The following is a 57,671-nucleotide window of genomic DNA, read 5'->3' on the forward strand; positions in this document are numbered from 1 at the left end:
CTTTGGTTACTTTCTTTGCAGCAGCAAAGAAAGTGACCCCCGCCCCGGGGAGGGGCGTGCTAATAGACCGACGCGAAAATAAAAGAACCCGCCGCACGCGAAGTGCAGAAAAAAGCCCCGTCCGCACCGCAACGATGCACCCGCGAACCAACTCTGCACCAAAACCAACCGCAACGAAGCGCAAGCACGCGGCATAAAGCCAACAGAAAACCCCATAAAACAAAGCCCCGCCGTGCAAACGGCCTCAATTGGCATAGCCCTTGCAGAACCCCGTCCGCTGCTTAGGGAAAAGCAGCGAACAAAACACATCGGCAAGGGGAACACCAATGAAACGACGCAGTCTGCTGAAGTTCGGCTCCATGTCCGGCGCACTCGCGCTCGCGGGCCAGCTTCCCATCTCCAGAGCGCAAGCCGCCGATACCGGTCCGATCAAAGTCGGCATTCTGCATTCGCTGTCCGGCACCATGGCGATCTCCGAAACATCGCTCAAGGACACCGCACTCATGACCATCGCCGATATCAACAAGAACGGCGGCGTCATGGGACGTCAACTCGAACCCGTCGTCGTCGATCCCGCTTCCAACTGGCCGCTCTTCGCGGAAAAAGCCCGCCAGCTCCTCACGCAAGACAAGGTCGCATGCGTGTTCGGATGCTGGACGTCGGTGTCGCGCAAGTCCGTGCTGCCCGTGTTCGAAGAACTCAACGGCCTGCTCTTCTATCCCGTCCAATACGAAGGCGAAGAGATGTCGCGCAACGTCTTCTATACAGGCGCCGCGCCCAATCAACAGGCCATCCCCGCCGTCGAATATCTGATGGGACCGGAAGGCGGCAGCGCCAAGCGCTTCTTCCTGCTCGGCACCGACTACGTGTACCCGCGCACGACCAACAAGATCCTGCGCGCCTTTCTCCATTCGAAGGGAGTCAAGGATGCAGATATTCAGGAGGTCTACACACCGTTCGGACATAGCGACTATCAAACCATCGTCGCGAACATCAAGACCTTTGCGCAAGGGGGAAAAACCACGGTCATCTCGACGATCAACGGCGACTCGAACGTTCCGTTCTACAAGGAGCTCGGTAATCAGGGGCTAAAAGCCACCGACGTGCCCGTCGTCGCGTTCTCGGTCGGCGAAGAAGAACTGCGCGGCATCGATACGAAACCACTCGTCGGCCATCTCGCCGCATGGAACTACTTCATGTCGGTGAAGAATCCCACCAACAAGAAATTCGAAACGCAGTTCGCCGAATGGGTCAAGACGCAGAACCTGCCCGGCGGAAACAAGCGCGTGACCAACGATCCGATGGAAGCCACGTTCGTCGGCATTCACATGTGGAAGCAGGCCGTCGAGAAAGCCAAGAGCACCGAAGTCGACAAGGTGCGCGTCGCCATGGTCGGTCAGACGTTCGCCGCACCTTCCGGCTTCACGCTCACGATGGACGGCAATCACCATCTGCACAAGCCCGTGATGATCGGCGAGATTCGCGGCGACGGTCAGTTCAACGTCGTCTGGAAAACCAAGACCGCGGTCCGCGCGCAACCGTGGAGCCCGTATATCGCGGGCAATGAAGGCAAGCCGGATGTCGTGACATCCATTCCGTCGTTCCTGCGCCGCTCGCGCGTGCGTACGGCCTGAGCACCATGCATTGATGGCTCGATGCAAGGCCGCGCGTTTCCGCATGCATGAACGCGCGGCCGTTTGAGTCTTACCAGAAAGGCCACCATGACCGGCTCGCTTGTCTCCCCTATCCTGCGTGTGTTGCTCGCGCTCCTCATTGCGTTCACGCCGTTCGCCGCCCACGCACTCACTGCCGACGATCTCGCCCCGCTCGCCGGCGATGACTTCGAAGCGAAGTCCGCCGCTATCGACAAGCTGATCGCCAACGCCGATGCGCCTTCCGTCGCGGTGCTGAATGCGCTCGCGGACGGCTCGCTCGTCGCCACCGACGACGGCCACGTCTACATGCAGACCGACGACGGCAACAAGGACCCCATCACCAACAAGATCGCCGATGCCCCCGATGCGCAAGCGATCACGCTGAACAACCTGCTGCGCACGAAAGTCGCGGGCGCGCTGTCGGGACTGCAGCTCGCATCGCCCGATATCGCCAAGCGCCGCGAAGCCGTCGCCGCGTTGCTGCGCAATCCGGATGCATCGATGAAGCCGTTGATCGATCGCGCCCGCGCCGCCGAAACCGACGTCGAATTGAAGAAGCGCCTCGACACGCTCTGGGCGATGACCGCGCTGCACGATCCCGATGCGAACAAGCGGCTCGAAGCCGCGCAACTCGTCGCGGCTCGCCATGATCTCGACATGTATGAACTGCTGCGCCCCATCGTCGCGAAGAAAAGCGACGGCAGCTATAACGAATCCGACGAGCGCGTGCGCGCAGCGGCCGAAGCCGGCATCAAGGAACTCGATTCGATCCAGCGTCGAAGCGAAATCGCGGGGACGATCTTCGCGGGACTCTCACTCGGCAGCGTGCTGTTGCTCGCGGCGCTCGGACTCGCGATCACGTATGGGCTCATTGGCGTCATCAACATGGCGCACGGCGAGTTCCTGATGATCGGTGCATATGCGACTTACGTGGTGCAGAACCTCGTGCAGCATTACGCGCCCGCAGCGTTCAACTGGTATCCGCTGTTCGCGGTGCCGGCTTCGTTCATCGCGGCTGCGCTCGTCGGCATCGTGCTGGAAAGGCTCGTTTTGAAGCATCTTTATGGGCGTCCGCTCGAAACCTTGCTCACCACGTTCGGCATCAGCCTGATCCTTATTCAAGCAACGCGCACGATCTTCGGCGCGCAGAACGTGCAAGTGACGAATCCCTCGTGGATGAGCGGCGGCGTCGCCGTCATGCAGAACCTGATCCTGCCGTATAACCGGCTGACGATTCTCGCGTTCTCGCTGGCTGTCGTGCTCATTGCGTGGGCCGTGCTCACGCGCACACGGCTCGGCCTCTTCGTTCGCGCGGTGACGCAGAACCGGCGCATGGCCGCGTGCGTCGGCGTGAAGACCGCGCGTGTCGATTCCTATGCGTTCGCGTTCGGCGCGGGCATCGCAGGGCTCGGCGGATGCGCGCTTTCGCAGATCGGCAACGTCGGTCCGGATTTGGGTCAGAGCTACATCATCGATTCGTTCATGGCGGTGGTGCTCGGCGGCGTCGGTCAGCTGGCGGGCACGGTGATCGGCGGCTTCGGGCTCGGTCTCGTCAGCAAGGCAATCGAGCCGTTCTGGGGCGCGGTGCTCGCGAAGATCGCGGTGCTCGTGCTGATCGTGTTGTTCATCCAGAAGCGTCCGCAGGGCATGTTCGCCCTGAAGGGCCGCAGCGCGGAGGCCTGATCGATGACCGCCTCGACCAACATCGGCGCGAACCTCGACGTCGCGCCGCAACCCGAAGAAAGCGCCGCGCGTGCGGGCTTCGCGCTCGGGCTGCCGCCGCGCGCCGCGCTCTTGCCGCGTAATGGATGGATCGCGCTGATCGCCCTTCTCATCGCGATGGGCATCTGCGTGCCGATCTCCGCGCTCGTGCTGCCGGAAACGAGCACGTTCCATTTGTCGGCTTATGCGATGACGCTCGTCGGCAAGCTCATGTGCTATGCGATCGGCGCGCTCGCGCTCGATCTCGTGTGGGGCTATTGCGGCATTCTGAGCCTTGGCCATGCGCTTTTCTTCGCGCTCGGCGGCTATGCGATGGGCATGTACCTGATGCGTTCCATCGGACGCGAAGGCACGTATCAAAGCGATCTGCCGGACTTCATGGTGTTTCTCGACTGGCATGCGTTGCCGTGGTACTGGCAAGGCACGGAGCATCTCTGGTATGCGCTCTTGCTCGTCGTGCTCGTGCCGGGCGTGCTTGCATGGGTGTTCGGCTTCTTCACGTTCCGCTCGCGCGTGAAGGGCGTGTATCTGTCGATCATCACGCAGGCGATGACCTTTGCTGCGATGCTGCTCTTCTATCGCAATGAAACGGGCTTCGGCGGCAACAACGGCTTCACGGACTTCAAGCGCATTGCGGGCTTTCCGGTCACGCATCCGGGCACGCGCACGGCGCTCTTTCTCATCACGTTCGCCGTGCTCGTGCTCGCGTTCCTTGCAGCGCGATGGATCGTCACGTCGAAGCTCGGCCGTGTCGTCACCGGCGTGCGCGATGGCGAAGCGCGCCTCATGTTCCTCGGCTACAGTCCGCTCGCGTACAAGCTTTTCATCTGGACCGTGTCGGCGGTGCTGTGCGGCATTGCGGGCGCGTTGTATGTGCCGCAAGTCGGCATCATCAATCCGAGCGAGATGTCCCCTGCGAATTCGATTGAAATGGCGATCTGGGTCGCAGTGGGCGGACGCGGCACGCTGATCGGTCCGATCATCGGCGCGTTCGCGGTCAATGGCGCGAAGAGCTTCTTTACCGCGTATTTCGCGGAGTATTGGCTGTTCTTCCTGGGCCTTATCTTTACGCTCGTGCCCTTGCTTTTGCCTAACGGCATCATGGGTCTCATCGATCTCGTTCGTCGAAAGAAGGTTGCAGGAGACGCCGCAGAATGACTGCTCATCATGCATTGATCGTCGATTTGCCGCCGCTTCCGCAAGCGCCCGAACCGGAAGAAACGGGCCACAAGAACATCAACGTGGTCTCGGGGATGGGCCATGTGCTTGCGCCGGGCGAGATCGACGTATCGCACGGCACCATTCTTTATCTCGAAGACGTGACTGTGAGCTTCGATGGCTTTCGCGCGCTCAACAAGCTGACGTTGTCGATCGACGTGGGTGAGTTGCGTTGCGTGATCGGTCCGAATGGCGCGGGCAAGACCACGATGATGGATGTGATCACCGGCAAGACGCGTCCTGACGATGGCAAGGTCTTTCTCGGGCAGACGTTCGATCTGACTCGCATGTCGGAGCCGGTGATTGCGCGCACGGGCATTGGCCGCAAGTTTCAGAAGCCGACGGTGTTCGAGAATCATCCCGTGTGGGAGAACCTCGAACTTGCGATGAAGACGGACAAGCGATGGTTTGCATCGTTGCGTGCGCGGCTGGATCGTGCGGCGCAGGCGCGGATCGAAGAGACGCTTGAACTGATTCGCTTGCAGCATCAGGCGACGCGGCTGGCGGGCGAACTATCGCATGGACAGAAGCAGCGGCTGGAGATCGGCATGTTGCTGATGCAGCAGCCTGCGCTGCTATTGCTCGATGAGCCTGCTGCCGGCATGACCGATCATGAGACGATGGAACTCGCCGAGTTGCTCAATGCGCTGCGCGGCTCGTGTTCGATGATGGTCGTCGAGCATGATATGGAGTTTGTTGCTGCGCTCAGTGGGGATAGTGGGAAGGTTACCGTGATGGCCGAGGGTTCTGTTCTTGCAGAAGGCACGCTCGATAGCGTCAAACGGGACGAGGCCGTTATTGAGTCTTACCTCGGACGGTGAGTTTTTTGCGTGCGCCTGTTTTTTGGGTGCTTTTTTTCGTGTCGGTCTATTGGTGTGCCCCTCCCCGGGGCGGGGGTCACTTTCTTTGCTGCTGCAAAGAAAGTAACCAAAGAAAGCAGCTTCTTGGCCCGAAGCACTAACTGTCGGGCCACCCTGTAGAACCAGATTGGCACTCAGCTTGACACAGCCTTGGAGCACCTTCCACGCCCACTATCACTACGTCCTCCGAGCCCCCCGGCTCGTTAACACCAACGCGCATTTACGCGCGCCGAGTGAAGCGAAATCGAAGGGTATGTTTTGGCACGACATTGTTGTGGGCGTGAGCGGTTGTTCCCGTTCGGTGTTATCGAGCCGAGGGGCTCGCATGACGTGGCGCTCAGTGGGCGTGGAGGGTGATTCAAGGTTCTATCAAGCTGAGTGCCAATCTGGTTCTACGGAGTGACCACACATTCAGTGCTTCGAGCCAGAAAAGCTGCTTTCTTTGGTTACTTTCTTTGCAGCAGCAAAGAAAGTGACCCCCGCCCCGGGGAGGGGCAACACCAATAGACCGACGCGAATACAAGTTCACCGACAAAGAAAGATTCGCCTGCAAGGATAAAGCGCAATGTTAGAAGTCGAAGACTTGAACCAGTACTACGGCGGAAGCCACATCCTGCGAAACGTGAGGATGACCGTCCCCGACGGAAAGCTAACCGTGCTATTAGGCCGCAACGGTGTCGGCAAAACGACGCTACTGCGCTGCGTAATGGGCGTCGTGCCGACCAAAAGCGGCACCATCACCTGGCGCGGCGCGAAGATATCGTCAATGGCGACTCACGCCCGCGTCGCAAGCGGGCTAGCCTACGTGCCGCAAGGACGCGACATCTTCGGCCGCCTGACGGTGGAAGAAAACCTGCTCGTCGGCGCGGCAAGCCGCAAATCGCCATCGAAGATTCCAGACCGCATCTACGAGCTATTCCCCGTTCTACGCGACATGAAACATCGCCGCGGCGGCGATCTCTCCGGCGGTCAGCAGCAGCAACTCGCCATCGGCCGCGCACTGATGAGCGAACCGCAACTGCTCATACTCGATGAACCGACCGAAGGCATCCAGCCTTCCATCATTCGCGACATCGGCCGCACGCTGCGTCAACTCGTCGATGAAATGGGCATGACCGTCCTGCTCGTCGAGCAGTATTACGACTTCGCGCGTGAACTCGCCGACCGCTACTGGGTCATGAGCCGCGGTGAAATCGTCGCGGGCGGCGCAGGATCGGAAATGGATGCGCATGGAGTGCGCGAGCTTATCGCCGTATGATGGCGAATCGTTCCCGATAGCCTCCGTCCATGCATCACGAATCTCACGCGGCGCTCGTCAATCCCGATATCTGGCGCGGCACGCTCGAACTCGGCTTCGCACGTCAGCATGGCCGCACCGTCTGCGCACATCGCAAGCATGAAGGGCCGCTGCGCATGCAACGGCCGCTCTATCCCGAAGGCGATATCTGTCATGCAGTCATCGTGCATCCGCCAGGCGGCGTGGCAGGCGGCGATCGCCTCAACATCGACATCAAGCTCGGCGACAGCACGCACGCCGTCATCACGACACCGGGCGCAACGAAGTGGTACAAGGCCAACGGCAAGCTCGCGACGCAGCGCATCGATATCGACCTCGCGCCGCATGCCAAGCTCGACTGGCTTCCGCAAAACAACATCGTGTTCGAATCGTCGAATGTCGAACTCGAGTTCAACGTGACGCTCGATGAAAGCGCGACCGCCATCGGCTGGGATGCGATGCTGCTCGGCCGCGCCGCCGCCGGTGAGCGCTGGACGCAAGGACATATCAGCGCGGTCTCGCGCATTGCGCATCGCGATCGACGCACGCTGTGGTTCGAACGCAGTCTCATCGATGCAAGCGATCCCCTGCGCGACGCATTGCAAGGCCTCGCGAGCTATCCCGCCTACGGCACGCTATGGGCAATCGGCCCCGCATGCGACGACGCCCTCGCCGAAGCCCTCACCGCGCAACTGCCGTTCGATGCCGACATGCGCGCCGCTGCATCATGCGTGGCGCCCGGCGTGCTGATCGTGCGCGCAGTCAGCCGTTCGATGGAGCCGCTGCAACGCGCGCTCACCGAATGCTGGATGCACTTGCGCCCGCTCGTGCATGGCGTCGACGCGCGGCCGCTGCGCCTGTGGACCACCTAGGCGACGCACCACGAAAGCGCATGCGCGCGCCCCGCGCTTGTGCGCCACGCTTGACGGTCATCGCGCGAACGCACATGGCATAAGGCTTTCTCATCGATGGCACGGCTCTCGCTTTAAGCGTCGATCCAAACGCCGCGCAAATCGCATGCGGCCATCCGAAGCCTGAAGGATCATCGATGCCGAAACTGTTTTCCCGCACGCGGCGCACTGCCCTCGCCGCCCTGCTTCTTTCTTTCGCGCCCTTCGCCGCGCACGCCGACGCACTCGACACCATCACGAAGAGCGGCATGTTGCGCGTGGCCGTGCCGGAAGACTATCCGCCCTTCGGATCCGTGGGCGCGGACATGAAGCCGCAAGGCTATGACGTCGACATGGCCGCGCTGCTCGCGAAGTCGCTCAAGGTCAAGCTCGAACTCGTGCCTGTGAACAGCGCGAACCGCATTCCGTATCTCACGACGAACAAGGTCGATCTCGTGATTTCATCGCTCGGCAAGACGCCCGAGCGCGAGAAGGTACTCGACTTCTCCACTGCTTATGCGCCCTATTTTCAGGGGGTTTTCGGTCCCGCCGACATCAAGGTGAGCGGTCCCGCCGATCTCACCGGCAAGACCGTCGGCGCGACGCGCGGCGCGCTCGAAGAGATCGCGCTTTCGCAGATGGCGCCGAACGCGACCATCAAGCGCTTCGAGGACAACAACGCGACCATCTCCGCGTTTCTCTCGGGACAAGTGCAGTTGATCGCGGCTGGCAACATCGTGGCTGCTGCGATTCTCTCGAAGAATCCGCCGCGCCGTCCGGAAGCGAAGTTCATCATCAAGGACTCGCCGTGCTTCGTCGGCATGAACAAGAACGAGCCGCGCCTTCTAGCGAAAGTGGACGACGCCATCGCGCAAGCGAAGAAGGACGGCACGCTCGGCGCGATGTCGAAGAAGTGGTTCGGCCAGCCGCTGCCCGCGAGCCTGTAACGAAGGACGCCGCATTCGATGGCCTATCAACTCGAATTCGCCGATCTCGCGAACTATGCAGGCATGTTCGCGAGCGGCGCGGCGACGACGCTCGCGCTCACGGCCGTTTCGACTGCGCTCGGCGTATCGCTCGGCGTGCTCGGCGCGGCCGGGCGCGATAGCCGTCATGCATGGCGGCGCTCGATCGTCGGCGCGTATGTCGAAGCAATCCGCAACACGCCGTTCATCGTGCAGCTCTTCTTCGTGTTCTTCGGGCTGCCCGCGCTCGGCATTCATCTGAGCGAATACGTCGCCGCCATTCTCGCGATGACGCTCAATCTCGGCGCCTATTCCATCGAGATCATTCGCGCGGGCATTGCAGCGGTGCCGAAGGGACATCACGAAGCGGCGGCTTCGCTTGCCCTGTCGCGTGGCGAAGCGTTCCGTCATGTCGTGCTGCCACAGGCGCTTGCGAAAGTCTTTCCTGCGTTGACGAGCCAGATCGTCATCACGATGCTCGGCTCCGCCGTGGTCTCGCAGATATCCGTGCCCGATCTGACCTATGCGGCAAGCTATATCCAGTCGCGCAATTTCCGCGCATTCGAGACGTTCTTTCTCATCACCGCCACTTACCTCGTGCTCGCGTTCATCGTGCGCGCGGCGCTGAATGCGGCGGCGAAGCGTCTCTTCGCGCATGAGAGGAGCATCGCGCGATGATCGAATTCACGCTCGCACAGATCGTCGAGAACCTGTTGCTCGCGGCGCGATGGACCATCGTGCTGTCCATCGTTTCGTTCGTGCTGGGCGGCATCGTCGGCTTCGCGCTGCTCCTCATGCGCGTGTCGAAGTACGAGCTTCTGCGTACGCTCGTCAAGGGCTATATCCAGATCTTTCAGGGCACGCCCTTGCTGATGCAGCTCTTTCTCGTGTTCTTCGGCTTGCCGTTGATCGGCGTGGAAGTGTCGCCGTGGTTCGCGGCAACCGTCGGCCTCACGCTCTTCACGAGCGCGTATCTCGCGGAAATCTGGCGCGGCGCGGTGGAAGCCGTGCCGAAGGGCCAGTGGGAAGCGTCGTCGAGTCTTGCAATGAGCTACTTCGAGCAGCTTCGTCACGTGATCCTTCCGCAAGCCACGCGCATCGCCGTGGGACCGACAGTCGGCTTCGCGGTGCAGGCGGTGAAGGACACGGCGCTCGTATCGATCATCGGCTTCACGGAACTCACCAAGGCCGGCACGATGATCTCCAACGCGACGTTCAGGCCGTTCCTCGTGTATGGCCTCGTCGCCGTCATCTACTTCTTGCTTTGCTATCCGCTGTCGCGATACGCGCGCACGCTCGAAAGGAAATGGAATGCCGCTCGTTGAAACCCGCAATCTGCAAAAGCAGTTCGGCTCGAATCAGGTTCTGAAGGGCATCGATTTTTCGGTCGAACGCGGACAGGTCGTGTCGATCATCGGGCGCAGCGGCTCGGGCAAGAGCACGCTGTTGCGCACGCTCAACGGGCTCGAGAGCATCGACGAAGGCTCGATCGAAATCGACGGGGAGCATATCGATGCGCGCCACGCCGACTTGCGCGCGCTCCGCCTCAAGGTCGGCATGGTGTTTCAGCAATACAACCTCTTTCCGCATCTGACCGCCGGCCAGAACGTGATGCTCGCGCAAACGGTCGTCAAGAAGGTGCATAAGGCGAAGGCGCGCGCCACCGCGCAAGGCGTGCTCGAACGCGTGGGCCTCGGCGACAAGTTCGACGCGTATCCCGACCAGCTATCCGGCGGACAGCAGCAGCGCGTGGCCATCGCGCGTGCATTGGCGATGAAGCCGACCGTTCTTCTGTGCGATGAAATCACGTCCGCGCTCGATCCCGAACTCGTCGGCGAAGTGCTCGCCGTGGTCGAAACGCTTGCACGCGACGGCATGACGCTCATCATGGTGACGCACGAAATGCGCTTTGCGCGCAGCGTCAGCGACAAGGTGGTCTTCATGCATCAGGGGCGCGTATGGGAATCCGGCGCGCCCGAACAGATCTTCGAAAGGCCATCGACAGTCGAACTGCAACGCTTCATTCAATAAGCTTTCATGCCCTGAAACACGAGGTCAAGTGCTAGCATGACGAAGCCCATCGCTCATTAGAACAAGTCCATGAAACTCACGCCTCGCGAAAAGGACAAGCTCCTCATCTTCACGGCGGCACTGCTCGCGGAACGCCGTCGAGCGCGCGGCCTCAAGCTGAACTATCCGGAAGCGGTCGCCTTCATCTCCGCCGCGCTGATGGAAGCCGCACGCGATGGCAAGACCGTCGCGGAAGTCATGCATTACGGCACCACGCTTCTTACACGCGACGACGTCATGGAAGGCGTGCCGGAAATGATTCCCGACATTCAGATCGAAGCCACCTTCCCCGATGGCACGAAGCTCGTGACCGTCCACCATCCCATTCCCTGAGACGCGCGATGATTCCCGGCGAATATCTGATCGACGACGGCGAGCACGAACTCAACGCGGGCCGCGAAACCGTATCGGTCGTCGTGGCCAATAGCGGCGACCGGCCCGTGCAGGTCGGCTCGCACTACCACTTCTATGAGGTCAACACGGCGCTCATCTTCGATCGCGAGAAGACGCGCGGCTTCCGGCTCAATATCGCGGCGGGCACCGCCGTGCGATTCGAGCCGGGACAGGAGCGCACGGTCGAGCTCGTCGCGCTTGCAGGCGATCGTCACGTGTATGGCTTCAACGGCCTCATCATGGGCCCGCTTTAATTCAAAGCCAAAAGGAAGAATATGACGCTACGCATCGGCCGCCGCGCTTATGCGGAAATGTTCGGCCCGACCACCGGCGACCGTGTGCGCCTCGCCGACACCGACCTCATCATCGAAGTCGAACGCGACTTCACCACGTATGGCGAAGAAGTGAAGTTCGGCGGCGGCAAGGTCATTCGCGACGGCATGGGCCAGTCGCAGCGCACGTCCGCCGACGTGGTCGATACCGTCGTGACCAACGCGCTGATTCTCGATCACTGGGGCATCGTGAAGGCGGATATCGGCATCAAGGGCGGGCGCATCTTCGCCATCGGCAAGGCCGGCAATCCCGACATCCAGCCGAACGTGACCATTGCGATCGGCGCGGCCACGGAAGTGATCGCGGGCGAAGGCATGATCGTGACCGCGGGCGGCATCGATACGCATATCCACTTCATCAGCCCGCAGCAGATCGACGAAGCGCTCGCGAGCGGCGTCACGACGATGCTCGGCGGCGGCACCGGTCCCGCGACCGGCACCAATGCGACCACCTGCACGCCGGGGCCGTGGCACATGGAACGCATGCTGCAAGCGGCCGATGGCTGGCCCATTAATCTCGGCTTTCTCGGCAAGGGCAATGCGAGCCTGAAGGAACCGCTCGTCGAGCAGATCAAGGCGGGCGCGATCGGTCTCAAGCTGCACGAAGACTGGGGCACGACGCCCGCGGCCATCGACAATTGCCTTTCCGTCGCCGACGATACCGACACGCAAGTCGCCATTCACACGGACACGCTCAACGAAGCGGGCTTCGTCGAAGCGACCATCGCCGCGTTCAAGGGCCGCACGATCCACACGTATCACACGGAAGGCGCGGGCGGCGGCCACGCGCCGGACATCATCAAGGTGGCGGGCGAATCCAACGTGCTGCCCTCTTCCACCAATCCCACGCGGCCTTATACCGTCAACACGCTCGACGAGCATCTCGACATGCTGATGGTGTGCCATCACCTGGACCCGTCCATTGCAGAGGACATTGCGTTCGCGGAGTCGCGCATTCGCCGCGAGACCATCGCGGCAGAAGATATCCTGCACGATCTCGGCGCGCTATCCATGCTTTCTTCGGATTCCCAAGCAATGGGGCGCGTGGGCGAAGTCATCATCCGCACATGGCAGACCGCGCACAAGATGAAGATACAGCGCGGCGCGTTGCCGGAAGACAACGCGCGCAACGACAATTTCCGCGCCAAACGCTATGTCGCGAAGTACACGATCAATCCCGCAATCACGCATGGCATCGCGCATGAAGTGGGATCCATCGAGCCGGGCAAGTGGGCCGATCTCGTGTTCTGGGAGCCGGCGTTCTTCGGCGTGAAGCCCGCGATGATCGTCAAGGGCGGCATGATCGCGGTGGCGCAAATGGGCGATCCGAATGCATCGATCCCCACGCCGCAGCCCGTGCATTATCGCGAGATGTTCGCCACGCGCGGCGGTGCGCTCGGCAAGACATCGCTGACGTTCGTGTCGCAAATGGCGCTCGAGTCGCGTATCACGGAACGATATGGCTTGCGAAAACAGGTGGTCGCGGTGAAGAACTGCCGCACGGTGAAAAAGGCCGACATGATTCACAATGCATGGCAGCCGTCCATCAGCGTCGATCCGCAGACGTATCAGGTGATCGCCGATGGACAATTGCTCACCTGCGATCCCGCCACAGTGCTGCCGATGGCGCAACGCTATTTCCTGTTCTGACCGTTTCCATGCGTACCATCGACAAACGCCTCACCGCCAAACTCGCCACCGTGCTCGTCAAGCGCGCACCCACGCTGACCCTCGCGTTCGATGCGCGCTGCAAGAGCCGCGCAGCCGCCACGCTGGATAACGGCGAGGAAGTCGCGCTCGTGATGCCGCGCGGCACCGTGCTCGCGGATGGCGACATGCTCGTCGCCGACGATGGCGGCTTCGTGCGCGTCATCGCGGCGGCCGAAGACGTGCTCGTCGTGCGCGCGGTGAATCCGCTCACGCTGATGCGCGCGGCTTACCATCTCGGCAATCGGCACACGCCTGTCGAAGTGCATGCGGATCATCTGAAGCTCGAAGCCGACGCCGTGCTCGAAGACATGCTCAAGCGTCTCGGCGCGACGGTCACACGCGAATCGCAGCCGTTTCAGCCGGAAACGGGCGCATATGGCGGCGGCCACAAGCACGGACACGACGAGACCTTCAGCGAGGACTACGCGCTCGCGCAGAAGGTTTATCACGAGCATCACGGCCACGATCACTCGCAGTGCGGGCACGATCATTCGCATGACCACTCGCACGATCATCACCATCATCACGGTCATGCGCACGACTGAACTCACGGCGCTCTTGCATCTCGCGTCGCCTGCGCTGCCTATCGGCGCATTCAGTTATTCGCAAGGCCTCGAAGCGGCGATCGAGCACGGCTTCATTCACGATGCCGACAGCGCGCGCGAATGGATCGCAAGCGGTCTTTCTCATGTGCTCGCGCGTGGGGAATTGCCGTTCATCGCGCATCAGATGGCACGCTGGCGCGCGCACGATGCCGCCGCGCTCGCCCGTGCCGACGACGAATACATCGCGAGCCGCGAGTCCGCTGAATTGCGGCGCGAAACCGAGCAGATGGGATGGTCGCTTGCGCAACTGTGCGCATCGCTCGAATGGGGCGATGCGGCACGCCGTGCAACGCTCGCCGCGATGAAGCCCATCGCGCAGCCCACGGCGTTCGCGTTCGCCGCATACGCGCACGATGCTTCGCCCGATGCCGCGCTCGCCGCTTATGCATTTAGTTGGGTAGAGAATCAGGCGGCCGCGGCGCTCAAAGCGGTGCCGCTCGGACAACTCGCGGGGCAGCGGATCATCGTTGCATTGCGCGCGCTTATCGACGAAGCCGTGAGTCGTGCGCTGGCTACATCGCCCGATGAAGTGAATACCTTTGCGCCGCAACTCGGCATTTTGTCGGCGCGGCATGAGTCGCAATATTCGCGGCTCTTTCGTTCCTAACTCGCTTTAGCATTCGAACCGATATCGCATGAACGCTCCCGCTTATTCCGCCGCCGCTCGCCGTACCAAGAAACTGCCGCCGTTGCGCGTGGGCGTCGGCGGGCCCGTCGGCTCCGGCAAGACAACGCTGCTCGAAATGCTCTGCAAGGCGATGCGCGACAAGTACGATCTCGTCGCCATCACCAACGATATCTATACGAAAGAAGATCAACGCCTGTTGACCGTGGCGGGCGCATTGCCGCCCGAGCGCATCATGGGCGTGGAAACGGGCGGCTGTCCGCATACGGCCATTCGCGAAGATGCATCGATCAATCTCGAAGCGGTGGACAGGATGGTGTCGCGCTTTCCGGATGTCGATATCGTTTTCATCGAATCGGGCGGGGACAATCTGGCGGCTACGTTCAGCCCCGAGCTTTCCGATCTGACCATCTATGTGATCGATGTCGCCGGCGGCGAGAAGATTCCGCGCAAAGGCGGCCCGGGCATCACCAAGTCGGATCTGCTCGTCATCAACAAGACGGATCTTGCGCCTCATGTCGGCGCGAATCTCGATGTGATGGCCAGCGACGCTAAAAAGATGCGCGGCGAAAGGCCCTTCGTGATGTGCAATCTCAAAGCCCTCGATGGGCTGGATGCAGTGATTTCCTTCATCGAGAAGAAAGGGTTGTTGGCGGTCTGATGGGACGATGGTCCGCTGGCGGCCGCTGAACGTGGTCGCCAGGCATTGCACGCTCGAATTCATTCCCTCTTTTATGTAGCTGTTCTAATAAAATCCGCAGCACGAACACCTTCCATTTGCTTTGTCGCGTCCCGCTGGAATTTCGGGAACGTCAAGGCCGTTTACGTTGCTCCAGCTCCAATTCACAGAGCAGGTCCTCATCAAATTGGACCAAGGAGGGTGTCATGTCTCATGTCTCCGGATGTCTGAAAGCAGCCGTTGCAATGGTCGTTGCCGCCGGTTTCACGACCGCTCATGCGGGCCACGACGATGCGTATGTCGTCACGCCGCTCGTCTCGAATGTGGCAGGCGCTGCCCCGAAAGTGGACGGCGTGTTGCAGAACGCCTGGGGCATTGCGTTCAGTCCTGCCGGCAGTCCTTTCTGGGTGAACGACAACGCCACGGGCTGCTCCACCCTGTATGACGGCGAAGGCACGAAGCTGTCATTACAGGTTGTCATTCCGTTGCCGGGCAATGTCATACCGGCGGGCGCGTGCCGCGCGGTCTTTCACAATAATCCGCCGAACCCAGCGCCTGCTGCGCCGACAGGCATGGTATGGAACGCCTCGGCGGCATTCCTCGTGCCGGGCACGACCATCCCCGCTGCGTTTATCTTCGCGACCGAAGACGGCACGCTTTCCGCCTGGGCGGGCGGACTGAATCCGGCGAACAACGCCGTGATCGCAGTGGACAATTCAGCCGTTCCGTCCGTCGCGAATCATGCCGTCTACAAGGGTCTCGCGTTCGGCGTCAACAAGAAGGGCCTCTTTCTCTTTGCGACGAATTTCCGTTCGGGCCGCATCGACGTATTCGGACCCAGCGGCGGCGCCAACGGCCGCTATATGAGCGCGACGACAGACGGCGGCTTCATGGACCCGCATATGCCAGCGGGCTTTGCACCGTTCGGCATCGCCAATATCGACGGCGATCTCTTCGTCACTTATGCCCAGCAGGACGACCAGAAGCACGACGACGTCGCGGGCAACGGGCTCGGCTTCGTCGATGTATTCGACACCGACGGTCATCTGTTGCGTCGCTTCGCGAGCCGGGGAACACTTAATTCGCCGTGGGGCGTCACGCGCGCATCGTTCGATTTCGGCCCGTTCAGCGGCAAGATTCTCGTCGGCAATTTCGGCAATGGCCGGATCAATGTCTTCAGCAACGACGGCACGTTCGTCGATCAACTGGAAGATGTGTACGGCAATCCTCTGACCATCGACGGCTTGTGGGCGCTCACGCTGGGCGGCGGCCGCAACTCGAACTCGGACACGCTCTACTTCTCGGCAGGCCCCAATGAAGAAGCGAATGGCCTGTTTGGAACCATTAAACCGGTGCGCGGCCATAAATGAAGCCTTGAGGCACGACGCCTCGCTCCGCGCCCCTTGCCTCCTCCTTGCTCGGAAAGAAAGCGCAAGGGCCGCTGAACGACAAAATCACATCAATGCAAGACGAAAAGAATCCGCATATGTTCGCCGCTTCACATATCCGTCGAAGGCAAGCTGTTTAGAATCGGTCTTCTCGTGCCGCATCTTCACGTCCGGCCTTCGACGCGCGTTCGATTTGTTCAACTGAACAAATGATCGTTCGCTTTCGATTAATGTGGAGAATCTATGAATACGAGCGCAACGTTCAAAGCGGAAATCAAGCGGCGGGTGAAATGGTCTTTGATCGGCGCGGTCGCGCGGCTCCCGGACTCAGTACAAACCCTTCTTTTCGTTTCGGCCATCCGCAAATACGGCAAGCGGGTGCCCATTCTGAGGGCCGTCTACAGCGGCTGTTACAGGACTCATCCGATCGATCGCACGCTCGGCACCGACACCGGCGGCATTTATCCGCCCGAATCCGTGACAGGCACCAATGGCCCGGAAAACGGCAATCTTCCCTATATGGGCTGCCAGCCGAGCATTGTCCGGCACGCGCTGAATCAGCTTGGCGACGTAAGCGGACGCACGTTCATCGACATTGGTTGCGGCAAGGGCCGGCCGATGATCGTCGCGACGGAATTCCCGTTCGATGCTGTCCTCGGCTACGACATCGCGGCGCCGCTCGTCGATATTGCGAACCGCAACGCACAGATCGTCGCGCGCCGCTTTCCGGAACGAACGGCCATGCGCGCGTTCGTCGACGACGCGACCCGCATGCCCTTTCCTTCGAAAGATATCGTCGCGTTCTTCTTCAACCCGTTCGGCGCGGAACTCATGAGCGTCATGCGGCAGAAGTTCGAGGCTGCGCTTGCCGATCACACGCTCGAACGCCTCACTATCGTCTACATATATCCGACGTGCGCGCATGTGTACGACGCGTCGCCGATGCTGGCGCGGCAAGCGTCGTTCAATACGCCGTACGCGCCGAGCGAAATCGGCTATGGACCTGATTCGCAGCAGGAAGTCATCATTTGGAACGACGCGCGGCACGCGTGAGCGTGAAGACTCGCTCTACAGCTGCGAATCCAGCAGCGCGACGACGCGATCCACGATCTTTTCGCGCAGCGGACGCCGGCGCCAGTCTTCCAGCGTGATGCGTTTCGCCTGCGCGATATCGCGATCGAAAACCGCTGTCTGCTGACGCGCGAAATCGCGATCGTAGATGTTGAGATTGGCTTCGTCGTTGAGCTTGAACGACCGGCTGTCGAAGTTCGTCGAGCCGACCGACACCAGATATTCATCGACGACGATCACCTTGCAGTGGAACATCGTCGGCTGATACTCGAACATCTCCACGCCCGCCGCGAGCAGATCGCCCCAGCACGCGCGCGACGCCTCGCGCACCGTATGCGTATCGATGCGCTTGCCCGGCGTGATGACACGCACCTTCACGCCCCGCTTCACCGCCTCGACGATCGCGTTGATCGTCAGTTTGTCCGGCACGAAGTACGCGCTCGACAACTGAATGGAATGCGTCGCGGCCGTGATCGCCATGAGATACATGAGCTGCATGTCGTCGCTGCCGCCCGAGGGCGAGCTGCTGAACATGTGCGCGAGGCCGTCGCCCGCGGCGTCGATCTCCGGGAAGTAATCCGGGCCGTGCAGGACATTGCCCGTCGACTTGACCCAGTTGTCCATGAAGACCGCCTGCATCTGCCCGACCGCCGGACCTTCCACGCGAAAGTGCGTGTCGCGCCAATGCTTTTCGTCCTGCGCGTGTCCCGTCCATTCATCGGCGATCCCCACGCCGCCCGTGAAGCCGATGTGTCCGTCGATCACGAGCAGCTTGCGGTGCGTGCGGTCGTTCATGCGGCCAAGCCCGGTCCAGTGCGGCTTGTGATACAGCACGACTTCGGCGCCCGCCTCGCGCAGCATGCGCAGATAGCGCTTGTCCATCTTCGACGAGCCGACCCAATCGAGCAGCACATGCACCGCGACGCCCTCACGCGCCTTGTCCGCGAGCGCACTCGCAATCTGCTCGCCAATTCCGCCGGACCAGTAAATGAAGGTTTCGAACGTGATGGTGCGGCGCGCGGAGCGGATGCCTTCCGCCATCGAAGGAAAGATCTGATCGCCGTTCACGAGCACGTCGAAGCGGTTGCCGCCGACGACGGGCGGCCCGAGCAGCAGTCCCATGGAGCGGAGAAATTGCGGATCGTCGCTCGGATAGAGCCGTTCGATCTTGTGCTCGATCTTCTTCTCGCCGCTCGACAGGTTCGCGATGACCAGCACGACGACGAGCGTCACCGCGATGGTCAGGGCAATCAGGGCAATCGTCGGCATGCGCGGTCCTCGCTTGACGGACGGTCGTCCGGAACCGCTAGTGTACGGGCGTTTCGAAACGGGGATGGATGGGACGATCCTCTATGGTGCGATCCGGCGCTTAAGTCTCGCGATCTTCCAGCAACGCACCCAGCACCTTCACCGTCCGCTCCGTCGCCCCGCGATGCCGCGCCGCGAACGCCGCCGCCGCTTCGCTCATCGCGATCCGGCGCGGCTTGTCCGCGAACAACTCGCGCAACGCACGCGCAAGACCGTGCGGATCGTCGACACGCAACGCCGCGCCCGCCGCGATGGCATCGTTGGTCGCCTGCGTGAAATTGAACGTGTGCGGTCCGATCAGCACGGGCACGCCCGCCGCGCACGCTTCGATCAGATTCTGCCCGCCGAGCGGCAACAGGCTCCCGCCGATGAACGCCAGATCCGCCGCCGCGTAATACGCGCCGAGTTCGCCCATCGAATCGCCGAGCAGCACCTGCACGTTCGACGCCAACCGCGCCGGCACGTCCGCACCCGATCCTGCCGCGACGGGCTTCGGCGCCCAGACGGAACGGCGCGCGCCCGTCATGGCCGCCGCCGCGATCAGCGCCGATACTTCGTCGAACCGTTGCGGATGACGCGGCACCAGAATCAGCAGCGCATCCGGCACGTTCAGCGCGGCGAACGCCCGCAGCACGAGCGTTTCCTCGCCTTCGCGCGTGCTCGCCGCGACCCACACGGGACGATCGCCGATGGCCGCGCGCCACGCCTGACCGCGCGCCACCAGTTCGGGCGGGGCGGTCATGTCGAACTTGAGATTGCCGAGCACCGCGACATTGCGCGCGCCGAGCGCGGTCAGCCGTTGCGCGTCGGAAGGCGTCTGCGCGAGCACGCGCGTGAAGCCGCCGAACACTTCGCGCACCGCGCGCCCGAAACGCGCCGCGCGCCGGTACGAGCGCTCCGACATCCGCGCGTTCGTCAGCACGAGCGGCACGTCGGCGTGTTTGCATTCGTCGATCAGCGTCGGCCAGACTTCCGTTTCCATCACGATGCCGAGCGACGGCCGCCACGCGCGCAGGAAGCGCCGCACGAGATGCGGCAGGTCGTAGGGAAGATAGCTGCGCAGAACGCGGTCGCCGAACAGGTCGATGCCCGTCGCGCGGCCGCTCGGCGTCATGTGCGTGATGAGGACTCGCGCATCGGGATGCGCTTTCATCAGCGCTTCGATGAGCGGCTGCGCGGCGCGCGTTTCGCCCACCGACACCGCGTGCACCCAGATGAGCGGCGCGAGATCGTCGGGGCGGCGCGCGGGGCCGCGTCCGAATCGTTCGCCGATATGCTCGCGATACCCCCGCTCCCTGCGCGACCGGATGTAGAGCCGCAGCACGGCAAGCGGCGCGACGATCCACCACATCGCGCGATAGATCGCTCTCAGCACGACAGCCGAGAACGGCGCCGCCGGCGCGGATGCAGCGCCGCTCAAACGAGCGCCCTGCCCTTCAGGCGCTCGAGAATGCCGAGCGGCGCGTGATCCGGGCGCGCCATCGCCTTGACGGGCAGGAAGAACGTCTGCTCCATCATGAACTGGCCGGACATGACCGCGTGCGACGCCTGATCCGAGAAGCAGATCCACACGCAGCCGGGCGGAAACGGCATCGTCTCCTGCGGCGACGACTTCTGATAATTGAGATCGGCCTTCATCGCGTCATGCAGATGCAGCATCAGATGGTCGTACTCGCTGCGCTTCGTCTTCGTGATGTGCAGCAGGTTCATGAGCCACGCCGATCCCGGCGCCTGCGCCTTGATGGCGGGCAAGAAGCGCTTGGCCATGTCCTCGAACGGCTCGCCCACGCGCCACACGCGCGGCGTGCCGTTCGGGTGCACGTTCGTGAAGACGCGCAGAATGCGCTCGCCGTAGTTCGGACGCGACGGGAACGCATCGACGTGCAGGCGGCTGTCGTCCTTGCGCCACGACGTCTCGCGCGTTTCCACCTGATGCAGCCGCAGGCTCGTGGGCGCGACGCGCAGCTTGCCGTCGTATTCGGGAAAGAGGCCGTCGACGAGCGTGCGCGCATTCGTCTGATACCGGCCGATGAGCGAGCGCACCGCCGACTGCATCACGTTGTCGCCCATGACGCCGTTGAGCGCGCCGCCGTTGGGCGCGAGGCTGATGTTCTTGCGCTTCGGGTCCGCGATTTTGGGGTCGAGCAAAGCCTGCTCGCCGCCTTCGATCGCGAAACGCAGATTGGGAAAATAGAGGACCTTGCCGTCTTCTACGGCGGCGAGGAGCGTCTCGCGCGGTACGGACAGGTTCTTGCCCTGCCAGTCGCATGAAGCGACTTCGATGATTTGAGATTCCGTCATGTGCCTTCGAACTTGAGTGGGCTCGCGCACGGCGCTACGCGTCAAGGCATCGAAACGTCAAAGCAGGCCGAAACCCGCGAGCGCGGCCTTGACTTCGGCGAGCGTCGGATGCCGGCTCGCGTCGCCGAGATTGAGCACGTTCGGCGACCAGTAGCCGCCGGTGCGCCATGCGGTCGAGAAATTGTACAACTCGACGGTGGGGCGTTTCAGCGCTGCGGCAATATGCACGAGGCCCGTATCGACGCCGACAGTCGCTGCCGCGCCCTCGATCAATCCGACGACCGCCGGCAGCGAGAGCTTCGGCGGCACGATGGCGGCCGCGCCGAACTCCTTCGCGAGCTTCTCGCTCGTCGCGCGTTCGGCGTCGCTTCCCCACGGCAGCACGATCGATGCCCCGCGCGTGACGAGCGCCTGCCCCAGTTCGATCCACGCGGCTTCGGGCCATTGCTTGTCGGCGCGGGACGTGGCGTGAACGAACACGACATACGGCACCGGCAGATTCAGCCCGAGCGCGGACACGGCGAGCGTCGCGCGGCGCGTGTCGATGCCGAAGTCGATGTCGTCGGTCATCTGCGGGCGCGGCAGATCGAGCGCCGCGGCCACGAGCTGGCGCGTGCGCTCGACGACATGCGTGCGCGGCTCGATCGGCACGCGGCGGTCATAGAAGAAGCGCACGGGCCATTCGAAGCCCGCGCCGTCCGTGCGATTCGCGAGCCCGACGAGCGGCCCCCGCGCCCAGCTCGCGACCCACGCGGTCTTGATGAGCCCCTGGCAGTCGATCACGAGATCGTATTTCTCGGCGGCGAGTTCGCGCCTGAACTTGCCGATCTCGCGCCAGTTGGCCGCCGACGCGAAGCCCTTGCGCCAGCGGCGCAGCGAGAACGGAATCGCACGGCGCACGCCATCGACCAGTTCGACGAGACTCGCGAAACTCTCTTCGACGAGCCAGTCGATTTGCGCATCGGGATAACGGCGGCGAATGTCGGCGATGGCCGGCATGTTGTGAACGACGTCGCCAAGCGACGACACGCGGACGATCAGGATCTTTTGCACGCTGTGTGGGAAGGCGCGGATCGCGCGTGGAGAAAGAACGGGAAGCGGGGATTTTAGCGCGGCTCGCCGGCGCGCCACGCAATAAAAAACGGCGCTACCTTCCGGTCGCGCCGCTTCTTCACTCGTCAAACCTTAGAACGGCAATTGCGCGTCCGGCTTCTCCGCCAGGATCACGCGGCGGAAATCTTCCTGAATGCGCTTCAGCGCTTCTTCGCTGTCCGCTTCGAAACGCATCACCACGACCGGCGTCGTGTTCGACGAACGCGCGAGACCGAAGCCGTCCGGATACTCCACGCGCAAGCCGTCGATGGTCAGCACGTCGTCCGCGCCTTCGAACTTCGCCGACTTCTGCAGACGCCCGATCAGCTCGAAGTTCTCGCCTTCCTGCAGCTTCAGTTGCAGTTCGGGCGTCGAGAGCGAGTTCGGCAGATCGTTGAGCAGCTTGCTCGGATCGTCCACGCGCGAAAGGATTTCGAGCATGCGCGCGCCCGTGTACAGGCCGTCGTCGAAACCGTACCAGCGGTCCTTGAAGAACACGTGGCCGCTCATTTCGCCCGCGAGCGGCGCGCCCGTCTCGCGCAGCTTCGCCTTCACGAGCGAGTGGCCCGTCTTCCACATCACCGGCTCGCCGCCCTGCTCGCGCACCCACTTCGCGAGATTGCGCGTGCACTTCACGTCATAAATGATCTGGCCGCCCTTGTTGCGCGACAGCACTTCCTGCGCGAACAGCATCAACTGGCGATCCGGGAAGATCACCTCGCCGTCCTTCGTCACCACGCCGAGACGGTCGCCGTCGCCATCGAACGCGAAGCCGATTTCCGCGTCCGTTTCCTTCAACGCCTTGATCACGTCCTGAAGGTTCTCGGGATGCGCCGGGTCCGGGTGATGGTTCGGGAAGTTGCCGTCGATGTCCGTGAACAGTTCGACGAGTTCGCAGCCGAGCGCCTTGAACAGACGCGGCGCGAGACCGCCCGCGACGCCGTTGCCCGTATCGACGACGATCTTCATCGGACGCACCGGCTTGATGTCGGAGACGATGCGGTCGAGATAGATCTGCGACACGTCGAATTCGGTATAGCTGCCTTCGCCCGATTCGAAGTCGTTATTGACGATGCGCTGATACAGGCTCTGGATCTGCTCGCCGTAAATGGCCGCGCCGCGCAGCACCATCTTGAAGCCGTTGTAGTCGGGCGGATTGTGGCTGCCCGTCACGACGATGCACGAATCCACGCGACGCTCGCCCGAAGGCAGCGGCAGCGGCACGCTCGCCGCGAAATAACCAACGGGCGTCGGCACCATGCCGATATCGATCACATCGACGCCGGCTTCGCGCAGGCCGTCCGCCAGCGCGCCGACGAGTTCCGGACCGGACAGGCGGCCATCGCGCGCCACGACGACGGAGTCGCCGCCCTGCTTGCGAATCTCGCTGCCGAATGCGCGGCCGATGCTCTTCGCGACATCCTTGTCGACCGTCTTGCCGACGATGCCGCGAATGTCATAAGCCTTGAAAATGGACTGGGATACCTGGCTCATAAGATGGCTACCTCTTCTGTATTAATTGATGAATTCTCGGCGATGCAGCCATAAGGGCGTGGCAAGTCGTGGCGAGATGAGCGCGCCCGACTTCGCCAACATGCGCGCGAACGACTGCGAGGCTCATGGGTCGAGCGTCGAACCATCGCGAACTGCCAACGAAACGTTGAAAGCTCGAGCGAAGGGCGGGCTTCGGTTCGCACTTATAATCGCTGTCTTTCAGCGCTTTCGATGTTGCGCGTCGCGATTCAAGCCTGCGCATTCAATTCTAATCCAATGCCCAAACGCTCTTTCGCCTTCAGGCCGACGAATGAGTCGCCTTCGCGCGCAACCGCACATAAATCGATCTTTGGCGCGAAATTGTTACGCAACGCGCAGCATGGCGAACAGGTTCCGGTAGCACGCCGCGTGCCCGGCATCGCAATGGACACGCGCGCATGAAGGTGCTCACGCGCTCGGGCAATCCGGACGTCGCACGCGCGCTCGCGAACATCGTCTGGCTCGGACTCGAACGGCTCACGCAGATCGCCGTGGCCATCGTCATTTCGGGTCTGCTTGCGCGTTATCTCGGCCCCGACGCGTTCGGCAAGTGGCAATACGCGAACACGCTGCTGCTCGTCATCGCGCCGATCACATGGGTATGCGGCGCGGAGATTCTCGTTCCCACCATCGTCGATAAACCGCCCGCGCAAACCGGCGCCGTGCTCGGCAGCGCGTTCGTGTTGCGCATGGGCGTGTCGATCATCGCGCTGCTTCTGACATGGGCGTGGATCGGACTCGGCGGCACGGATCCCGTCGTCGGCGCGATGCTCGCGGGACTCGCCGTCACCATGCTGTTTCGCGAGCCGTTCATCGGCGTGATCAACGCGTGGCTGCAAAGCATGACGTACAGCAAGCCGCAGTTGATCGCGAGCATGACGACGGCCATCGTCAAGGCGGCGCTCGTGTATGCGCTCGTCCGCATGGCGGCGGGCGCGGCGAGCTTCGGCTGGCTGTGGGCGCTCGAAGCAGCCGCCATTGCCGGCGCGCTCGTGTTCTATTACATGCGGCGGCACGGCGGTGCGCTCGGCTGGCGCTTCGACCGCACGCTCTTCAAACATTTCGCGAGCGCGGGCACGGTGTTCTGGATCGGCCTCATCGGCATGTATCTGTTCCTGAAGCTCGACCGTTTGATGCTCGCGCATCGCGTATCGTTCGCCGAACTCGGGCTTTATTCCGCCGCGCAGCAGCTCAACGAAAACTGGATCGCGCTCGCGCTGATGCTGTCGCAAACCATCGCGCCCGCGTTCGTTTATCGCGTGACGGAAACCGCGCAACTCAGGCGCAATCTGCTGCGCCTCTTCGCGATGACCGCCGCGCTGATGATCGCGGGCGCGGCCGTGCTCGATGCGCTCGGCGGCTTCATCATCGCGCGCGTGTTCGGGCCGAACTATGCGGGCGCAACGGACATCTTCCGCTGGGCCGTGTGGCTTTCGGTGCCCGCCGGGATAGAGGCGATCGGCAATCTCGTGCTGCTCAAGTATCAAGCGCGCTACGTGCTGCTTTCGAAGTGGCTGCTTGCGCTCGCGGTCGCGTTCGCGGTGAACATGTTCGCCATTCCGCGCTTGAACGGCTATGGCGCGCTGATCGGACTGGCGGCGGGCTATGTCGCGGCGGCATCGGTCAACTTCTACTACATTCGTTTCCGGCTGCGCGCATGACTGATCTCTCCGATGTCGCCGTCCTGATGCCCGCGTTCAACGGCCAGGCCGATGTTGAACGCACGCTCGCATCGTTCAGGGAAGCGTCGCGGGTGCGCGTCGTGATCGTCGATGACGGCAGCACGCCGCCGATCGTCGCGCCTTTAATCGACGGCCTCGACATCGAGATCGTGCGCATGGCGAAGAACGTTGGCATCGAGCGTGCATTGCAGGCGGGCATCGATGCGCTCGCCGAACGCGGCGTGCGTTACGCGGCGCGCATCGACGCGGGCGACCTCGCGACGCCCGGCCGTCTCGCGAAGCAGCGCGCGTATCTCGAAGCACATGCGCGCGTGGCGGTCGTCGGCATGTGGACGCATGTGGTCGCGATGAACGGCGCCCCGCTCTTCGATCTCACGCCGCCCACCGATCCCGCCGCCATTCGCCGCGCGATGCTCGCGCGTTCGTGCTTCGCGCATCCTTCGTTGATGCTGCGTGTCGATGCGGTGCGTGAAGTGGGCAACTATCGCGCGGAATATCGCGCGGCCGAAGACCTCGATCTGCTGCTGCGCCTGATGACGCGTCACGACGGCGCGAATCTGCCGGAATTCGGCCTTTACTACGAACTGAACGAAGGCGGCATCAGCGCGACGAAGCGCCGGACGCAAACGCTGTCAACGCTGCGCCTGCAATTGCGTTACTTCCGTGCGGCGAATCCGCTCGACTGGATCGGCGTCGTCAAGAGCATCGCGCATTTGCTGCTGCCTTATCGCGCGCTGAGCGCCGTCAAGGCGAAGCTCTTCAAAGCTGCATCGCGCTAAAACGAAAAACACCGGATGAACAACAGAAAGTCCAGCCTACGCATCGCCCTCGTGTGCAACACGGCCTGGGCCATTTACACGTACCGGCGCGGCGTGTTGCGCATGCTCACGCAACAGGGCGCGCAAGTGACGATCATCGCGCCGCGCGATCGCACGTTCGAACCGCTCATCGAAATGGGCTGCCGTTGCGTCGAATTGCCGGTGGCGTCGAAAGGAACGAATCCGCGCGAAGACCTGAAGACGATGATGGCGCTCTACCGCGAATATCGCGCGACGCGTCCGCATCTCGTCTTTCACTACACGATCAAGCCGAACATCTACGGCTCGCTTGCCGCGATGCTCGCGCGCGTGCCGTCCATCGCGGTGACGACGGGCCTGGGCTACGTGTTCATTCAAAAGAGCCGCACGGCGCAGGTTGCCAAGCGGCTTTATCGTTTCGCGTTTCGCTTTCCGCGCGAAGTGTGGTTCCTGAATCGCGACGACCATCAGGCTTTCGTCGATGAAAATCTGCTCGCGCATCCCGATCGCGCGCGACGCCTGCATGGCGAAGGCGTCGATCTCGATGAATTCGCGCTCGAACCTTTGCCGCGCCGCGAGGACTTCGTGTTCATCCTGATCGGACGGCTGCTGTGGGACAAGGGCGTGGCCGAATACGTGGAAGCGGCGCGGCGATTGCGTCAGCGTTATCCGCACGCGCGCTTTCAGTTGCTCGGACCCGTGGGCGTCGATAATCCCAGCGCGATCAGCCGCACGGATGTCGAGCAATGGGAGCGCGAGAATATCGTCGAGTATCTGGGCGAAGCGAACGACGTGCGCCCGCTCGTCGCCGCGGCGGATTGCGTGGTGCTGCCGTCGTATCGCGAAGGCGTGCCGCGCACGTTGATGGAAGCCTCCGCGATGGGCCGCCCGATCGTCGCCACCGACGTGCCCGGCTGCCGCGAAGTGGTCGAGCACGGCGTCAACGGCTTGCTGTGCGAAGTGAAGAGCGCGGACAGCCTGACGGAGCAACTCGAACGCATGATGACGCTGCCGATGGAAGCGCGCGAAGCGATGGCGCTGCGCGGCCGCGAGAAAGTCGCCCATGAATTCGACGAGAAGAACGTCGTCGAACGATACAAGAGCACAATACACGCCATTACCGGCATTTCACTTTGATCTGGGCGTCCCGGAGAACACACGAATGAACGACATTACGAAGGGCACTATCCTCGTCACGGGCGGCGCGGGCTTCATCGGCTCGCACACGTGCGTGGAATTGCTCGATGCAGGCTACGGCGTGGTGGTCGTCGACAATCTCGTCAACAGCCGCGCCGAATCGCTGAAGCGCGTGGAGCGCATCACGGGCAAGCGCGTGACGTTTTATCAGGAAGACGCACGCGACGAAGCCGCGCTCAACCGCATCTTCGACGCGCACGCGATCACCGGCGTCATTCACTTCGCCGCGCTGAAAGCGGTGGGCGAATCGGTCGCGAAGCCGATCGACTACTACAGCAACAACATCGGCAGCCTGCTCGCGGTGCTCGGCGTCATGCGCGAGCGCAACGTGCGCAACGTCGTGTTCAGTTCGTCGGCGACGGTGTATGGCGTGCCGCAATCGGTGCCGATCGACGAATCGTTCCCGCTGTCGGCCACGAACCCGTACGGCCAGTCGAAGCTCATCGCCGAGCAGATTCTGCGCGATCTCGAAGTGTCCGATCCGTCGTGGCGCATCGCGACGCTGCGCTATTTCAACCCGGTGGGCGCGCACGAAAGCGGTCTCATCGGCGAAGATCCGGCGGGCGTGCCGAACAACCTCATGCCTTACGTCGCGCAAGTGGCGGTCGGCAAGCTGGAGCGCCTGCGCGTTTTCGGCAGCGATTACGATACGCACGACGGCACCGGCGTGCGCGATTACATTCACGTGGTCGATCTGGCGCGCGGGCATATCGCCGCCATCGACGCGCTGAAACGGCTCGATCGCAGCTTCGTCGTCAATCTCGGCACGGGGCAAGGCTATAGTGTGCTGGATGTCGTGAAGGCGTTCGAGCGCGCGTCCGGCAAACCCGTGCCTTACGAAATCGTGCCGCGCCGTCCGGGCGATGTCGCCGCCTGCTACGCCGATCCGAGCGCCGCTGCGTCGCTGATCGGCTGGCTCGCGGAGCACGGCATCGAACGCATGTGCGCCGATCACTGGCGCTGGCAGTCGCAGAATCCGCAAGGGTTCGCTTAAAGTCGCGCCGCGCCCGGCATCGCCGTTCGTTTCGACGAACGCCGGGCGCTGTCATCAACCGGTCCATTTTTCATGCTTAGTTTCGCGCTTGCTTTTCTGGTCTCGCTCGTCGTGACCTTGTTGATCGTGCGGTTCGCACACTTGCAGGAAGGCGTGCTCGGCGACACCGATCTCGCCGGCGTGCAGAAGTTTCACGCGCGGCCCGTGCCGCGCATCGGCGGTGTCGGCATTCTGTGCGGGCTGACCGCATCGGCGGTGCAGTTGCGATGGAGTTATCCGCTCGTCGCGGCCGGCATTCTCGGCGTCATCGCGTGCGGCATGCCGGCGTTTCTCTCCGGACTTTTCGAAGACCTGACCAAGCGCGTGACGCCGCTCGTGCGTCTCGTCTGCACGATGGCCGCCGCCGGTCTTGCGTATGCGTTATTGGGCATCGCGGTGACGCGCATCAGCGTGCCGCCGCTCGATTTCCTGCTCTCCTACGCGATCATTTCATGCGCGGTGACGGTGCTCGCGGTCGCGGCGCTGGCCAACGCGGTGAATATCATCGACGGCTTCAACGGCCTGGCATCGATGGTCACGTTCATGATGTTCGCCTCGCTCGCGTATGTCGCGTTCCAGGTGCACGATCCGGTCGTGCTGTCGGGATCGCTCATCATGATGGGCGCGGTCATGGGCTTCTTCATCTGGAACTTTCCGGCGGGCCTCATCTTTCTCGGCGATGGCGGCGCGTACTTCGTCGGCTTCATGCTGGCCGAACTGTCGATCATGCTCGTGATGCGCAATCGCGATGTCTCCGCGTGGTATCCGGTGCTGCTCTTCATGTATCCGATCTTCGAGACGTGCTTCTCGATCTATCGCAAGAAGTTCATTCGCGGCATGTCGCCCGGCATTCCGGATGGCGTGCACCTGCATATGCTGGTCTACAAGCGGCTGATGCGCTGGGCCGTGGGTGCGCAGAACGCGCGTGAAATCACGCGCCGCAATTCGCTGACGTCGCCCTATCTATGGCTTTTATGCCTGATCGCGGTCATTCCGGCGACGCTGTTCTGGCGGCATACGGTGCATCTTTTCTGCTTCGTCGTGGTGTTCGCGGCCACGTACGTGTGGCTGTATGTGAGCATCGTGCGCTTCAAGGTGCCGCGCTGGATGGTGTTTCGCAGACCGCACACGGTGAAGAAATAACGCGTTCCTTCGCATGACCGACGCCGCCCTTATCGGGCGGCGTTTTCATTTCACCCCTTATTTCAGGTGTTTTGCGAAGAAATCGGCGGTGCGGCCATTGGCGAGTTGCGCGGCGGCGGCATCGTAATGCGCGCCCTGATTGCGCGCGAACGCATGATGACAGCCGGGATACGTGTACGCCTCGATATTGCTGCGTCCCTTGATGGCGGAAAGCACGCGATTGCGCGCATCGGCATCGATGAACTCGTCTTCTTCGGCGAGATGAATGAGCAACGGAATCGTGATGTTCGGCACTTCGCTCACATGCTGATCCGTGCCGCCGCCGTAATACGACACCGATGCATCGACATCCGTGCGCGCCGCCGTCAGAAACGACAACAGTCCGCCCAAGCAAAAGCCGACAGAGCCGATCTTCCCCTGCACTTGCGATAGCCCGCGCGCAAAGCCGATGGTCGCCGCGATATCCTCGACGCCCGTATTCAGGTCGAAGGCGTTGTAGTACTTCAACGCCTGCTGCCATTCGGCTTCGGTGCGGTCCGTCAGATTCACGTTCGGTTCGAGCCGCCAGAACAGGTCCGGGCACAGCGCGACATAACCCTGACGCGCGTACGCATCGGTGGTCTCGCGCATGTCGGCGTTGATGCCGAATATCTCCTGAAGAACGATGACCGCGGGCGCAGGCGTCTGCGCGGGGTAGGCCACGTAAGCGTCGAAATCGCCGTCGGGCGTCGAGATGCTGAGCATGTCGGACATGGGGTCTCCTTCCATGAGGGGCTGCAGCCTTCTCTTTGATACGCGAAAAACGGCGCATGCGCCAGCATTGATTCGCTGGCGCATGCGATGACAAGCATGTGACGTGTAGAACTTGCCGCTCGATGCTTCAGGCAGGCGCCGTGTCCGGCACGCCGCGCACCACGTCACGCGCGACGGCGAGATAGCGCGCGGCCGTATCGGCGAGCGTGAGGCCGTTGAGCGGCCTGTGCGCGCGCGGTTGCGTGAGCGCGGCGACGAGCGCATCGGCGTAAGCGGCGGTATTGTCGGGATCGCAGAGATGCACGCCGGGGAAGTCCGCTGCGAAAGCGAACGGGCGGATCGTGCTCGCGACCACCGGCACGCCGGACGCCAGCGCTTCCAGAAACGCGATGCTGTGTCCTTCCGAACGCGACGGCATCGCGAATACGCTCGACGAAAACAGCAGTTCCGCGACATCCGAACGCGGCCCTTGCAGGCTCACGTTATTCGACAGCCCGAGCTTCTCGACGAGATCGCCCACGGCCGCGTGATACGCCGGATCTTCGATCACGCCGCACAGCAGCAGCCGCGCATCCGGCACGCGCGCGACGACGCGTTCGAACGCATGCACCGTCGAGAGCTGGTTCTTGACCGACGTGTAGCGCCCGATCTGCACGATCTGATTCGACGCCTTCATGGCACCGCTTCCCGCGCGCATCGAAAAGCGCGACATGTCCACGCCGTTCGGGATCAGCGTCATCGAAGGATGGCGGCCTACCGCGCTCACGTAGTCATCGATATTGGCGGGCGACACCGCGATCACCGCGCGCGCACGACGCGACAGCATGCGTTCGACACGCCTGAACATGGCGCTTTCGAAGTCGTTGGTGGCGGAATGCATCACATAGACGACGGGCGCCGGGAGCGGCAACATGCGCGCATAGAACGCGGGGATCGTCGCATGCGCGAAGACCACGTCCGCACGATAAGCGCTGATGGTGCGATAGAGATTCCACAGCTTGCCGACGCGTCCCGGCTTGCGCTCCGGAAAGAGACACTGCACGCCGTTCGCGACGAGTTCCGCCTGCAACGCGGTGAAGTCGTCGTGCGCGGGCGTGAGCGATGCGATCGCGACCGTCTGCCCGCCACGCTGCTGATGAATCGCCAGGTCTTTCGCGAGCACTTCGGCACCGGAAAGACGCGGCGCGAGCACGAGATGGATGATGCGCATTACGCCTCCCTGACGCTTTTGTAGAGCATCCACGCCGCGGCTGTGCCGAGGCCCGCTGTCATCGCCCATGCAATGCCCGTCACGCCCCACAGATGCGTGGCGACAGGCACCGTGACGCACAGCACGATGGCCTGAAGAATGGACGCGTGCGTCGCGACCTTCGGCATGCCCGCCGCGCGCAGCCACGACACGAGCACCGCGATGACCGCGCCGATCGCCATGTTGATGACGAAGATCCTGAAGAGCGGCACCGCCGAAAGCCACGCCGGTCCGAGCACGAGATTGAAGAGCGGTTCGGCGGCGAAGCGCAGCACGACGACGAGCACCGTCAGGCCCGCGCCCGCGATCAGCAGATAGCGGCGAAAGAGCTTGCGCGCGCCCGCGACGTCACGCCGATGATGCTCGGAGAACGTCGGAAAGAGATACTGCGACATGGCGATGGCCGCGTCCGCAAGCAACATCTGCGCGAGCTTCGACGACATCTGATACGCGCCCAGTTGCACCGGTCCGAGCAGCTTCGCGACGACGACCTTGTCGAACTGATTGAGCAGCAGATTGACGACGCTGCCCGCCCAGATCCATCGGCTGAAATTGACGTAGTGCGAGATGCCCGCGAACGAAAAGCGAACGGGCGGACGCGGCGACATGGCAGTCCACGTAAGCGTGGTCTTCAGCAACTCGCCCGCGACGAGGCCGATCAGCACCGAATACGCGCCCGCGCCCGAGAGCGCGCAGGCAAGGCCCACCGCGCAATCCGTGAACGCCGCCGATGTCTCCACGCCCGCGAGCTTCTGAAAGCCGCGCTGACGCGTCACGATGAAGTATGCGGGCGATGCGATGCCGCGCACGATCGGCAATGCGGCTGCAAGCAGGATCAGGCCGATGGAGCCGCTCATATGAAACTGGCTCGTCATCAACGGCGCGAGCGCGGCAATCAGAAGGCCGATCAACACGCCGCGCATGGCGAGCGTCGCCCATACCGCGCCGAGTTCGTCGTGCGTGGGCGCGTTGCGTCCCTGCACGACGGCCTGTGCAAGCCCGGTATCGGACAACGATTCGGCGATCGCCACCGCGAGCAGCGCGATGCTGACCGCGCCGATCGCTTCAGGGCCGAGTATGCGGCCGATGGCCAGGAACTTCACGGCGACGAAGCCGCGAACCGCCACTTGTTGCAAGAGCACCCAGAACGCCGCGTCGTGCTCGAAGCGCGCGCGTGCTGGCAAGAAAGATAGCCGGACAGATCTCACTCAATTTCCCCGCGCTGCTGTCATTTTCGATTTTCGTGGCGCGCGATAGGTCTATATCGCGCGCGATGCACCTTGCGCGTCACGCAATGCACCATGTCCGGACGACGGGTGCGCGCACGACGACGCTTGTATTCAGGCGACTGTCGCAAAAGTATCGTGGCCGGCTATGTTCCGGACGACAACGCGTAGTGCATATCGGCCCGGCATGCGCGTTATCGCGGGTTGACGCGTGCTGCAACGTGTCCTCGGCCACATCGCGCGTTGCGAATAAGGGCTGAAATGTGGCCGTTGGATACGCTGGCGCGATGTTAGTGTTCATCCGTCCGCGCAATGGACCATGCTTCAATTCACTTCTACATGCCGGGTACGAACTTCATGGCGAAAGAGACCGTCCTCATCATCGAGCCTGATTTCAGCGGCCATCGCTGGCGCTATGCGGAATGGGCCGCGAACGCGTACATGGAAGCGGGCTATCGATGCCTCATCGTGACCACGCCGCGCAATGCCGCGCATCCGCTCGTCAGGAAGATCCATGAAGCAGGCGGCGATGCGCTCGGCATCACGCTCGTTGCACCGCCCGAGCTTGGCGGGCACAAGGGGCTTGCATCCATCAGCTATATGCGCGCGCATGCGGAGTTTCGTCATGCCTATGCGATGGCGAGCCGCGAGCACAAGGTCGCGCTCGTGGTCGTGCCTTATGTCGATTACTTCCTGCTCGCGCTGCCGTTCCTGCGCTCGCCGTTCGGCAAGACGCCGTGGGTCGGCGTCACGATGCGTTCGAACTTCCATCATCATCTCGTCGGCGTGCGCGCGCCGCGCCGGCCGCTCGTCAATGCGGTGAAGTCGAAGCTCTTCGCGCGCGCGGTTCGCGTGGGCGGCATGAAGACGCTGCTGACCATCGACCCGACCTTGCCCGACTGGTGGAAGCGCAACGCGAATCACGCGGGCGGCACGAGCATCGACTATCTCGCCGATCCGTTCCCCGATGCGCACGCGGCGGAGCCGTCGGCGGCGAAGCAGAGGCTCGGGTTATCGGATGGCAAGCATGTGCTCGTGTATGGCGCGATCAACGATCGCAAGGGACTGTTCGAACTGATCGATGCGCTCGCCGCGCGCAATGGCGATGCACGCGCGCCCACGCTCGTGATCGCGGGCAAGCAGGACGACGATGCGCGCGACTTGCTGGCAGCGGCGGTGAAGAAGCTCAAAGCCGCGCCCGTCGTGATGGATCGCTTCATTCCGAGCGAGATGGAGCTGGACCTGTTCTCCGCCTGCGATGTCGTGTGGCTCGGCTATAAAGGCCACTACGGCATGAGCGGCGTGCTCGTGCAGGCGTTCCGCTTCGGCAAGCCCGTGGTTGCGACAGCCGATGGCCTCATCGGATGGTTCTGCCGCACGGGCGATCTGGGCCCGGTCATCGACGATCTGACGCCCGCATCCATCAATCGCGCACTCGACGATGTGCTCGCGCGAAGCACGCAACCGCTCGTTCAAGGGCATCTGCTCGAACGCAATACGCTCACGCAGTTCAAGGAAACCTTGCGTCAGGCGATGGCGTGATCTGGAAACGATAAAAGCCCGTTCCTGCGATAAGCGCAGGAACGGGCTTTATTCTTTGTGCATCACGCCTGCCGCCCCGCGACCTCCACCACTTCCGGCACTTCGGCCTTGCGCTTCGCGGGATACAACGCATCGCGAATGCGCAGGAACGGGAACTCGATCGCGCGCGTCGTCACATAGCCCACCACGATTGCAATGGCGAACTGCGCCAGCATGATCGCGCCCCACGCGGGAATGGCCGGCAGATGCCACGCGGCCGCCTTGCGGATGAGCATGTCGCCCGGTGCGAGCGCAAGCGAATGCCACAGATAGATGCCATACGAATACACGCCGATCCACCCGATCACGCGATAGACGATCGACTCGCGAATGCGTCCCGAATACTCGACCGTGAGCACGATCAACGCGCAATAGCCGATGGCCTGCACCGTATAACCGATGCTTTGATCGACCGACGCATTGCGCGTGCCGAACACGAGCCACAGCACGAGGCCCGCGACCGCCGCGATCAACAGGCCCTTTCTCTGCGCAATGCCGCGATACACGCCGGGCTTGAGCCAATAGATCGCGGCGAGCATCACGCCGAAGAGCAGGCTGTCGATGCGGTATTGCGTATAGAAGAACGTGCCTTCGAGATCGCCGTTATAGACCGCGACGCTGCGCCCGATCAGCACGGCGAGACAGATCGCGCCGAGGACCGTGAGTATCGTGTTGATGCGCGTTTGCCAGCGCGAGAACAGGATCAGCAAGAGCGGCAGGAACAGATAGAAATGTTCCTCGACCGCAAGGCTCCACGTCTGCGCCACCGACGAGCCGAAGTAGTTCTGCATGTGCGTGAGGTTCTGCACGAGGAACGTATCGGTCGGATGCCGCCCCACGATCACATGAAACAGAATGAGCGCGTAGTACGCGGGCCATATCTTGAAGATGCGGCGCACGATGAAGCGTCCGGCATCGATACGCCCTTCCTGCGCGTATTGCCGGAGCAGCAAGCCGCCGACAAGAAAGCCGCTTAGCGTGAAGAACAGATTCACGCCTTCGTGACCGAAGTTCTTGAGCGGATACTCGATGGCGGCAACGAACGCGCTGCCGGTCGGATACGAATGGAAGTGAAACCCCATCACTGCGATGATGGCAAGTCCCCGGATGAAATCGAGTTCAATCGATCGATTGGGTCCTGGCATGCGTGTCACGCCGAAAAGGCTCATGGCCTTCCCCCTGTCTGCGAAGGTCTTGTTTATGTTGGATGCCTCGCCGCCCGGGTTCCTCATATCGGCGCACGCACGCGCATCGCTATTTGTCGTGGTCTCACGCCGGTTCTCCGGCAGTCCAATGTTCGTTGCAGACGGCTGTCGCGGTCCGCCAGAATCACGCGCCTAAACGACACCGCAACACTCGCTGTGCGGCCTCGGCAACACACGCGCGAACCGTTCGAAGCGAGCGTGGTGAGGCGCACATGGCCATCCGTCGATTCGCGCCGAAGGCTAGTCGCTAAACGCCGCCGCTTTCGCGAGCGCTTTTGGCCGCTGATATATTCGACCCACAAATACGGGGTACCCGGGGACCATCGCACGAGCTTCATCCGAAGCTCACGACACGCGAATCCAGGCTTCCAGGGCACGCAGCGGCATCACACCGCGACGCCATCTAAAAGAGAACGCCATGCGCAACAAGTTCGCCGTCGTCTGGATCTGGCTTTTTCTGCTTCCGCTCGCATTCGACTTCAAGGCCGCGGAAACCGCCAGCAAGGCCATTCAGATTCTGCTCACCGTTCCCGCCATGGGCGCGGCCGTCGCGCTATTGATGATCGCGCCGCGCTTTGCGCATCGCTCGCGCTTGCGCACGCTCGTCACGTCGCTCCTTCTCATCACGGTGCTCGGCAGTGCCGCGACGCAAGTGCTGCAAGGAAACGACTCCGGCAATTACATGCGCGTGATCCTGCCGTTCATGCTCATGCTGCTCGGCTATTTCGTCGCTTGCCGTCCGTGGGATTCGCAGCGGCTCGAACAGATCGAACGCGCGATGTTCTGGTCGATGGTCGCATCGCTCGTATTCAGCTTCGCCTACGGCATGGCGACCGGCGGCGGCCTGGAGAACGTGCGCTTTCGCATCGTGTCGGTCACGTTCCTTTGTCTGCAAGGGCTGCTGCTGCATGAGTTCGTCGTCGCGAAACGCATCACCAAGTTCACCGTGCTGCTCTTTCTTGCGACGGTCGTGATCGAGCTCTTGAGCGTGACGCGCAGTCTGCTCGTCGGCTCGCTGCTGTTGTTCGTGTTCGCGACGTGGCTCGCCGCGCCGTCGCCGAAGCATCTCTTCAAGGCGGGCTTGCGCGCACTCCTCATCGCTTCGCTGCTCGGCGCGATGGTCGCCGCATCGGCTGCGTTCTTCCCCGCCGTCGCGGAACACTGGTCGCAGCGCATGTCGTTCGCGAAAGCCACGGAATCCGGCCGCGATCCGACCACCATCACGCGTCTTGCCGAAATGAAGGACCAGTACGACCAGACGATGTCGGACACGCTCTCGGTCTTCGTCGGCAAGGGCTACGGCCACGACTATCGCTATTCGCCCGATTACCTGCCGGACCTCGCGGGCCAGTTCACGCGCAAGGATTTCTACGCGATCAAGGAATGGGCTGCGGGCCATAACTTCTGGGTCTATCAGTTCTTCGCGGGCGGACTGCTGTTCGGCATCGCGCTGCCGGTTGCCCTGTTGTGGGCGCTGTATCGCGGCTCGATGGCGTATCGCTCATGGCGGCGCCGCTCACCCGATGCGATGTATCTGCCGGTGCTCGGCCGCGCGCTGCTTGTAGTGGCTTCGCTGCCCGCGACGTCCGTCGGCGGCAATCCGCTCGGCAATCGCTTCTCCGGCATCGTGTTCGGCGTCGCACTCGGTCTTCTCGTCGCGGCGTTCGGACGTATCGCGCATAACATGCGAAAGCGCGCGGAACATGCATCGCAACTGGCGTCGTTCAGAAGGCGATACACCGGCATGCGCCCGGACATGTACGCACATGACGAGCCGCTGTCGGACCTGCTGCCCGCGCATGCAACGCAAGCGCCGGGCATCACGTATGAACGTCACAATGAGCCGCCGTCGGGCGCGAGTTCGCTCGCACCGTCCGCGTGAAGCCAGCGAGAACGGAACGCGTCGCGTCATGAGAATTCTGCATCTGCTATCCACCGTCGATCCGCGTGCGGGCGGTCCCACCGAAGGCGTGCTGCAAAGCGGCCTCAGCATGCAGGCGATGGGCCATGAAATCGAAGTCGTATCGCTCGATGCGCCGGATGCGCCCTATCTCCGCGCATTCGGGTTGCGCCTGCATGCGCTCGGTCCGTCGCGCGGCTTCTACGGGCTATGCCCGCGCCTCGTGCCGTGGCTGCACGAACATGCCGCGCGCTTCGACGCGATCATCGTCAACGGCCTGTGGCAATACCATGGCTTCGGCGCATGGAAGGCGCTGCGCGCCAGCAAGGTGCCGTACTACGTGTTTCCGCACGGCATGCTCGATCCGTGGTTCAAGCGCACGTATCCGCTCAAGCATCTGAAGAAGTGCGTCTATTGGCCGTGGGCCGAATATCGCGTGCTGCGCGATGCGAGGCGCGTGCTCTTCACGACAGAGGAAGAGCGCTTGCTCGCGCGCGAGTCGTTCAGGCTTTATCGTGCGAACGAGGAAGTCGTGTCGTTCGGCACGCGTCAGCCGCCCGCCGATTCGCCTGCGTTGCGCAATGCATTTCTCGCGAAGTTTCCGCAACTCGCGGGTAAGCGCGCGATTCTTTTCCTGGGCCGCATTCACGAAAAGAAAGGATGCGATCTGCTTCTGAAAGCATTCGCCGCCGTCCGCGATATCGATCCGCGCGCGCATCTGGTCATGGCCGGCCCCGACGATAGCGAATGGGCCGCGCAACTGCGCACGCTCGCGAAGGATCTCGGCATAGAAGACCGCACGACGTGGACCGGCATGCTCACGGGCGATCTCAAGTGGGGCGCCTTCCGCACGAGCGATGTGTTCGCGTTGCCGTCGCATCAGGAGAACTTCGGCATCGCGGTCGCGGAAGCGCTGGGATCGAAGCTGCCGGTGCTCATCTCCGACAAGGTCAACATCTGGCGCGAAGTGAAAGAAGACGGCGCCGGCATCGTTGCATCCGATACGCTCGACGGCACCATCGACGCGCTATCGACCTGGCTGTGCATGGACACACGCGCTGCATCGGTCATGCGCGAGCAGGCGCTGGATACTTTCATGCGGCGCTTTCACGTCGATGCGATGTCGAAGGACCTCGTCCGCGTGTTGCGCGAAACGGCCAACACGCGCGACGACGGCATCACACGCGGCGCATTGTCCGCGTCATTCGAACGCTAGTCAGCGGCCGGATTGAATGAAGTTCGCGAAGCGGTTCTGCACCGCGATGATCTTGCTCGCGCAGTCGTCGTAGTCGGAACCCTTCGCGCTTTCGGGGCCGTACATGCCGCGGCATTGCGCATAGAGCGAGATGGTCGCGCCATCGCCCTTCGCCACGCGCGTGGCTGAATACACGGGCTTGCCCGAGCGCGAAGGCACGTCGCTTTCGATTGCGACGGCATCCGCGCGAATCACCGGTTGATTCGAGTTCTGCTCGATATAACGCTTCGTCAGATCCCACATCGCATTGCATTGCGCGGCATCGCGGCACTCGACGCTCGCGTTGCGCTGCGCCGCTTCGAGCGATTGCTGCGAGCGCGCGAAACCCTGGGCCGCTTGCGCTTCTTTCTCGGCGGAAGAACAGGCCGCGAACAGGAGCGGCAGGAGCGATGCGAGTGCGATGATTGTGAGCTTGTTCACGTGCGGACATTCCGAAGCAAAAGGACGGATGCCGATTATAGCCAGCAAAGAAAACGCCGCCGGTCTTGCGAACCGGCGGCGCCCCCTTCCCCAACTGCCAGGCTGCTACGCCAGGTCTCCTCGCATATGCATTGCAGACGCCGCCATCGGCAGCGCTTCGGCTTCTTTCTCGTGACGCATCGGCTTGCCCGATGACGTGACGATGGTCGGCGCGGTATCGTCGCTCTTGATGACGCGTTGCAGATGGGCCGCCAGCCGCAAGGTCAGCGCCGCGATGGTGATCGTCGGGAAATTCGCGCCGACGGTCGGGAACACCGAGCTGCCCGCCACATACAGATTGCTCATGCCGTGGATCTTCAGGTTGCGGTCCACCACGCCGTTCTTCGGCGAATCGTGCATGCGCGTCGTGCCCATGTGATGCCACGTGCCTTCGAGTTGCGCGGGCCACGGCTTGCCTTGCAACGGTTCGTCGAGCGTGACGTCCGCCACGCCGCCGCGCCGCAATTCAGCCGCGAGATGCGCGACCGTGCGATCGAACGTGCGCTTGACCAGCTCCGTCACCTGCCAGTCCACCTTCACGCGATTCATGCCGAGCGCGTCCTTCTGCGCCGACAGCGTTACGCGGCTATCGCGATTCGGCTCGGCCTCGACGATCGTTTGAATCTTCACGTCGCTGATGAGCGGACGCGGCTGCAACAGGCGCGCAAGACCGAAGCACGCGGTATCGACGGGATGCGTCATCATCGTCACGAGATCCGCCGCCATGCTGTAGCCGGGCTGATCCTTCTTGAGCATGGCCTGCTTCGCGCGAATCAGCGCTTCCGAGCCCTTCGTGTTCTCGCCGCGGAACACCGAGTAGAACCACGAGCGCGCATTGAGCAGCTTCTCGCGTTTCAGCACCTTTTGCGTGAGCGCGAACTGCGACGAGATGAACGTGCCGTTCGCGGAGACCGCCTTGTTCTGATAGTGATACTTGATGTCGTAGAGCTTGTTGCGCGCCCATTCCTTCTTGAAGTGCACGCTCGCCGACATGATGCGCGGATGGTCCATGAAATAGCGGCCGACGAGGTCATTGCCGTTGCCGAGACCGGCCGCCTGCACCTTGTTCGACGAAAGCAGCAGCCGCGCATTCTCGATGCCGCCCGTCGCGAGCACGAACACCTTCGCGCGAATCGCGAAGCGGCGGCCCGTCAGCGTGCCGACGTCGATCTTCGTGACCGAGCGCGCGTCGCTGTCGGTGTCGATGTTCATCGCGTTCGCATGCAGGAACACGCGCACGTTCTTCGCCGCGAGCAGCTCCTTGCGATACACCTTGCCGAAGCGCACCGGCGGGCTGAACTGCGAGATCGTGTCGCGCACATTGCCGCTCGGGAACGGATGACGGCGCACGTCGGGCCGGTTGATCGCCGCTTCCCAGTGCGCGGGATCGAAATTGTTTTCGCCCAGTTTCAGCAGCGCATGCGTGCGCGCGTAGTACGGGCGCAGTTCTTCGAGGCCGAAGGGCCAGCCGCTGTCGGTCACCCAGTCGCGCTTTTCGAAATCCCACGGATCTAGCGGACGGCACCAGCCGCCCCAGCAGTTGCTGCTGCCGCCGAGAAAGCGGCTGCGGGAACCGTCCGCGAATTCGTAAGGAACCCCAACGTTTTCCCCGCGATACAGATCGCGCGTTTCGTTGTCGGCGCGGTATCCTCCGCTTTCGAGCAGACATGCGCCGATGCCCTGCTTTTCAAGCTCCAGTGCCAGCGTAATGCCGGCGACACCCGCGCCGATGATGCAAACCGTGGTCTCGATGACTGCGCCTTCTTCAACGTTCCGGCTGTCGATGAACATTGCCCCGTGCTCCTTCTTGTTATGCCTTTAGCGATGCCGCCCTGCCGCTCGCGATGCATCGCGCTCGTGCTGCGTTGCCCATGTGTCGGGCGTCGTATGTCATGCGGGAAAGCGCTTCCTTAAGAACCGCACCGGATTGCCGCCGTACACGCCTTCCGCTTCCAGCGAGCGGTGCACCACCGAAAGCGGCGTGACGAGCGCGGAACGTCCGATGGTGACGCCCATCTGCACGACGCATTTCGATGTGATCCACACGCCGTCCTCGATCACGATCGGCGCGACCTGCAAGTCCATGTTGCCCGCCGCATCGTGCGATCCCGTCGTCAGAAACGTGCCTTGCGAAATGCACACGTTCGAGCCAATGCGAATGTCCGCCTGGTTATAGATCCACGCGTTGACGCCGAACCAGCAGTTGTCGCCGACTTCGAGATTCCACGGCGCTTTCACGCGAATGGGATGCGGCATGCGACAGTTCCTGCCGATGCGCGCGCCGAACGCCCGCAACAGCGCTACACGCACGAACGAAACCGGGATCAGCTTGTTATTGATGAAGCATGCTTCGACGAAGAACCACAGCAGCTCCATGACGAAGCCGCGCTTCGCCACGAAGTTGCCCGGCCCCGCGCGCGAGAGATCGATTACATGGCCGCGCCTGATCCGCGCATCGGGCATGTCGTTGCCGCGCTCATCGCTGGCCGCGCCGATGCATCGCTCGTCGATCGCTCTGTCCATGAAATCCCCGCTCGTGTTGCTTATTGCTGGTCGCTTATTGCTTTATCGCTTGTTGTTCTGCGCATCGCCGGCGTTCATTGCGCCTGACCCGATACGGTGAACCGATTATCAGCGAACGCCAAATGGCGCCATGTGCGCCATGACACGCATGGCTGCATCGGCAAGACTTTTGGCGGTCGCGGTCGGAGCCGCGCCTTAAGCTTCTTTCGTGCGCATGCAATTCATCGTGCCGCGTGAAGTAGCGTACCGATGCATCCACACGGCGTCTGTATAAAGCTCAACGAAGCAATAGAGAATGCATGCCGTTCACTTGCAACGAGTCACGGAGGATCCAATGAAACACGAGCTGCGCGCGGCGTTCATGCCGCTTGTATTGGCTGCGCTGGCCGCATCGTCTTTGGCGCATGCAGGCAATTTCTCCGATGCGGCGCTCATCAAACAAGAAGCGGGACCGGGCGTGCCATCGGAAATGGATCTGCTCGGCAGCCCCGACCGATACGCCGATCCCTACGGTGCGCCGGTCAACGGCAAAGGCGGCAAGCGCGGGCCGATCACCAATGCGCAGACGGCGCAAGGCGTATCGCCCACGGACAAGCTGCTCGCGCAGCAGAACGGCTATGTGGATTACGCGGGCGCAGGCCCGCAAGTGCGGCGCGTCGCACGCAACGCCGACGCGAAGGCGATGATGATGCCCCAGGGCGCGGCGGCCACGCTTTATCGCACGCCGGATGGAATGAAGCCGCCGGCGGGCGCCATGCGGCAAAGGGAGATTTACAAGTCGCCGTATTGATGCAGGATCGGCCGTTCAGCGCGCTTCAGCGCACCGAACGGCCGACGCATCGTTCACTCGATCTTCTCGACTTGCGGCAGGATGGGTCCGCGTTCCTTCATGCGGACGATAGGCATCTCGACGACATCGCTTGCACGCGTGACGGCTGCATCGCCGACGAGCGACTTCAAACGCTCTTCGAGGCGCGCGAACACCGACTGCGGCGAGAGCCGCTCCTGCGCGAAGAGCCGCCCTTCTTCGCCATAACGCGCACGCAATGCGGGATTGCGAACGAGCATGGTGATCGCGTCGGTCAATGCTTCGACGCTTTCCGGCTCGATGACCACGCCGCGCCCCGACACCGCTTCATACAACTCGGTGCCCGGATGCGCCATCGCCACCACGGCGCGCGCGCTCGCGAACATGCCGGTGAGCTTTGAGGGCATCACGAGATCCGCGACATCGCCGCGTTGCGGAAGCACGTGAATGTCCGCGAGGTTCAGCAATTCGTTGAGACGCTCGACCGGTTGAAGCGACAGAAAGCGCGTGTTCGGAAGATCGGCGCAACGCTTCTGCAACTCGGCCTTCGTCGCGCCGTTGCCGCAGAACACGAACACCACGTCATCGCGCGCAGCGAGCGCGGCGGCCGCCGAAGCCAGAACTTCGAGGCCCTGCTTCGCGCCCATGTTGCCCGAATAGAGCACGACCTTCGCATGTTCGCCGATTCCCAACTCACGCCGGAAGGCACTCGGGCGGCCGATCGGATAGATGGCGGTCGTATCGACCCAGTTCGGCAGATGGAAGGCATCGGCAGGCGCCACGCCCTTCTTCACCGCGCGCTCGACCATCTTGTCCGAGATCGACGACACCACGTCGAAGCGTCGCATGAGCCAGCGCTCGAACGCCAGCGCGCCACGCGCCGCGCGTGCGTTCTTGAGCAGGCCGAGATCGAACGCTGCATCTACTTCGAAATCCTGAATATGCAGCCAGGACCGCGCGCCCGTCAGACGTGCCAGCGCGAGCGCGCCCGGTGCATTGGCCAGGCTCGGCGCAATGGTCATCACCACATGCGGACGCCAAAGCCCATGCATGAGCACCGCCGGCAGCGAGCTGAGCGCGAACGAGCACAGATGCAGCATGCGCTTCGCTCCGCTCGGCTTCTTCGGCACCCACAACGGCGCGCGCCAGAGACGCACGCCCTTGCGCGTCTCGAAGCGATGCCGCCAGCTCGCATAGCCTTCGCCGACCTTCCATTCCGGATAGTAAGGCGGTGCGCAGACGACGCGCACGTCATGGCCGCTTTGAGCCAGCGCTTCCGCCATTTCCGCCGTGTATTTGCCGGTTCCCGTCAGTTCGGGCGCGTAATTCAGCCCGTAGATCAGTATTTTCATGTGGTCCCTCGCCCGACAATCGCGCTTCGAGTCCCGGGCGTGTCCTCGTCGCCCGGCAAAGCGCCAGCCCTCGATCCCCGCGTGTGTGCCGTCCTCCTTCGTCCGTGCTTAACGATTCAACGATTCATCGAATCATCAGTTCGTCAGCAGCAGCGCACAGCCCCGTGCAATGCTCGCTGCAGCCGACGGCGGATCGAAGCGCTGAATGACATCGGTGCAGCGCCTCGCGACGCCCGCCGTATCGGCGAACGCTTCGATCGACTTCAGCATGGTTCGATGCAGGCTGCCGACATCGCCCGCAGGGAACGCGTACCCCGATACGCCTTCCACGACGAGTTCCGGCACGCAGCCGCAACTCTCGCTCACGATGACCGGACAGCCATGATTCAACGCTTCGTTCGTCACGAGCCCCCACGGTTCGCGCTTGCTCGGCAGCACCATGCACGTCGCGCCGAAATACTCGCGCGAGAGCGGCGCATCCTGCAGGCTGCCGAGAAAATGCACCGCGTCTTGCAGGCCCGCATCCGCGACCTGCTTCTTCAGCTCGTCGCCGAGCGGCCCCGTCCCGACGATGCGCAACTCCGCTTCCGGCACGCTCCGCTTCAACAGCTTGAACGCATCGACGAGCGTATCGATACCCTTCTCCGCCGACAAGCGCCCGACGAACAGAAACACCGGCTTGTTGCCCTGCCGATGCGCAAGCCTGTCCGGGACGACCGTCTCCGGCGAGAACGAGCGCGGCAATGCCGCGGCCTGGCACGGAATGAAGATGTTCTCCTGCTTCGCGCCGAGCGACATCAGATACTCGCGGCTGCGCGTGCCGAAGGCGAAGTAACCATCGCATAGCGAAAAGAACACGCGCTTCGGAATGGACGTCAGCATGCGGCGCGGGTTGTCGCGCGCGGTCGAGTCACAGAACACGGCGCGGCGCTTGCCCGTCACGATGCATGCGGCCATCATCGCCCAATATTCGGGACGGTGATAACCCGGCAAAACCACGAGATCGGACTTGGCCTTCAGCACTTCCCAGACGAGGCGCATGGTCATGCGCCATGTGGGCACGTCTTCATAGCATCCGCTGTAGAGCTTCTTCATCGGATAGCGATGAAACGAGTAATCGACATCCGAAAAGCCGATGCGATCGTGCTCCGTATCCGCGATCTGCACCATCGAGTACTCGATGGAACCGGACCCCGAGATGTTATGCAGCGCGGACAACACTTCCCCTTTGTGCCGCGACCACACCACGTTATGAAAGATGGTCACTGAAGCTGACATTATTCTTTTATCCCCGCGAAAGGATGCGGCGCGACTCAGGCAGTCACCAGTGTCTGCGGCATCGAAGCATAGCGTTCAAGGAAGTCCCCGTACGTCGCGCGTATGCCTTCCTCGAGCGCGATCGACGCCTTCCACCCCATGCTTTCCAGTTTCGATACATCGAGCAGCTTGCGCGGCGTGCCATCGGGCTTGCTCGCATCGAACACGAGCTCGCCTTCGAAGCCCACGACGCGGCATACCGTCTGCGCCAGCTCGCGGATGGTCAGGTCATCGCCGACGCCGACGTTGAACACGCCTTCGTTCACGTCGCTTTCCATGAGGAACGCGGCGGCATCGGCGAGATCGTCCACATGCAGGAACTCGCGGCGCGGCGAGCCGGTGCCCCAGACGGGCAGCGCCGCATCGCCACGCAGCTTCGCTTCGTGCGCCTTGCGCATCAGCGCGGGCAACACGTGGCTGCTCTTCAGATCGTAGTTGTCGTTCGGGCCGTACAGATTCGTCGGCATGAGCGACACGAAGTGCGTGCCGTATTGACTGTTGTACGCCTCGCACATCTTGAGGCCCGCGATCTTCGCAATGGCATACGCTTCGTTGGTCGGCTCCAGTTCCGATTGCAGGAGATACTCCTCCTTGATCGGCTGCGGGCACGCCTTCGGATAGATGCACGACGACCCGAAGAACACGAGCTTCGACACGTTCCAGCGGCACGCCGCATGGATCACGTTCGTTTCGATCGCGAGATTCTCGTAGATGAACGAGGCGGGCATCGTCGAGTTCGCGAGGATGCCGCCCACGCGCGCCGCCGCGAGAAACACCACGTCGATCTGATTCTCTTCGAAGAAGAGATTCACGCCGCCCTGATCGGTGAGGTCGAGATGCGCCTTCGTGCGCGTCACGATGTTCTCATAGCCGGCCGCTTTCAGACGCCGCACCAGGGCCGATCCCACCATGCCCCGATGCCCCGCCACGAAGATTCGTGCTTGCTTGTTCATGGCGCCTTACTCGTGATGTTCGAGAGCCTTGAAGCCGGCGAGCGTGACGAGCGCGTCGCGTCGTGCGATCTGATAGTCCGCGCGCACCATTTCCTTCACGAGCGACTGGAAGGACGTGGCCGGACGCCAGCCGAGCTTTTCGTGCGCCTTGGTCGGATCGCCGAGCAGCGTTTCGACTTCGGTCGGGCGGAAGTAGCGCGGATCGACGCGCACGATCACCTGTCCCGGACGCAGCTTCGTTTCGCGGCCTTCCACGCGATCGACGATACCGATCTCGTTCACGCCCTCGCCTTCGAAGCGCACGTGCACGCCGAGCTCGGCCGCCGCCTGCTGCACGAATTCGCGCACGCTGTATTGCACGCCCGTTGCAATGACGAAGTCTTCCGCCTGCTCCTGCTGCAGCATCATCCATTGCATCTCGACGTAATCGCGCGCATGGCCCCAGTCGCGCATGGCGGAGAGATTGCCGAGGAAGAGATCGTCCTGCAGTCCCGCTGCGATACGCGCGATAGCACGCGTGATCTTGCGCGTGACGAACGTCTCGCCGCGCACCGGCGATTCGTGGTTGAACAGAATGCCGTTGCAAGCGTACATGCCATACGCTTCGCGATAGTTCACCGTGATCCAGTATGCATAGAGCTTCGCCACTGCATACGGGCTGCGCGGATAGAACGGCGTGGTTTCGCGCTGCGGAATCTCCTGCACGAGGCCGTACAGTTCCGACGTCGATGCCTGATAGAAGCGCGTCTTCTTCTCGAGGCCGAGAATGCGGATGGCTTCGAGGATGCGCAATGCACCGAGGCCGTCTGCATTGGCCGTGTATTCGGGTTCTTCGAACGAGACCGCCACATGGCTTTGCGCGGCCAGGTTGTAGATCTCGTCGGGCATCACGCGCTGGATGATTCGCACGAGGCTCGTCGAATCGGTCAGGTCGCCGTGATGCAGAAAGAGTCGCTGGTCCGGATCGTGCGGATCGCGATAAAGATGGTCGATGCGGTCGGTATTGAACAGCGAACTACGGCGCTTGATGCCGTGTACCTCGTAACCCTTGTTGAGCAACAGTTCGGCCAGATAAGAGCCGTCCTGCCCCGTGATGCCCGTGATCAAAGCAACTTTGCGGTCCATGCATAACCTCTCGTTCTGCGGTCTGAATTGCGGCGCGTGACCACGCGCCGCTTATTTTTCTTGCGGCCTTGCCTGTTTTTATTCGGCGATGCTTTCGTAGCCGTAATAGCCTGCGTACGTGCTGCCCATCAGGATCTTCGACTGGGGCACATCGGTCAGCAGAACACCCTTCATGTTCACGCCGCCGTGATGCAGGCGCTTCATCGTCTCGCCGATTTCCTGCACCTGATTCTTGCCATGCCGCACGACGAGCAGGCTCGTGCCGGCATGCTTCCCGATCACCGTCGCGTCGGTCACGGCCAGCACCGGCGGCGTATCGACGATCACGAGGTCATAAAGCTGCTTCAGTTGCTCGAGCACTTCGCCCAGACGATCGCTTGCGAGCAGTTCCGACGGATGCGAAGGCAGCGAGCCCTTCGTGATGAGGTCCACGCCCGGCAGCACGTCATGCAGGATCGCGCTCGTGACATCGGCGCCCATCAGCACATCCGAAAGGCCCGGCGAATGACGCACGCCGAAGTGCGAGTGGATATCGCCGCGGCGCATGTCGCCGTCGATCAGCAGAACGCGCTTTCTCGTCGATGCAACCAGCGTCGCGAGATTCGCCGACAGGAACGACTTGCCAGCCTCGGGACGCGAGCCCGTCAGCATCACCACGTTGTTGTGCGCATCGGCCATCTGCAGTTGCAGCGACGTGCGAAGACCGCGAATGCCTTCCACCGCTGCATCTTCCGGCGCCTGTGCGGCGAGCACGTGCAGCCCTTCGCGGCGCATGCCGACCTTGCGTTGCAGACGCAGTTGCTCCGAGCTGCGCGGCACGATGGCGAACACACGCACGCCGAGTTGCTTTTCGATCTCTTCCGGACGCTCCACGCCGCCGTACAGCGACTTGCGGACGAACGCGAACAGGATGCCGAGCACGAGGCCCACGCCAGCCGAGATCAGGATGACGATGAGACGCTTCGGACGGACGGGATCGTCAGCGGCCTGTGCGTAGTCCACGACGCGCACGTTGCCGATCTGCCCCGCCTTCGCAATGCGCAGTTGCTGCGCGCTGTTCAGCAGGTTCGTGTACAGCTCCGTGTTCACGCGGACGTCACGCAGATAGCGCAGCGCGGTCTGCTCGGTATCGGGCAGCGTCGACACGCTCTTGCCAAGACGCGTTTGCGCACCGGACAAGGCGCCGATCTGCGCGTCGAGCGCCTGCACCGAAGGATGATTCGGCGTGAAGCGTTGCGACAGTTCCGCGCGCTGCTGTTGCAGGTCCGAGAGCTTGGTCTTGTTATCGACGATCTGCTGCAGCAGCAGACGGCTTTCCTCGCTCAGGTCCACCGTGCCCTGGCGATTGCGGAACGTGTTGTAGCGCTGCTCCGCATCGTCGAGTTGCTTCTTCAGAATCGGCAGTTGCTGGTCGAGGAACGCGAGCGTGTGCTCCGCTTCGGCCGACCGCTTGTCCGCATCCTGCTGCACGAAGCGGTTCGCGATGTTGTTGACGATCTGCGCGGTCTCCTTCGGGTTGCGCCCTTCGAGACTCACGCTGATGATGCCCGACTGCAGCGCGGTTTCCGCGACGGTCAGACGCTGCTGCAGGTTGTCGATGGTCGTGAGCGTCGAGAAGCGCTGCACGTCGAAGTGCACGCCCGGCGCGCCGACGAGCTTGTCGACCTTCAGCTTCACCGGACCATAGGCCGTCATGCCCGATGCTTCCTGGCCGACCTTGCCCGTGAGGATGGCGACGCCGTCCGGATCGTTCAGCACGTACGAGCCGTTCTCGCCCGCGACCACGGTGAATTTCTTCTCGTACAGGTCTTTCGGCGTGTCGAAGAGCGGCACGTCGATCTGCTCGTTGCCCCATGCGAACTGCGACAGGTAACCCGCCGGCATCTGCATGTTGAGCATCGAGACCGCGCTTGCGATGGCGCCGCCGATCACCGGCACGGTATGCGGCACCGCGCTGATGTCGAGATGAAGGCGGCGCACCGTGTCGTCGACGACGAGGCGCGAGCGCAGCAATTCGATTTGCGCAGCCGTGGTCGACTTCGCATCGAACATCTGCGACACGGCTTGCACCGCGTTGACGTTCGCGTTCGCGTTGTTGTTCGCGTTGGTTTCTTCGGTCTGGATCAGCGCGTCGGCCCGGTAGGTCGGCGGCGCGATGAATGCGTACGCGGTCCCCAATGCGACCACCGCGAGCATTACGACCGTTACCAGCTTCCAGTTGCCGAAAACGGCCGCCAGATAGTCGGACAATCGCAACTCGTCGCCGGTCGAGACGTCCGAGTAGCGTGCATCAAAGTTTATGGCCATGGTCTCGCTCGCTTATTTCTTTGAAAAGTCGCACAGGAACTACGGCGCGCCCCGCGCGCGCCGGTTAAAGCCAGAAACGAAGTCTTACTTGGTGATCACCGCCGCCGTCAGACCCGCGTTGATCGCAGGCAACAACAGGTTCAGCACGCGGCTGAAGCGAACCAGGCCGTTGTTGTCCACGTAGACGACGTCCTTCGGCTGCAGCTCGAAGCTGTTCGCGAGCAGCATGGACACAGGCGAACGCGCATCGAGTTTGTAGACCTCGGGGTTGTCCGTCTGGCCGTTGCGAATCACGTACAGCTCCTTCGGATCCGACGTCTCGGCGTTGAAGCTGCCGGCCTGCGAGATCGCATCCGAGAGCGTCAGCTTGCCGTTGCGCATCGGGATCACCGTTGCAGGCTTCGTCACTTCACCCATCACGTACACGCCGTTGTCTTCGCGCGAATCGATGCGCAGTGCATCGCCCGGCTTCAGCATGATGTCCGAAGGACTACGACCCTTCGCCGTCATGCCTGCCATGTTGATGTGATAGGTCACGCCGTCACGGATAAGCGTGACACGGCTTTGATCCGCCGTCGGTGCGAAACCGCCCGCACGTCCGATGGCTTCGGTGAGCGTCATCGGAATGTCGTTGATCTGCTGCGAGCCGGGCGTGCGCACTTCGCCGTCGATATAGACCTGCGATGCACGGAACGATGCGACGCGCACCGTCAGTTGCGGCTTCACGAAGACCTTCGACAGCTCCGAGTACAGCTCGCGCTGAACCTGCGATTCCGTCTTGCCCGCGACATGCAGCGCGCGGTTCACGTACGGGAATTGCAGATTGCCGTCCGCATCGACGACGAAGCCGGGCGCGGCATCGGAGGTACGCGTCTGCGTTGCCGGCTGGCCGAGCGCAGCCACGAGTTCGGGGTGATCCCATACCGTGATCTGCAGCACGTCGCCCGGTCCGAGCGTGTAGGCCTTCGGCTTGCCATAGAGGCCCGCGTTCGGATCGACGGATTGCGACGGCTGCGCGGCCTTCAGCTTGCGCACGAGCGAGAGGTCGATCGGCGTGATCGGAATGTTCACGGCCGAGGTCGTATCGCCCTGGTCGTTCGACGTTTCGGCGAGCGCGGCGGGCTTTTCCATGTGCATGCCCGGCGCGAGCGCGCAGCCCGCGAAGATCACACAGAGCGAAGCAGCAGCCGCCAGGCTCGAGAGCCGGAAGACGCCCGACACGTTGGTATTGGCGGCCATGGATGTGGTGCCCGGTTGTTGTTGGTTGTGCATGATGGTCGTCCCCTGCATCAATAAGCGTTGGTGTGGCGTAGTCCCTTGAAGATCGTCGCGGCGATGATTTTCATATCGAGGCCGAACGACCAATTACCCAGGTAGTACAAATCGTGAGCGACGCGTCCTTCCATTTTTTCGATGAGATCGGTTTCTCCGCGAAAGCCGTTGACCTGGGCCCAGCCGGTGATGCCCGGCTTGATCCGGTAACGATGGATGTACCCCGACACGACCTTCTGATAAAGATCGTCATGCTCCAGTGCGTGGGGACGCGGGCCCACGACCGACATGTCGCCGAGCAGAACGTTGAAGAACTGCGGCAGCTCATCGAGGCTGGTACGGCGCAGGAAGGCTCCGACACGGGTCACGCGCGGGTCGTTGCGCGTGGCCTGTCGAACCACCCCGGCCTGTTCCGTATGCAGGCGCATGGAACGGAACTTGTAGATGCGGAAGACGCGGCCATCCGCGCCCTTGCGGCGCTGCCTGAAGAACACCGGGCCACGCGACGTCAGCTTGATCGCGATGGCGATGCCCAGTAGCAGCGGCGACACGGCGATGATCGCGGCGAGCGCGAACACGCGGTCGAAGATTTCCTTCTGCAGCAGCGCGCTTTGCGAGATCGGCGATGCAACGAGGTTGATCGCGGTTTCGCCGATCAGGTCCGTCGTGCCGGCTTCGAAGAGCGCGAGACTGCGCACGTCGGGCATGAAGCGCACGTTCACGAGGTCGTCGCGGAACTCGTTCACGATGCGATGAATGGTGCGTTCCTCCGACAGCGGCAACGCGAGCCACACTTCATGCACGTTGTGCGTGCGAACGTAGTTCACGAAGGCATCGTGGTTTTCGAACACGGGCACGCGCGTATTGAGCCGGCCCGATTCGGGCGACACGTTGAACGCGGCGCTCGCACGGAAGCCCGAATTCTTCGCGCGTTCCAGCTTCCTGACGATGGAATTGCAATGCTTGCCGCATCCGACGACGGCGACCTGATGCAGGTTCATCCCTGCATTGCGCATGCGTGCGAGCACGACATGCGTGAGCAGCCTGCCGGCGATCATGAGTCCGCCGGACATCGCCGTCCAGTAAGCGAACCACAGGCGCGACACATAGTCGATCCTGTGCAGCGAAAACATCAGTGCAAGCGCACAGCCTTGCACCACGAGCCAGCCAAGCGACACCTGACAGGCCAGCATGACCTTGCTGCGGCCGCGCCATGATTGATAGACGCCGAAGCCCGGAAACAGGGCAAGCGAGAACGCTGCCGCAAAAGCGACGAACACCACCGAATAGGCGGGCGCCGTTATGTCCTCGAACCTGATCTGCGACGCCACCGCCGCGCCGCCCACGATCATGGCGACGTCGAACAGGCGCGCGAGCAATCCTTGTAAATCGCGCATCTTTTCTCCCCGAACGAAATCGATCCCGCCCAGCTACCGTTGTGTCTCCTCCCTCGCATCCGGTCTTGTGTGCTGCACGCCGTTTGCGAGGCCCCGCCCTTCATCCGCTAGCCGATGCGATCAGCTGCGGCCATACGTATCGTCGAAACGAACGATGTCGTCCTCGCCGAGATAACTGCCCGATTGCACCTCGATCATTTCGAGCGGTACCTTGCCCGGGTTCTCGAGACGATGGCGGACGCCCAGCGGAATGAACGTCGATTCGTTCTCCGAAAGAAGGAACTGTTCTTCGCCGCGCGTCACGAGCGCCGTGCCGCACACGACGATCCAGTGTTCCGCGCGATGGTGATGCATCTGCAGCGAGAGCTGCGCGCCCGGCGCCACCACGATGCGCTTCACCTGGAAGCGTTCGCCATGCTCGATCGAGTCATAGAAGCCCCACGGACGGCGCACCTTGCGATGCGTGTCCGCTTCGGGCGCATGCTGCTCGCGGATGCGGGCGACGAGGCCCTTGATGTCCTGCACGCGCGAACGGTCGGCGACGAGCACCGCATCGTCCGTTTCGACGACGATGATGTTGGTCGTGCCCACGCATGCGACGAGGCGTCCGCCTTCGGAGCGCGCATAGCTCGAGGTCGCGCCTTCGAACACCACGCGGCCGCTCGCGACGTTGCCCGAGTCGTCCTTGTCCATCGCGTCCCACACGGCGTCCCACGAGCCGAGATCCGACCAGCCCGCGACGAGCGGAACGACCACGCCTTCGCACGGCGCGTTCGGCGTGCCGATGTGTTCCATCACCGCGTAGTCGATCGAATCGGACGGCGCGCTGCCGAACTGGGCCGCATTCGGACGGAAGAACTTGCCGTCGTCCTTGCCTTCGCCGAGCGCCGCGCAGCAGGCTGCGTGCATGTCGGGATTGAGCTTCTGCAGCGCGGCGAGCCACACGCTCGCGCGCACGACGAAGATGCCGCTGTTCCACCAGTACGTGCCCGCTGCGACGTATTGCGCGGCCAGTTCGGCGGCGGGCTTCTCGACGAAGCGGTCGATCTGGTGCGCGCCGTCGTTCAGCGCGCCGCCTAAGCGGATATAGCCGAAGCCGGTGTCGGGGCGCGTCGGCGGAATGCCGAGCGTCGCGATGGCGCCGCGTTCCGCGTGTTCCGCGGCGATCGCGATCGCGCGATGCAGCGCCGGGATGTCCGCGATCGAATGATCGGCGGGCATCGCGACCATGATCGCGTCGCGGCCGTCCTTGCATGCGGCGAGCGCGGCGAGCGTCAGCGCGGGCGCCGTGTCGCGGCGTGCCGGCTCGACGATGATCTTCGCGGTGACGCCGCTTTCGCGCGTCTGTTCTTCGGTCGTGAAGCGATGTTCTTCGCCGCAGACGATGATCGGCTCGCCCGCGACATCGAAGTCGCCGGTGAAGCCTTTCATGCGCGATACGGTCGCCTGAAGAAGCGAGTCGCGGCCGACCACGCCGATCAACTGCTTCGGGAACTGCTCACGGGACATCGGCCACAGGCGCGTGCCCGAGCCGCCGGCCAGAATGACGGAAACCAGCCGGCGGCAAGGCGTGGCCGTCGTGGCCAAACTCGTCTGTGCATCGCTGCTGCTTACCATCACTCCGCCTTCCGTGCGTGTCTCATTGCTCATCGTAGGACTCCTGCCTGCATGTTCGTGCGCGGTTCACGTGCAATCCGTGCCGCCCGAGAATGATTGGGCCCCGGACCAAGATGGTCCGGCCAAATGTTCGACGCTAAACGCCACCCCTGTCCGCTACCCCACACAGAGGGACGCATGGTGCTAAGGCCTTGCTGTCTCCTGGCCCTTCTGACGCGTCCGGCTTTTAGCCGTTTGCCTCACGCCGGCTTTGCATCCGGTATTCGGTCGGCGAAATCAGAAGGCGCTTGCGGAAAATCTTGGCGAGCCGGTCGCCGTTGCCCATGCCGCTGCGGCGCGCGATCTTGTCCACCGGCAGCTCGGAGTCGGTGAGCAGCGCGCACGTCACGGCAAGGCGTGCCTGCAGCAGATAATCGGATGGCGTGATGCCCATCTCGATCTTGAAGCGGCGCAGGAAGTTGCGCTCGCTCATGGCGGCCACCTGCGCCGCATCCACGACGGAAATCGGCCGCTCGCAGTTGTCCTGCAGCCACCGCGCCGCCGCGCGAATCTTGTCGCCCGCCGATGCCGCGCCGCTGTCGCCGAGGATCGACACGAGCTTCGCGGCGGAGCCGGGCATGAGCCGCTCGGCCACGCTGCGCGATACATCGAGGCCCAGGTCGCGCTTGACGAGCATGAGCGCGCCCTTCATCGACTCGTAGCGGTCGCCGGCGTCGCCCTGCTGATCCTCGCGCACGAGCTGGATCATCGCGTTGCCGTAGCGCGCCTGCGCATCGTGTGCGTGACCGATGCCCGCGGCTTCGAGCACCTTGCGGCCTTCGGAGATGGACTTCATCACCGTGGTCTTGGCGTTCACGCGGCGCAGCCATTCGACGATGCGCTCGTCCTTCGCGGCTTCTTCCGCGCCGCGGCCGCCGGCCACGAAGAGCGCGTCGAAGCCGCCGTAGTGGCGCGCGTCGAGGCCGTCCGTCCATACGCGGACCGACGACGAGCAGGCGACGTTGCCGCCTTCGACGGACAGGAAGCGCACGTCGTACGTGCAGTCCGCCTTGGCCTTCACCGACGACAGTTCATTTGCCATGTGAAAGACTTCAGCGACGATTCCCGCGCCCAGTAGCGAGAATCCGTCGAACAGCAAAATCGCAATGCGTTTCACCTCGGCCTGCGACGGTCTCGTCGAGGGAGGCATCCAACCCATCACTGCGGGTTCGAGAGTGGCGTAAGGCATGGTCATCCTCTGCAGCTTTGTTTCCAGGGTGCGGAAGAGTTACTCGGCCATTGCGTTGCATCAAGGCGTATCCCGAACTGCGCCGGGTTGCCGTGACCGATGGGAACGAGAGGTTGGCGGAATCGGCTCCGCTGGTGTGAATAATAAGCAGACAAAGATTTCCGTGGGCCGTATTTTCGCGCTTAAACCACAAAATCTGTCCTGATATGAGGGTGACCGCACATTGATAACCCTCTCGCTGAATCGGACTGAACTTCTTTCAATGGCGGACATCGCGAATTCATTAAATCTTCATACGAACGGACGCTTCATTCGCCGGAGAAGGCTGGCTTCTTTTGCATATACGCCGTTGACCGGACGGCTGGAAGCCTTGCCACAGGCGGCTGTGCGGCTTATCGCACGGTTCGGCGCCTCGCGCGCGCCGTTCAAAACTGATTCATCGATGAAACATCGGCGGCAATATCGCTCGCCGTTCGCGCCGTCCGAATCGGAAATTTTTGGTTTATGAGCCGCCCAATTGCAACAAGCGATTTACGCATTCTATGCAAGGTATTTAATCCGCCATTCTACTTTTTATTAATCGAAGCGCATTTTCGATTTATCAAAGTAAAAATGAATAGACGCGCCTTTAAAATGCACCGCGAGTATTTATTCACGGACATAATCAGGCGCATTGATATGAATTAAGATGCTGCGGCGCGCAAGGGCCGAATGCCCGCCAACCGCCATGTTTAAAGGGATCGGGGACCGGACGTTTCCGCCAAAACCTAGTTCTTTTGCGGCGGCGCACCGATTTGGGTAATTACGAACGAGCGGATGTTAAGGGGTCCAATCGTCCGGCGAATAGCGGAAAACCAGAACGAAAAAATTGCGATGCCCGGACGCTTTCAATCACAAGACGCAATCGTCTGACGCATCGGTCAACTTTGCCGGTCGCGCCGGGCGCAGCAACACTTCCGCCTGCGAGGGCGTCTGTTTCACATCTGAAAAGTAGGCCGTCGCTGGAATGGCGCATTCATCGGACGAAGGACAGGCGCGCGTGCGCGCGCGCACGGTTCGCCTTGCGCGCTGCGGTCATTGTGGGCGCTTCCCGCATGGCCCGAGCTTCGCACGATGATCCGAATCCCTTCCGCCCGTCGCCTGACGGCGGCCATCGCCCTGCTGCTGACGATGACCGCCTGCGACAACGCCACGTCCGACGAAGCCGCCACGCGCGCTATCGCCAACACGTCCGCCACGTTCGATACGCCGCCGCTTCGCTGCGACGCCCCGGCATCGCCCGAAGCTGCGGTGCGCGACGGTCCCGCGATCGAAGCCGATACGCCCGGCAGCGACGGCACGCGCATGTTCGCGCTGAACGCGCCGCTGCGCATCGCGATCACGACGCGCGCAAGCGCCGCCGATGCGGTCACCTGGCAGATCCGCGACGCATGGAACGTGGTGAAGGCGAGCGGCCGCTTCGCCGTCGATGCGAAGCCCGGCACTTACACGCTCGCATGTTCGTCGCGTGCGGCGGGGTATTTCGCGGTGAGCGCATCGCTCGAATCGGGCAAGCGCGCGTTGCCCCAGCGCGGCACGCGGCCCGCCGGCATCGCGACGTTCGGCGTGCTGCCCGATGTATCGGCGGCGCTGCCTGCGGTGACGTACGCGCATCCGGATCAGCATCGCTTCGGCGGACAGGGCGCGGCGTATCTGAAGCCGGGCGAAGGATGCTGTTCCGGCGACGGTTATCGCCCGCTCTATCCCGATCTCGGCCTCACGTGGGTCAACGACAATCGCAACTGGTACATGACCGAGGAGAAAGGTCCGAACACGTTCTCCGCGACCGCGGACAACCTCGCGCCCTTCTTCAAGCCCGGCGATCTGCTGCGCCTCATTCAGCTCGATGGCATTCCCGCATGGGCGAGCCCGACCAAGGAGACGACGCATAGCTACGCGCCTGCATCGGCATCGTTCGATGCTTACCGCGACTACATGAAGCGCGTGGGCGAGGAATCGAACACGGTGCGCAAGCGCTGGTTCCCGCAACAGGCGCACAACTACTACCAGGTCACGTGGGAGCCGGATTACGAAGGCGGCCTGCCCTGGCGCGATTCGGATGCGAACCTCGTCGCGATGTACAAGGCCACGCACGAGGCCATTCATGCGGGCGATCCGAACGCGGTCGTGATGGGGCTGACGCTATCGAATCTCGCGTCGAACACGACGTGGCTCGAGCGTCTCGCGCCGCTTGGCATCGGCAAGTATCTGGATGGCGTGAGCGTGCATGGCTACTACGACGTGGGCACGTCGCCGTCGCATCCGCCGGAACGTTTCGATGCGGACGCGTCCACGTCCGCGAAAGCGATGCCCGCCGCGATGCGCGCATTGCGCCGCGCGATGACGAACATCGTGAAGCCGGGCGCGAAGCTCTTCGTGACCGAGACGGGCGTGAGCTATGACATCGGCAGCAAGTACGGCGCGCATACGCCCGACTGGAATGTGCTCTATGCACAGGGCGCGGTTGTCGCGCGCGCGCATCTGATCCTGCTCGGCGAAGGCGCGGACGTGAGCTTCGTGTTCTATAGCGCCGATCCGCCCGAGGTGGGCTATGGCGTGT

At 62.7% G+C, this 57,671-nt stretch carries 50 protein-coding genes (1 of these 50 running past the window's edge); 29 read left to right on the plus strand and 21 right to left on the minus strand.

Annotation, left to right across the window (positions count from 1 at the left end):
* Window positions 1-326 precede the first annotated feature (326 nt).
* From urtA to NCR39_RS10220, 18 genes are all read left to right on the plus strand, one after another.
* The gene (urtA, locus tag NCR39_RS10135) at window positions 327-1,634 is read left to right on the plus strand and encodes an urea ABC transporter substrate-binding protein (protein WP_040050751.1); all 1,308 of its coding nucleotides are present in this window, start codon (window positions 327-329) and stop codon (window positions 1,632-1,634) included.
* Between the two features lie 87 nt (window positions 1,635-1,721).
* Window positions 1,722-3,338, plus strand: a complete 1,617-nt coding sequence (gene urtB / locus NCR39_RS10140) for an urea ABC transporter permease subunit UrtB (protein ID WP_250452071.1) — start codon at window positions 1,722-1,724, stop codon at window positions 3,336-3,338.
* A 3-nt stretch (window positions 3,339-3,341) separates the two neighbouring features.
* The gene (gene urtC / locus NCR39_RS10145; protein WP_250452072.1) at window positions 3,342-4,535 is read left to right on the plus strand and encodes an urea ABC transporter permease subunit UrtC; all 1,194 of its coding nucleotides are present in this window, start codon (window positions 3,342-3,344) and stop codon (window positions 4,533-4,535) included.
* Window positions 4,536-4,630: 95 nt separating this feature from the next.
* Window positions 4,631-5,416 (plus strand): urea ABC transporter ATP-binding protein UrtD, encoded by a 786-nt coding sequence (gene urtD / locus NCR39_RS10150; protein WP_250452322.1) that lies wholly within the window; start codon window positions 4,631-4,633, stop codon window positions 5,414-5,416.
* 604 nt (window positions 5,417-6,020) lie between these two features.
* A complete protein-coding gene (urtE, locus tag NCR39_RS10155) occupies window positions 6,021-6,713 on the plus strand; it encodes an urea ABC transporter ATP-binding subunit UrtE (RefSeq protein WP_250452073.1) in 693 nt (230 codons plus the stop codon).
* Between the two features lie 29 nt (window positions 6,714-6,742).
* Window positions 6,743-7,603, plus strand: coding sequence for an urease accessory protein UreD (locus tag NCR39_RS10160; RefSeq protein WP_250452074.1), 861 nt, complete (start codon window positions 6,743-6,745; stop codon window positions 7,601-7,603).
* Window positions 7,604-7,779: 176 nt separating this feature from the next.
* Window positions 7,780-8,568 (plus strand): transporter substrate-binding domain-containing protein, encoded by a 789-nt coding sequence (locus NCR39_RS10165; protein WP_250452075.1) that lies wholly within the window; start codon window positions 7,780-7,782, stop codon window positions 8,566-8,568.
* Window positions 8,569-8,586: 18 nt separating this feature from the next.
* Window positions 8,587-9,264 (plus strand): amino acid ABC transporter permease, encoded by a 678-nt coding sequence (locus NCR39_RS10170; RefSeq protein ID WP_250452076.1) that lies wholly within the window; start codon window positions 8,587-8,589, stop codon window positions 9,262-9,264.
* Entirely contained in the window at window positions 9,261-9,911 is a 651-nt protein-coding gene (locus NCR39_RS10175) for an amino acid ABC transporter permease (protein WP_040050757.1), read from the plus strand. The genes NCR39_RS10170 and NCR39_RS10175 overlap by 4 nt, the downstream gene beginning before the upstream one ends.
* The gene (locus tag NCR39_RS10180; protein WP_250452077.1) at window positions 9,898-10,617 is read left to right on the plus strand and encodes an amino acid ABC transporter ATP-binding protein; all 720 of its coding nucleotides are present in this window, start codon (window positions 9,898-9,900) and stop codon (window positions 10,615-10,617) included. Before NCR39_RS10175 ends, NCR39_RS10180 begins: the two co-directional genes overlap by 14 nt.
* 69 nt (window positions 10,618-10,686) lie before the next feature.
* Window positions 10,687-10,989: an urease subunit gamma gene (gene ureA / locus NCR39_RS10185; protein WP_062641936.1), complete on the plus strand. Its 303-nt coding sequence runs from the start codon at window positions 10,687-10,689 to the stop codon at window positions 10,987-10,989.
* Between the two features lie 8 nt (window positions 10,990-10,997).
* Complete coding sequence (locus tag NCR39_RS10190) at window positions 10,998-11,303, plus strand: urease subunit beta (RefSeq protein WP_250452078.1); 306 nt, start codon at window positions 10,998-11,000, stop codon at window positions 11,301-11,303.
* Between the two features lie 21 nt (window positions 11,304-11,324).
* Window positions 11,325-13,031: an urease subunit alpha gene (ureC, locus tag NCR39_RS10195; RefSeq protein ID WP_250452079.1), complete on the plus strand. Its 1,707-nt coding sequence runs from the start codon at window positions 11,325-11,327 to the stop codon at window positions 13,029-13,031.
* Between the two features lie 8 nt (window positions 13,032-13,039).
* Entirely contained in the window at window positions 13,040-13,636 is a 597-nt protein-coding gene (gene ureE / locus NCR39_RS10200; RefSeq protein WP_250452080.1) for an urease accessory protein UreE, read from the plus strand.
* Window positions 13,623-14,303: an urease accessory protein UreF gene (locus tag NCR39_RS10205; RefSeq protein ID WP_250452323.1), complete on the plus strand. Its 681-nt coding sequence runs from the start codon at window positions 13,623-13,625 to the stop codon at window positions 14,301-14,303. The genes ureE and NCR39_RS10205 overlap by 14 nt, the downstream gene beginning before the upstream one ends.
* A 28-nt stretch (window positions 14,304-14,331) precedes the next feature.
* Window positions 14,332-14,982 carry an urease accessory protein UreG gene (gene ureG / locus NCR39_RS10210; protein WP_250452081.1) on the plus strand — a complete coding sequence of 217 codons (651 nt, stop codon included), beginning with the start codon at window positions 14,332-14,334 and terminating at the stop codon, window positions 14,980-14,982.
* Between the two features lie 224 nt (window positions 14,983-15,206).
* Window positions 15,207-16,370: a TIGR03118 family protein gene (locus tag NCR39_RS10215; RefSeq protein ID WP_250452082.1), complete on the plus strand. Its 1,164-nt coding sequence runs from the start codon at window positions 15,207-15,209 to the stop codon at window positions 16,368-16,370.
* Window positions 16,371-16,631: 261 nt separating this feature from the next.
* Entirely contained in the window at window positions 16,632-17,441 is an 810-nt protein-coding gene (locus NCR39_RS10220; protein ID WP_250452083.1) for a class I SAM-dependent methyltransferase, read from the plus strand.
* Window positions 17,442-17,456: 15 nt separating this feature from the next.
* Here NCR39_RS10220 and cls read toward each other — a convergent pair whose 3' ends face one another.
* From cls to NCR39_RS10245, 5 genes are all read right to left on the minus strand, one after another.
* A complete protein-coding gene (gene cls / locus NCR39_RS10225; protein WP_250452084.1) occupies window positions 17,457-18,728 on the minus strand; it encodes a cardiolipin synthase in 1,272 nt (423 codons plus the stop codon).
* A gap of 100 nt (window positions 18,729-18,828) precedes the next feature.
* A complete protein-coding gene (gene waaA, locus NCR39_RS10230) occupies window positions 18,829-20,142 on the minus strand; it encodes a lipid IV(A) 3-deoxy-D-manno-octulosonic acid transferase (RefSeq protein ID WP_250452324.1) in 1,314 nt (437 codons plus the stop codon).
* A 41-nt stretch (window positions 20,143-20,183) separates the two neighbouring features.
* The gene (gene kdoO, locus NCR39_RS10235; protein WP_250452085.1) at window positions 20,184-21,068 is read right to left on the minus strand and encodes a Kdo hydroxylase KdoO; all 885 of its coding nucleotides are present in this window, start codon (window positions 21,066-21,068) and stop codon (window positions 20,184-20,186) included.
* A gap of 57 nt (window positions 21,069-21,125) precedes the next feature.
* Window positions 21,126-22,067, minus strand: a complete 942-nt coding sequence (gene waaC / locus NCR39_RS10240) for a lipopolysaccharide heptosyltransferase I (protein ID WP_284507180.1) — start codon at window positions 22,065-22,067, stop codon at window positions 21,126-21,128.
* 186 nt (window positions 22,068-22,253) lie between these two features.
* On the minus strand, window positions 22,254-23,654 hold the full coding sequence (locus tag NCR39_RS10245) for a phosphomannomutase/phosphoglucomutase (RefSeq protein ID WP_250452087.1): 1,401 nt from the start codon (window positions 23,652-23,654) through the stop codon (window positions 22,254-22,256).
* A gap of 437 nt (window positions 23,655-24,091) precedes the next feature.
* On the opposite strand from NCR39_RS10245, the gene NCR39_RS10250 reads away from it, so the two are divergent.
* The 5 genes from NCR39_RS10250 to NCR39_RS10270 all read left to right on the plus strand — a co-directional run bounded on the left by NCR39_RS10250 (window position 24,092) and on the right by NCR39_RS10270 (window position 29,545).
* Window positions 24,092-25,354: an oligosaccharide flippase family protein gene (locus NCR39_RS10250; RefSeq protein ID WP_250452088.1), complete on the plus strand. Its 1,263-nt coding sequence runs from the start codon at window positions 24,092-24,094 to the stop codon at window positions 25,352-25,354.
* Window positions 25,351-26,154 carry a glycosyltransferase gene (locus NCR39_RS10255; protein ID WP_250452089.1) on the plus strand — a complete coding sequence of 268 codons (804 nt, stop codon included), beginning with the start codon at window positions 25,351-25,353 and terminating at the stop codon, window positions 26,152-26,154. Before NCR39_RS10250 ends, NCR39_RS10255 begins: the two co-directional genes overlap by 4 nt.
* Before the next feature lie 15 nt (window positions 26,155-26,169).
* Entirely contained in the window at window positions 26,170-27,309 is a 1,140-nt protein-coding gene (locus tag NCR39_RS10260; protein WP_250452090.1) for a glycosyltransferase family 4 protein, read from the plus strand.
* Between the two features lie 25 nt (window positions 27,310-27,334).
* The gene (galE, locus tag NCR39_RS10265) at window positions 27,335-28,363 is read left to right on the plus strand and encodes a UDP-glucose 4-epimerase GalE (protein WP_250452091.1); all 1,029 of its coding nucleotides are present in this window, start codon (window positions 27,335-27,337) and stop codon (window positions 28,361-28,363) included.
* 72 nt (window positions 28,364-28,435) lie between these two features.
* Window positions 28,436-29,545, plus strand: a complete 1,110-nt coding sequence (locus NCR39_RS10270; protein WP_250452092.1) for an MraY family glycosyltransferase — start codon at window positions 28,436-28,438, stop codon at window positions 29,543-29,545.
* A gap of 57 nt (window positions 29,546-29,602) precedes the next feature.
* On the opposite strand, the gene NCR39_RS10275 is transcribed toward NCR39_RS10270, so the two are convergent.
* The 3 genes from NCR39_RS10275 to NCR39_RS10285 all read right to left on the minus strand — a co-directional run bounded on the left by NCR39_RS10275 (window position 29,603) and on the right by NCR39_RS10285 (window position 32,755).
* A complete protein-coding gene (locus NCR39_RS10275) occupies window positions 29,603-30,298 on the minus strand; it encodes a dienelactone hydrolase family protein (RefSeq protein ID WP_250452093.1) in 696 nt (231 codons plus the stop codon).
* A 127-nt stretch (window positions 30,299-30,425) separates the two neighbouring features.
* Window positions 30,426-31,508, minus strand: a complete 1,083-nt coding sequence (locus tag NCR39_RS10280; protein WP_250452094.1) for a glycosyltransferase family 4 protein — start codon at window positions 31,506-31,508, stop codon at window positions 30,426-30,428.
* Window positions 31,508-32,755, minus strand: a complete 1,248-nt coding sequence (locus tag NCR39_RS10285) for an oligosaccharide flippase family protein (RefSeq protein ID WP_250452095.1) — start codon at window positions 32,753-32,755, stop codon at window positions 31,508-31,510. Before NCR39_RS10285 ends, NCR39_RS10280 begins: the two co-directional genes overlap by 1 nt.
* A 375-nt stretch (window positions 32,756-33,130) precedes the next feature.
* Here NCR39_RS10285 and NCR39_RS10290 point away from each other — a divergent pair, with 375 nt between their 5' ends.
* Window positions 33,131-34,315: a glycosyltransferase gene (locus NCR39_RS10290; RefSeq protein WP_250452096.1), complete on the plus strand. Its 1,185-nt coding sequence runs from the start codon at window positions 33,131-33,133 to the stop codon at window positions 34,313-34,315.
* A 62-nt stretch (window positions 34,316-34,377) separates the two neighbouring features.
* Here NCR39_RS10290 and NCR39_RS10295 read toward each other — a convergent pair whose 3' ends face one another.
* The gene (locus tag NCR39_RS10295; RefSeq protein WP_502800201.1) at window positions 34,378-35,523 is read right to left on the minus strand and encodes an acyltransferase family protein; all 1,146 of its coding nucleotides are present in this window, start codon (window positions 35,521-35,523) and stop codon (window positions 34,378-34,380) included.
* A 454-nt stretch (window positions 35,524-35,977) separates the two neighbouring features.
* On the opposite strand from NCR39_RS10295, the gene NCR39_RS10300 reads away from it, so the two are divergent.
* On the plus strand, window positions 35,978-37,441 hold the full coding sequence (locus NCR39_RS10300) for a hypothetical protein (protein WP_250452098.1): 1,464 nt from the start codon (window positions 35,978-35,980) through the stop codon (window positions 37,439-37,441).
* Window positions 37,442-37,469: 28 nt separating this feature from the next.
* Window positions 37,470-38,675: a glycosyltransferase gene (locus NCR39_RS10305; RefSeq protein WP_250452099.1), complete on the plus strand. Its 1,206-nt coding sequence runs from the start codon at window positions 37,470-37,472 to the stop codon at window positions 38,673-38,675.
* On the opposite strand, the gene NCR39_RS10310 is transcribed toward NCR39_RS10305, so the two are convergent.
* The 3 genes from NCR39_RS10310 to NCR39_RS10320 form a co-directional block, all read right to left on the minus strand.
* Window positions 38,676-39,134 carry a hypothetical protein gene (locus NCR39_RS10310; RefSeq protein WP_250452100.1) on the minus strand — a complete coding sequence of 153 codons (459 nt, stop codon included), beginning with the start codon at window positions 39,132-39,134 and terminating at the stop codon, window positions 38,676-38,678.
* Window positions 39,135-39,239: 105 nt separating this feature from the next.
* Window positions 39,240-40,964, minus strand: coding sequence for an FAD-dependent oxidoreductase (locus tag NCR39_RS10315; protein WP_250452101.1), 1,725 nt, complete (start codon window positions 40,962-40,964; stop codon window positions 39,240-39,242).
* 99 nt (window positions 40,965-41,063) lie between these two features.
* A complete protein-coding gene (locus NCR39_RS10320; protein WP_250452325.1) occupies window positions 41,064-41,636 on the minus strand; it encodes a DapH/DapD/GlmU-related protein in 573 nt (190 codons plus the stop codon).
* Between the two features lie 394 nt (window positions 41,637-42,030).
* Here NCR39_RS10320 and NCR39_RS10325 point away from each other — a divergent pair, with 394 nt between their 5' ends.
* Window positions 42,031-42,486, plus strand: coding sequence for a hypothetical protein (locus NCR39_RS10325; RefSeq protein WP_250452102.1), 456 nt, complete (start codon window positions 42,031-42,033; stop codon window positions 42,484-42,486).
* Window positions 42,487-42,539: 53 nt separating this feature from the next.
* Here NCR39_RS10325 and NCR39_RS10330 read toward each other — a convergent pair whose 3' ends face one another.
* The 9 genes from NCR39_RS10330 to NCR39_RS10370 all read right to left on the minus strand — a co-directional run bounded on the left by NCR39_RS10330 (window position 42,540) and on the right by NCR39_RS10370 (window position 55,072).
* Complete coding sequence (locus NCR39_RS10330; RefSeq protein WP_250452103.1) at window positions 42,540-43,856, minus strand: glycosyltransferase WbuB; 1,317 nt, start codon at window positions 43,854-43,856, stop codon at window positions 42,540-42,542.
* Between the two features lie 135 nt (window positions 43,857-43,991).
* Window positions 43,992-45,134 (minus strand): glycosyltransferase family 4 protein, encoded by a 1,143-nt coding sequence (locus tag NCR39_RS10335; protein ID WP_250452104.1) that lies wholly within the window; start codon window positions 45,132-45,134, stop codon window positions 43,992-43,994.
* Window positions 45,135-45,169: 35 nt separating this feature from the next.
* Window positions 45,170-46,126, minus strand: a complete 957-nt coding sequence (locus tag NCR39_RS10340) for a GDP-L-fucose synthase family protein (protein WP_250452105.1) — start codon at window positions 46,124-46,126, stop codon at window positions 45,170-45,172.
* A gap of 6 nt (window positions 46,127-46,132) precedes the next feature.
* Window positions 46,133-47,251 carry a GDP-mannose 4,6-dehydratase gene (gene gmd, locus NCR39_RS10345; protein ID WP_250452106.1) on the minus strand — a complete coding sequence of 373 codons (1,119 nt, stop codon included), beginning with the start codon at window positions 47,249-47,251 and terminating at the stop codon, window positions 46,133-46,135.
* 78 nt (window positions 47,252-47,329) lie between these two features.
* Complete coding sequence (locus NCR39_RS10350) at window positions 47,330-49,558, minus strand: polysaccharide biosynthesis tyrosine autokinase (protein WP_250452107.1); 2,229 nt, start codon at window positions 49,556-49,558, stop codon at window positions 47,330-47,332.
* 84 nt (window positions 49,559-49,642) lie between these two features.
* Window positions 49,643-50,797, minus strand: a complete 1,155-nt coding sequence (locus NCR39_RS10355; protein ID WP_250452326.1) for a polysaccharide biosynthesis/export family protein — start codon at window positions 50,795-50,797, stop codon at window positions 49,643-49,645.
* Between the two features lie 50 nt (window positions 50,798-50,847).
* A complete protein-coding gene (locus NCR39_RS10360; protein WP_250452108.1) occupies window positions 50,848-52,227 on the minus strand; it encodes an undecaprenyl-phosphate glucose phosphotransferase in 1,380 nt (459 codons plus the stop codon).
* A gap of 120 nt (window positions 52,228-52,347) precedes the next feature.
* Complete coding sequence (locus NCR39_RS10365) at window positions 52,348-53,844, minus strand: mannose-1-phosphate guanylyltransferase/mannose-6-phosphate isomerase (protein ID WP_087128306.1); 1,497 nt, start codon at window positions 53,842-53,844, stop codon at window positions 52,348-52,350.
* Window positions 53,845-54,070: 226 nt separating this feature from the next.
* Window positions 54,071-55,072: a GlxA family transcriptional regulator gene (locus NCR39_RS10370; RefSeq protein WP_087128388.1), complete on the minus strand. Its 1,002-nt coding sequence runs from the start codon at window positions 55,070-55,072 to the stop codon at window positions 54,071-54,073.
* Between the two features lie 262 nt (window positions 55,073-55,334).
* Here NCR39_RS10370 and NCR39_RS10375 point away from each other — a divergent pair, with 262 nt between their 5' ends.
* Together NCR39_RS10375 and NCR39_RS10380 are read left to right on the plus strand one after the other, a co-directional pair.
* Window positions 55,335-55,580 carry a hypothetical protein gene (locus NCR39_RS10375; protein ID WP_250452109.1) on the plus strand — a complete coding sequence of 82 codons (246 nt, stop codon included), beginning with the start codon at window positions 55,335-55,337 and terminating at the stop codon, window positions 55,578-55,580.
* Window positions 55,581-56,185: 605 nt separating this feature from the next.
* Window positions 56,186-57,671, plus strand: partial view of a hypothetical protein gene (locus NCR39_RS10380; RefSeq protein WP_250452110.1) — the 5' portion only. 455 nt of this gene lie beyond the right edge of the window; the window shows 1,486 of its 1,941 coding nt (coding positions 1-1,486); its start codon is at window positions 56,186-56,188; its stop codon lies off the right edge, out of view.

Source organism: Caballeronia sp. ATUFL_M2_KS44 (assembly GCF_023630965.1).
Classification (GTDB): domain Bacteria; phylum Pseudomonadota; class Gammaproteobacteria; order Burkholderiales; family Burkholderiaceae; genus Caballeronia; species Caballeronia concitans.

Coding starts and splice junctions, on each gene's coding strand:
- urtD (WP_250452322.1), top strand. CDS start 4,631: ATGGGCCATGTGCTTGCGCCGGGCGAGATCGACGTATCGCACGGCACC.
- NCR39_RS10320 (WP_250452325.1), bottom strand. CDS start 41,636: ATGCCCGATGCGCGGATCAGGCGCGGCCATGTAATCGATCTCTCGCGC.
- NCR39_RS10255 (WP_250452089.1), top strand. CDS start 25,351: ATGACTGATCTCTCCGATGTCGCCGTCCTGATGCCCGCGTTCAACGGC.
- NCR39_RS10215 (WP_250452082.1), top strand. CDS start 15,207: ATGTCTCATGTCTCCGGATGTCTGAAAGCAGCCGTTGCAATGGTCGTT.
- NCR39_RS10365 (WP_087128306.1), bottom strand. CDS start 53,844: ATGGTAAGCAGCAGCGATGCACAGACGAGTTTGGCCACGACGGCCACG.
- NCR39_RS10220 (WP_250452083.1), top strand. CDS start 16,632: ATGAATACGAGCGCAACGTTCAAAGCGGAAATCAAGCGGCGGGTGAAA.
- urtC (WP_250452072.1), top strand. CDS start 3,342: ATGACCGCCTCGACCAACATCGGCGCGAACCTCGACGTCGCGCCGCAA.
- NCR39_RS10290 (WP_250452096.1), top strand. CDS start 33,131: ATGGCGAAAGAGACCGTCCTCATCATCGAGCCTGATTTCAGCGGCCAT.
- gmd (WP_250452106.1), bottom strand. CDS start 47,251: ATGGACCGCAAAGTTGCTTTGATCACGGGCATCACGGGGCAGGACGGC.
- NCR39_RS10335 (WP_250452104.1), bottom strand. CDS start 45,134: ATGTCAGCTTCAGTGACCATCTTTCATAACGTGGTGTGGTCGCGGCAC.
- urtE (WP_250452073.1), top strand. CDS start 6,021: ATGTTAGAAGTCGAAGACTTGAACCAGTACTACGGCGGAAGCCACATC.
- NCR39_RS10370 (WP_087128388.1), bottom strand. CDS start 55,072: ATGCCTTACGCCACTCTCGAACCCGCAGTGATGGGTTGGATGCCTCCC.
- ureC (WP_250452079.1), top strand. CDS start 11,325: ATGACGCTACGCATCGGCCGCCGCGCTTATGCGGAAATGTTCGGCCCG.
- urtA (WP_040050751.1), top strand. CDS start 327: ATGAAACGACGCAGTCTGCTGAAGTTCGGCTCCATGTCCGGCGCACTC.
- NCR39_RS10270 (WP_250452092.1), top strand. CDS start 28,436: ATGCTTAGTTTCGCGCTTGCTTTTCTGGTCTCGCTCGTCGTGACCTTG.
- NCR39_RS10315 (WP_250452101.1), bottom strand. CDS start 40,964: ATGTTCATCGACAGCCGGAACGTTGAAGAAGGCGCAGTCATCGAGACC.
- NCR39_RS10305 (WP_250452099.1), top strand. CDS start 37,470: ATGAGAATTCTGCATCTGCTATCCACCGTCGATCCGCGTGCGGGCGGT.
- NCR39_RS10280 (WP_250452094.1), bottom strand. CDS start 31,508: ATGCGCATCATCCATCTCGTGCTCGCGCCGCGTCTTTCCGGTGCCGAA.
- NCR39_RS10375 (WP_250452109.1), top strand. CDS start 55,335: ATGGCGGACATCGCGAATTCATTAAATCTTCATACGAACGGACGCTTC.
- galE (WP_250452091.1), top strand. CDS start 27,335: ATGAACGACATTACGAAGGGCACTATCCTCGTCACGGGCGGCGCGGGC.
- NCR39_RS10360 (WP_250452108.1), bottom strand. CDS start 52,227: ATGCGCGATTTACAAGGATTGCTCGCGCGCCTGTTCGACGTCGCCATG.
- NCR39_RS10355 (WP_250452326.1), bottom strand. CDS start 50,797: ATGGCCGCCAATACCAACGTGTCGGGCGTCTTCCGGCTCTCGAGCCTG.
- NCR39_RS10325 (WP_250452102.1), top strand. CDS start 42,031: ATGAAACACGAGCTGCGCGCGGCGTTCATGCCGCTTGTATTGGCTGCG.
- NCR39_RS10175 (WP_040050757.1), top strand. CDS start 9,261: ATGATCGAATTCACGCTCGCACAGATCGTCGAGAACCTGTTGCTCGCG.
- waaC (WP_284507180.1), bottom strand. CDS start 22,067: ATGCCGGCCATCGCCGACATTCGCCGCCGTTATCCCGATGCGCAAATC.
- NCR39_RS10340 (WP_250452105.1), bottom strand. CDS start 46,126: ATGAACAAGCAAGCACGAATCTTCGTGGCGGGGCATCGGGGCATGGTG.
- NCR39_RS10190 (WP_250452078.1), top strand. CDS start 10,998: ATGATTCCCGGCGAATATCTGATCGACGACGGCGAGCACGAACTCAAC.
- NCR39_RS10295 (WP_502800201.1), bottom strand. CDS start 35,523: ATGAGCCTTTTCGGCGTGACACGCATGCCAGGACCCAATCGATCGATT.
- NCR39_RS10260 (WP_250452090.1), top strand. CDS start 26,170: ATGAACAACAGAAAGTCCAGCCTACGCATCGCCCTCGTGTGCAACACG.
- ureA (WP_062641936.1), top strand. CDS start 10,687: ATGAAACTCACGCCTCGCGAAAAGGACAAGCTCCTCATCTTCACGGCG.
- NCR39_RS10160 (WP_250452074.1), top strand. CDS start 6,743: ATGCATCACGAATCTCACGCGGCGCTCGTCAATCCCGATATCTGGCGC.
- ureG (WP_250452081.1), top strand. CDS start 14,332: ATGAACGCTCCCGCTTATTCCGCCGCCGCTCGCCGTACCAAGAAACTG.
- urtB (WP_250452071.1), top strand. CDS start 1,722: ATGACCGGCTCGCTTGTCTCCCCTATCCTGCGTGTGTTGCTCGCGCTC.
- NCR39_RS10275 (WP_250452093.1), bottom strand. CDS start 30,298: ATGTCCGACATGCTCAGCATCTCGACGCCCGACGGCGATTTCGACGCT.
- NCR39_RS10250 (WP_250452088.1), top strand. CDS start 24,092: ATGAAGGTGCTCACGCGCTCGGGCAATCCGGACGTCGCACGCGCGCTC.
- kdoO (WP_250452085.1), bottom strand. CDS start 21,068: ATGACGGAATCTCAAATCATCGAAGTCGCTTCATGCGACTGGCAGGGC.
- NCR39_RS10300 (WP_250452098.1), top strand. CDS start 35,978: ATGCGCAACAAGTTCGCCGTCGTCTGGATCTGGCTTTTTCTGCTTCCG.
- NCR39_RS10205 (WP_250452323.1), top strand. CDS start 13,623: ATGCGCACGACTGAACTCACGGCGCTCTTGCATCTCGCGTCGCCTGCG.
- NCR39_RS10330 (WP_250452103.1), bottom strand. CDS start 43,856: ATGAAAATACTGATCTACGGGCTGAATTACGCGCCCGAACTGACGGGA.
- cls (WP_250452084.1), bottom strand. CDS start 18,728: ATGCCGACGATTGCCCTGATTGCCCTGACCATCGCGGTGACGCTCGTC.
- NCR39_RS10350 (WP_250452107.1), bottom strand. CDS start 49,558: ATGGCCATAAACTTTGATGCACGCTACTCGGACGTCTCGACCGGCGAC.
- NCR39_RS10165 (WP_250452075.1), top strand. CDS start 7,780: ATGCCGAAACTGTTTTCCCGCACGCGGCGCACTGCCCTCGCCGCCCTG.
- NCR39_RS10245 (WP_250452087.1), bottom strand. CDS start 23,654: ATGAGCCAGGTATCCCAGTCCATTTTCAAGGCTTATGACATTCGCGGC.
- ureE (WP_250452080.1), top strand. CDS start 13,040: ATGCGTACCATCGACAAACGCCTCACCGCCAAACTCGCCACCGTGCTC.
- NCR39_RS10180 (WP_250452077.1), top strand. CDS start 9,898: ATGCCGCTCGTTGAAACCCGCAATCTGCAAAAGCAGTTCGGCTCGAAT.
- NCR39_RS10170 (WP_250452076.1), top strand. CDS start 8,587: ATGGCCTATCAACTCGAATTCGCCGATCTCGCGAACTATGCAGGCATG.